Origin of the sequence: Falsigemmobacter faecalis, assembly GCF_003863335.1 — a bacterium.
Lineage (GTDB): Bacteria > Pseudomonadota > Alphaproteobacteria > Rhodobacterales > Rhodobacteraceae > Wagnerdoeblera > Wagnerdoeblera faecalis.
Window position 1 is genome coordinate 1 of the sequence record NZ_RRAZ01000020.1, and the last position, 57,063, is coordinate 57,063.

Annotated in this window: 47 protein-coding genes and 3 pseudogenes (1 of these 50 only partly in view); 34 read left to right on the top strand and 16 right to left on the bottom strand. The window is 63.6% G+C overall.

Annotation, left to right across the window (positions count from 1 at the left end):
• Nucleotides 1–236: 236 nt before the first annotated feature.
• Nucleotides 237–699 (top strand): annotated as a pseudogene (locus EG244_RS13535) (integrase core domain-containing protein); the annotation flags it as partial.
• 74 nt (nt 700–773) lie between these two features.
• On the opposite strand, the pseudogene EG244_RS21490 reads toward EG244_RS13535, so the two are convergent.
• The 10 genes and pseudogenes from EG244_RS21490 to EG244_RS13585 form a co-directional block, all read right to left on the bottom strand.
• Nucleotides 774–961 (bottom strand): annotated as a pseudogene (locus EG244_RS21490) (IS481 family transposase); the annotation flags it as partial.
• A 635-nt stretch (nt 962–1,596) separates the two neighbouring features.
• The gene (locus EG244_RS13545; protein WP_124965527.1) at nt 1,597–2,796 is read right to left on the bottom strand and encodes a glycosyltransferase family 4 protein; all 1,200 of its coding nucleotides are present in this window, start codon (nt 2,794–2,796) and stop codon (nt 1,597–1,599) included.
• Nucleotides 2,797–2,799: 3 nt separating this feature from the next.
• Nucleotides 2,800–3,936, bottom strand: a complete 1,137-nt coding sequence (gene wecB / locus EG244_RS13550; RefSeq protein ID WP_124965528.1) for a non-hydrolyzing UDP-N-acetylglucosamine 2-epimerase — start codon at nt 3,934–3,936, stop codon at nt 2,800–2,802.
• Nucleotides 3,933–5,063: a polysaccharide biosynthesis C-terminal domain-containing protein gene (locus tag EG244_RS13555; protein ID WP_124965529.1), complete on the bottom strand. Its 1,131-nt coding sequence runs from the start codon at nt 5,061–5,063 to the stop codon at nt 3,933–3,935. The genes wecB and EG244_RS13555 overlap by 4 nt, the downstream gene beginning before the upstream one ends.
• Before the next feature lie 192 nt (nt 5,064–5,255).
• Nucleotides 5,256–5,984, bottom strand: coding sequence for a GntR family transcriptional regulator (locus EG244_RS13560; protein WP_124965530.1), 729 nt, complete (start codon nt 5,982–5,984; stop codon nt 5,256–5,258).
• A gap of 5 nt (nt 5,985–5,989) precedes the next feature.
• On the bottom strand, nt 5,990–7,276 hold the full coding sequence (locus tag EG244_RS13565) for a TRAP transporter large permease (RefSeq protein ID WP_124965531.1): 1,287 nt from the start codon (nt 7,274–7,276) through the stop codon (nt 5,990–5,992).
• Nucleotides 7,269–7,799: a TRAP transporter small permease gene (locus tag EG244_RS13570; RefSeq protein WP_124965532.1), complete on the bottom strand. Its 531-nt coding sequence runs from the start codon at nt 7,797–7,799 to the stop codon at nt 7,269–7,271. The genes EG244_RS13565 and EG244_RS13570 overlap by 8 nt, the downstream gene beginning before the upstream one ends.
• A 49-nt stretch (nt 7,800–7,848) precedes the next feature.
• Complete coding sequence (locus EG244_RS13575; protein ID WP_124965533.1) at nt 7,849–8,841, bottom strand: TRAP transporter substrate-binding protein; 993 nt, start codon at nt 8,839–8,841, stop codon at nt 7,849–7,851.
• A gap of 32 nt (nt 8,842–8,873) precedes the next feature.
• On the bottom strand, nt 8,874–10,571 hold the full coding sequence (locus tag EG244_RS13580) for a hydantoinase B/oxoprolinase family protein (RefSeq protein WP_124965534.1): 1,698 nt from the start codon (nt 10,569–10,571) through the stop codon (nt 8,874–8,876).
• Entirely contained in the window at nt 10,568–12,649 is a 2,082-nt protein-coding gene (locus EG244_RS13585) for a hydantoinase/oxoprolinase family protein (protein WP_124965535.1), read from the bottom strand. Before EG244_RS13585 ends, EG244_RS13580 begins: the two co-directional genes overlap by 4 nt.
• A gap of 335 nt (nt 12,650–12,984) precedes the next feature.
• Between EG244_RS13585 and EG244_RS13590 the strand changes: the two genes are divergently transcribed.
• From EG244_RS13590 to EG244_RS13625, 8 genes are all read left to right on the top strand, one after another.
• Entirely contained in the window at nt 12,985–13,638 is a 654-nt protein-coding gene (locus EG244_RS13590) for a GntR family transcriptional regulator (protein WP_124965536.1), read from the top strand.
• Between the two features lie 147 nt (nt 13,639–13,785).
• On the top strand, nt 13,786–14,649 hold the full coding sequence (locus tag EG244_RS13595) for an isocitrate lyase/PEP mutase family protein (RefSeq protein ID WP_124965537.1): 864 nt from the start codon (nt 13,786–13,788) through the stop codon (nt 14,647–14,649).
• 14 nt (nt 14,650–14,663) lie between these two features.
• Nucleotides 14,664–15,344 (top strand): isochorismatase family protein, encoded by a 681-nt coding sequence (locus EG244_RS13600; RefSeq protein ID WP_124965538.1) that lies wholly within the window; start codon nt 14,664–14,666, stop codon nt 15,342–15,344.
• A gap of 27 nt (nt 15,345–15,371) precedes the next feature.
• Complete coding sequence (locus EG244_RS13605) at nt 15,372–16,736, top strand: FAD-dependent oxidoreductase (protein WP_124965539.1); 1,365 nt, start codon at nt 15,372–15,374, stop codon at nt 16,734–16,736.
• Between the two features lie 3 nt (nt 16,737–16,739).
• Nucleotides 16,740–18,113, top strand: a complete 1,374-nt coding sequence (locus EG244_RS13610; protein ID WP_124965540.1) for an MmgE/PrpD family protein — start codon at nt 16,740–16,742, stop codon at nt 18,111–18,113.
• 4 nt (nt 18,114–18,117) lie between these two features.
• Nucleotides 18,118–19,515: a dihydroorotase gene (locus EG244_RS13615; protein WP_124965541.1), complete on the top strand. Its 1,398-nt coding sequence runs from the start codon at nt 18,118–18,120 to the stop codon at nt 19,513–19,515.
• A gap of 1 nt (nt 19,516) precedes the next feature.
• Complete coding sequence (locus tag EG244_RS13620; RefSeq protein ID WP_124965542.1) at nt 19,517–20,515, top strand: asparaginase; 999 nt, start codon at nt 19,517–19,519, stop codon at nt 20,513–20,515.
• Between the two features lie 21 nt (nt 20,516–20,536).
• A complete protein-coding gene (locus EG244_RS13625; protein ID WP_124965543.1) occupies nt 20,537–21,442 on the top strand; it encodes a polysaccharide deacetylase family protein in 906 nt (301 codons plus the stop codon).
• A 40-nt stretch (nt 21,443–21,482) separates the two neighbouring features.
• Here the strand turns inward: EG244_RS13625 and EG244_RS13630 are convergent, their stop codons facing one another.
• Entirely contained in the window at nt 21,483–22,817 is a 1,335-nt protein-coding gene (locus EG244_RS13630) for a nitroreductase family protein (protein WP_124965544.1), read from the bottom strand.
• A 170-nt stretch (nt 22,818–22,987) separates the two neighbouring features.
• Between EG244_RS13630 and EG244_RS13635 the strand changes: the two genes are divergently transcribed.
• From EG244_RS13635 to EG244_RS13660, 6 genes are all read left to right on the top strand, one after another.
• A complete protein-coding gene (locus EG244_RS13635) occupies nt 22,988–24,004 on the top strand; it encodes a TRAP transporter substrate-binding protein (protein ID WP_158617312.1) in 1,017 nt (338 codons plus the stop codon).
• Nucleotides 24,005–24,041: 37 nt separating this feature from the next.
• Nucleotides 24,042–24,539 carry a TRAP transporter small permease subunit gene (locus tag EG244_RS13640; RefSeq protein ID WP_124965546.1) on the top strand — a complete coding sequence of 166 codons (498 nt, stop codon included), beginning with the start codon at nt 24,042–24,044 and terminating at the stop codon, nt 24,537–24,539.
• A 91-nt stretch (nt 24,540–24,630) separates the two neighbouring features.
• Nucleotides 24,631–25,941, top strand: a complete 1,311-nt coding sequence (locus EG244_RS13645) for a TRAP transporter large permease (protein WP_124965547.1) — start codon at nt 24,631–24,633, stop codon at nt 25,939–25,941.
• Nucleotides 25,942–25,957: 16 nt separating this feature from the next.
• On the top strand, nt 25,958–27,346 hold the full coding sequence (locus tag EG244_RS13650) for an MmgE/PrpD family protein (RefSeq protein WP_124965548.1): 1,389 nt from the start codon (nt 25,958–25,960) through the stop codon (nt 27,344–27,346).
• 756 nt (nt 27,347–28,102) lie between these two features.
• Nucleotides 28,103–28,540, top strand: coding sequence for a DUF2231 domain-containing protein (locus EG244_RS13655; RefSeq protein ID WP_124965549.1), 438 nt, complete (start codon nt 28,103–28,105; stop codon nt 28,538–28,540).
• Nucleotides 28,540–29,820 (top strand): PQQ-dependent sugar dehydrogenase, encoded by a 1,281-nt coding sequence (locus EG244_RS13660; protein WP_124965550.1) that lies wholly within the window; start codon nt 28,540–28,542, stop codon nt 29,818–29,820. The genes EG244_RS13655 and EG244_RS13660 overlap by 1 nt, the downstream gene beginning before the upstream one ends.
• Before the next feature lie 45 nt (nt 29,821–29,865).
• Here the strand turns inward: EG244_RS13660 and EG244_RS13665 are convergent, their stop codons facing one another.
• From EG244_RS13665 to EG244_RS13675, 3 genes are read right to left on the bottom strand one after another with little or no spacing between them, the layout of a single operon-like run.
• Nucleotides 29,866–30,978: an MDR/zinc-dependent alcohol dehydrogenase-like family protein gene (locus EG244_RS13665; protein ID WP_124965551.1), complete on the bottom strand. Its 1,113-nt coding sequence runs from the start codon at nt 30,976–30,978 to the stop codon at nt 29,866–29,868.
• A 12-nt stretch (nt 30,979–30,990) separates the two neighbouring features.
• On the bottom strand, nt 30,991–31,764 hold the full coding sequence (locus tag EG244_RS13670) for an SDR family oxidoreductase (protein ID WP_124965552.1): 774 nt from the start codon (nt 31,762–31,764) through the stop codon (nt 30,991–30,993).
• A complete protein-coding gene (locus tag EG244_RS13675) occupies nt 31,764–33,863 on the bottom strand; it encodes a 3-hydroxyacyl-CoA dehydrogenase NAD-binding domain-containing protein (RefSeq protein ID WP_124965553.1) in 2,100 nt (699 codons plus the stop codon). Before EG244_RS13675 ends, EG244_RS13670 begins: the two co-directional genes overlap by 1 nt.
• A gap of 215 nt (nt 33,864–34,078) precedes the next feature.
• Between EG244_RS13675 and EG244_RS13680 the strand changes: the two genes are divergently transcribed.
• The 10 genes from EG244_RS13680 (at nt 34,079) to EG244_RS13725 (ending at nt 44,995) form a co-directional block, all read left to right on the top strand.
• Nucleotides 34,079–34,816, top strand: a complete 738-nt coding sequence (locus tag EG244_RS13680; RefSeq protein WP_124965554.1) for a FadR/GntR family transcriptional regulator — start codon at nt 34,079–34,081, stop codon at nt 34,814–34,816.
• Between the two features lie 160 nt (nt 34,817–34,976).
• Nucleotides 34,977–36,623 carry a flavin-containing monooxygenase gene (locus EG244_RS13685; RefSeq protein WP_124965555.1) on the top strand — a complete coding sequence of 549 codons (1,647 nt, stop codon included), beginning with the start codon at nt 34,977–34,979 and terminating at the stop codon, nt 36,621–36,623.
• Between the two features lie 258 nt (nt 36,624–36,881).
• Nucleotides 36,882–38,513 (top strand): long-chain-fatty-acid--CoA ligase, encoded by a 1,632-nt coding sequence (locus EG244_RS13690; protein ID WP_124965556.1) that lies wholly within the window; start codon nt 36,882–36,884, stop codon nt 38,511–38,513.
• Between the two features lie 85 nt (nt 38,514–38,598).
• Nucleotides 38,599–39,711: an acyl-CoA dehydrogenase family protein gene (locus EG244_RS13695; RefSeq protein WP_124965557.1), complete on the top strand. Its 1,113-nt coding sequence runs from the start codon at nt 38,599–38,601 to the stop codon at nt 39,709–39,711.
• An 11-nt stretch (nt 39,712–39,722) separates the two neighbouring features.
• The gene (locus tag EG244_RS13700; protein ID WP_124965558.1) at nt 39,723–40,499 is read left to right on the top strand and encodes an enoyl-CoA hydratase/isomerase family protein; all 777 of its coding nucleotides are present in this window, start codon (nt 39,723–39,725) and stop codon (nt 40,497–40,499) included.
• Nucleotides 40,499–41,665: an acyl-CoA dehydrogenase family protein gene (locus tag EG244_RS13705; protein WP_124965559.1), complete on the top strand. Its 1,167-nt coding sequence runs from the start codon at nt 40,499–40,501 to the stop codon at nt 41,663–41,665. Before EG244_RS13700 ends, EG244_RS13705 begins: the two co-directional genes overlap by 1 nt.
• A 30-nt stretch (nt 41,666–41,695) precedes the next feature.
• Nucleotides 41,696–42,475 carry an ABC transporter ATP-binding protein gene (locus tag EG244_RS13710; protein WP_124965560.1) on the top strand — a complete coding sequence of 260 codons (780 nt, stop codon included), beginning with the start codon at nt 41,696–41,698 and terminating at the stop codon, nt 42,473–42,475.
• A complete protein-coding gene (locus EG244_RS13715; protein ID WP_124965561.1) occupies nt 42,465–43,184 on the top strand; it encodes an ABC transporter ATP-binding protein in 720 nt (239 codons plus the stop codon). The genes EG244_RS13710 and EG244_RS13715 overlap by 11 nt, the downstream gene beginning before the upstream one ends.
• Nucleotides 43,185–43,187: 3 nt before the next feature.
• Nucleotides 43,188–44,069: a branched-chain amino acid ABC transporter permease gene (locus EG244_RS13720; protein ID WP_124965562.1), complete on the top strand. Its 882-nt coding sequence runs from the start codon at nt 43,188–43,190 to the stop codon at nt 44,067–44,069.
• Complete coding sequence (locus EG244_RS13725) at nt 44,069–44,995, top strand: branched-chain amino acid ABC transporter permease (RefSeq protein ID WP_124965563.1); 927 nt, start codon at nt 44,069–44,071, stop codon at nt 44,993–44,995. Before EG244_RS13720 ends, EG244_RS13725 begins: the two co-directional genes overlap by 1 nt.
• 110 nt (nt 44,996–45,105) lie before the next feature.
• Here the strand turns inward: EG244_RS13725 and EG244_RS13730 are convergent, their stop codons facing one another.
• A complete protein-coding gene (locus tag EG244_RS13730) occupies nt 45,106–45,882 on the bottom strand; it encodes an IclR family transcriptional regulator (protein WP_124965564.1) in 777 nt (258 codons plus the stop codon).
• A gap of 288 nt (nt 45,883–46,170) precedes the next feature.
• Between EG244_RS13730 and EG244_RS13735 the strand changes: the two genes are divergently transcribed.
• The 9 genes and pseudogenes from EG244_RS13735 to EG244_RS13775 form a co-directional block, all read left to right on the top strand.
• Complete coding sequence (locus tag EG244_RS13735; RefSeq protein ID WP_124965565.1) at nt 46,171–46,929, top strand: SDR family NAD(P)-dependent oxidoreductase; 759 nt, start codon at nt 46,171–46,173, stop codon at nt 46,927–46,929.
• 90 nt (nt 46,930–47,019) lie between these two features.
• The gene (locus EG244_RS13740) at nt 47,020–48,249 is read left to right on the top strand and encodes an ABC transporter substrate-binding protein (RefSeq protein WP_233589009.1); all 1,230 of its coding nucleotides are present in this window, start codon (nt 47,020–47,022) and stop codon (nt 48,247–48,249) included.
• Between the two features lie 66 nt (nt 48,250–48,315).
• Complete coding sequence (locus EG244_RS13745) at nt 48,316–49,203, top strand: SMP-30/gluconolactonase/LRE family protein (protein ID WP_124965566.1); 888 nt, start codon at nt 48,316–48,318, stop codon at nt 49,201–49,203.
• A gap of 3 nt (nt 49,204–49,206) precedes the next feature.
• Nucleotides 49,207–49,734, top strand: coding sequence for a nuclear transport factor 2 family protein (locus EG244_RS13750; RefSeq protein WP_124965567.1), 528 nt, complete (start codon nt 49,207–49,209; stop codon nt 49,732–49,734).
• A 70-nt stretch (nt 49,735–49,804) separates the two neighbouring features.
• Nucleotides 49,805–50,320, top strand: a complete 516-nt coding sequence (locus tag EG244_RS13755; protein ID WP_158617313.1) for a flavin reductase family protein — start codon at nt 49,805–49,807, stop codon at nt 50,318–50,320.
• A gap of 26 nt (nt 50,321–50,346) precedes the next feature.
• Nucleotides 50,347–51,933 carry an SDR family oxidoreductase gene (locus tag EG244_RS13760; RefSeq protein ID WP_124965569.1) on the top strand — a complete coding sequence of 529 codons (1,587 nt, stop codon included), beginning with the start codon at nt 50,347–50,349 and terminating at the stop codon, nt 51,931–51,933.
• Between the two features lie 378 nt (nt 51,934–52,311).
• A complete protein-coding gene (locus EG244_RS13765) occupies nt 52,312–54,111 on the top strand; it encodes an acyl-CoA dehydrogenase (protein ID WP_124965570.1) in 1,800 nt (599 codons plus the stop codon).
• Between the two features lie 11 nt (nt 54,112–54,122).
• Complete coding sequence (locus EG244_RS13770; RefSeq protein WP_124965571.1) at nt 54,123–55,310, top strand: CaiB/BaiF CoA transferase family protein; 1,188 nt, start codon at nt 54,123–54,125, stop codon at nt 55,308–55,310.
• A 433-nt stretch (nt 55,311–55,743) separates the two neighbouring features.
• Nucleotides 55,744–55,968: pseudogene (locus tag EG244_RS13775) on the top strand (integrase core domain-containing protein); the annotation flags it as partial.
• A 484-nt stretch (nt 55,969–56,452) separates the two neighbouring features.
• Here the strand turns inward: EG244_RS13775 and EG244_RS13780 are convergent.
• On the bottom strand, nt 56,453–57,063 hold the 3' portion of the coding sequence (locus EG244_RS13780; protein ID WP_124965572.1) for a formate/nitrite transporter family protein. The gene runs 190 nt beyond the window's last position; 611 of the gene's 801 nt are visible here — the last part of the coding sequence; its start codon lies beyond the right edge, outside the window — the gene reads right to left on this strand; the stop codon is at nt 56,453–56,455.

The window sequence follows — 57,063 nt, forward strand, 5'->3', positions numbered from 1 at the left end:
CGATCCCCCGGATCAAATGCTTGTCCTGCCCATACCCGGACTGTTTTCTGATCCTCCTCATACCTTGAAGGCCGGGCTGTGGTTCCGACGCGGTCGTCTTGCCATGGTCTTCTCCTCACTCGCAGCATCATGCTGCTCAATCGCCGGGAAATTGATCCGCTGGATCAATTTCTGGCCCGGCTCATACGCGGAAAATCCACTTATCCCGGCTGTTCAGATTTCCGCAGCCACCTCACTCGGATGGCTTTGGGTTCACTTGCTGGAATGGCGACATTCCAGCAGGATCGATGCCATGACAGCGAAATCATCGCATGGAAAGCTGTCGTCAACGCCGGCTTCAGCGGCTCGGATCTCCGTGACATTATGCGGGAAGCGGTCGAGCGGCGCTTTAGTGCCTGCTGCACCCCTGCCGTCATCGAGATGCAGACAGCCAATGGCTCGCCTTATATCACCAAAGAAGCCCGGACCTTTGCCCGCCAGATCGGCCTGAAACCCTGCTTCACACCAATCAGAAGCTCCCAAAGCAACGGGATCTCGGAGGCGCTCGTGAAGACCCTCAAGCGCGACCACGCCCGGATCACGCCTTTGTCGGATGCCCGAACCGTTCTTGGATTGATCGGGGGCTGGTTCGGGGACTACAGCGCAAACCACCCGCACTCAGGGCTGAAGATGCGCTCCCCACGCGCGTTCATTGCAGCCAAATCGCAACCGCCTGAGTGTTCGGTGAAACGGGGGCCAATGCCTATCGATATGAACCGAAGGACTGCGCCGCGAAAGAAGCCGATTGGGGTGCGCCGGAACTTTTGACGCTTTGGTTTCTCGTCGCTGACATCCTCCAGCAGTGAAATCCCATGTCGCTGCAGACAACGATGACGGGCTGAGATGCGGGATGCCGGGCTGAAGAGTCGTCCAAGGGCGGCAGAGTGTGGCGACGGAACGCGACGACCATCGCCTCTTCGTCCCCGGTTCAAACCGTCGAACGGGGCTCTTCTGGCTTTCCACCGAAGACTGTTTACGCCACCTGGCTACGGTCCTGGGGTTCGCCGGGAAAACGATCTGCCTCACTCCCGGGCTCGCGGCTTAGGGCTGCCATCAGTCGGGCCTGCCGTTGAGCCGATGGCGGGAAAGCCCTCAGTATTGCAGCTCGGACGACCTGCTTGGTCGTGGCGCGGCCATGACAAGCCTGTCCCACAGGGCTTCTTCCAATCTATCGAAAGGATCGCACCCTCAAACCATGGGATCAAACACCAGAAGGTGCCTGTGATCCCTGGATGGCGAAGAGATTTACGACAGGTCCTGTTCCCGGCGGCACGCGCCGCCTCTCTGCGCGATCTGGCCCTGAGGGCGGCAGCTCAGCGTTTGCGGGGAAAGCTCCGTAACCTCGCGAGTATTGTGATCGCCAGATGTCATGGGCCATCGCCAATGCGCTGCGGCAGCCAGGACAGAAATGGTTTGATAAAGCGCACGGAGACACATGTGTTCAAATTAGAGCTGCTGATACACCATGGCCTGCGTCATGACGGCTCAGACGTGTCAGTCTGGCAGAGGTCGTGCGGTGCGTATGGACACCAGATCCCGGGACCGACCGGCTGGAATTTACTTTCTTTTGGGTTGACCAACTGCAAGCGCCTGCGAAATCTGCTCCGCTGCCCGATGGGCTGTGTGATCGCGGCGCGACAGCGCGCGGCATCGGTTGGGAAGCTCAGGGTCTCTCAGGATCTCTTCCAAAAGCTCCCCGGCCCGGCGCTGCAGCGCGGCAAGGTCGCGATGTTCAACAACCTGACCGACGCGCTCTGAGCGGATGATCGTCGCAAGATCGTTGCCGGGGTTCACACAGGCCAGCACGGGAAGGCCGCTTTGCATATAGGCCAGGAATTTCCCGGGGATGTTATGCGTGCGGTGACGCGGGTCCAGAACGACCAGCCCGGCGCTGCAGCGCGCGCAAAGCCCGGGGATCTCATCGGGGTCTGTTTCGCCGTGAAAGAGCACGTTCGGCAGCCCCCCGGCCAGCCTGCGCAGCTGTGCCACCTCACTGCCGCGGCCAACGAAGAGAAAGCCGACATCCTCCCGGTGCTGCAGGGCGCGCGCCAGATCAATCACCACATCCAGGCCCTGGGCCACGCCCATATTGCCCGCATAAAGAAAGATCTTACGCCCGGCGAGCGGACTGAGATCCATCCGGGCCGGGGCCGGGGCGCTGGCCGCCTCGCCGAGCCAGTTTTGCAGAACCTCCGCGCGGGTGCGGGGGGGCAGGTCGCGAAGCCAGGCGAGGTTGCCCCGGGCTTGCACACCGATCACATCGGCCGCGCGATATTGCGCGCGCGCCACCGCGCTGAGGGCGCGAAAGGGCAGGCTTTGTCGGCGCAAAAGGCCCAGATCGGCGGCCCAGTCCGGGAAGATATCGCGCAAAATCAGATAGCTCTGGCAGCCACTTCGGCGCTTCAGCCGCCGCACGAGCGGCGCGAAAAAGATCGAGGGCGAATACCAGATCACGCCGTCAAAGCGCCTCTGCGCAAGCGGGCTGCGGGCAAAATTTCGGGCCATGGCATAGGGCATAATCAGCTCTGCCAGAGTGCGGCGAAAATAGCTGATATCCTTTGTCGGCGGGGTTTTCAGCCGCAGGATGCAGGCGCCATCGACCTCTTCCTGGCGCCAGGCCTCGGGCTGATCGGTGCCGGGCAGCAGCACCGTCACCTCATGCCCCTGCCCGACAAGCGCCCGCGTCAGATCCCTGATCTGCACCGCGCCGGATGTGCGCAGCGGCGGAAAACAATCCGCAATCAGGACAAGGCGCATGATTTACTCCTTTCTCCAGACCACTCTGTTCACGTAATCGGTATAGCTGTGCAGAATGCGCAGCACCTTTTCGCTGACATTGGGCACCGCGTAATCGGCCACCTGCCGCAGCATCCGCTGATCGCCGCGCCCCTGGGCGGAAAGGATCGCGAGGCCCTGGCGCACCCGCACGGGGTCAAGGCCAACCATCATCACCGAGGCCTCCTCCATGCCCTCCGGGCGCTCCTGAGCCTCGCGCAGATTGAGCGCGGGGAAATTCAGGATGGAGGATTCCTCCGTGATGGTGCCGCTGTCTGAAAGCACCGCCCGCGCCTCTGTCTGCAGCTTTACGTAGTCATGAAACCCCAGGGGTTTCATCAATCGCACCCCCGCATGAAAGGTCACGCCCGCCGCCTCAACACGCCTGCGAAGACGCGGATGCGCAGAGACGATCACCGGCACGGCCTGCTCTTCCGCAAGCATGTTCAGCACCGCGACAAGGCGGCTGAAATTCCGCGCCGTTTCAATGTTCTCCTCGCGGTGCGCGCTGACGACGAAGTAGTGATCCGGGGCCAGCCCCAGCCGCGACAGCACATCTGAGGCGCGGATCTGCGGCAGATAATGGGTCAGCACCTCAAACATCGGGCTGCCGGTTTTGATCACCTGATCGGGCGCCAGCCCCTCACGCAGCAGATAGTCCCGCGCGATGGCGCTATAGGTCAGGTTGATATCGGCGGTGTGATCGACGATCCGCCGGTTGGTTTCTTCGGGCACCCGCTGATCAAAGCAGCGATTGCCGGCCTCCATGTGAAAGATCGGGATCTGACGGCGCTTGGCCGGTATCACCGAAAGACAGCTGTTGGTGTCCCCCAGCACCAGAAGCGCCTCCGGGGTTTGTGCCAGCATGACGGCATCCGCCGCCGTGATCAGCCTGCCTATGGTCTGCGCCGCCGAAGTGCTGCCCTCGGCACTGTTGAGGAAATAATCGGGTTTGCGGATCTGCAGATCCTCAAAGAAAACCTGATTGAGTTCATAGTCATAGTTCTGCCCGGTATGAACGAGGATATGATCGCAGTGACGGTCGAGCAGCGGCAGAACACGCGACAGCCGGATGATCTCAGGCCGGGTTCCGAGTATGGTCATGACCTTCAGCTTTTTCATGCGCTGAGCCTTGCTGAGATGGTGTCGGGGCGGTCAGGGTTAAAAATCTCACTCGCCCACAGGAGCGCGATCAAAGGCCCGGTCCCGATATTGGTGACGTCATGCGCCCAGCCGGGCACCGTCTCGACGATGCGCGGCTCAAGACCCGTGCTGCGCAACTGCGCCTCTTCGCCGGTAAAGACATTGCGGAAGCGAAACAGCGCCTCGCCTTCAACCACCAGAAATTTCTCAGATTTCGTGTGATGATAATGTCCGCCCCGGGTGACCCCGGGATGCGCGGTAAAATAGCTGAACTGCCCGCTGTCCGGGGTCTTCAGCATCTCAACAAAGCGGCCGCGCGGATCTTCATGCGCTGACAGGCGGCAGGAAAACGCCTGGGGCGGCAGAAAGCTGAGACAGGTCGCCTGCAGCGCCCGCAGAAAGCCGGCACCACAGCGCGGGGTGATCAGGGTCTTGCGACTGTCAAAGATCGCCGTGATCTGATCCGCAAGCGCGCCGAGAGTGAGGTTGCAGACCGGCTGAACCTCCGGCCAGGCAAGACCGGGCTGGCGATTTTGCAAAGCCGCGAGGATCGCGTCGATGACATTGTCGATATAGACCAGCCGCACAACCCGTTGCGGATCGTCAATCCGGATCGGCAGGCCACGCGCAATGTTATGGCAAAAGCTTGCCACGACAGAGTTATAGGCCGGGCGGCTGCCCTTGCCGAAGACACCTGGAAGTCTGAAAATACTGACCGGACAAAGGGTTCTCTCAGCAAGCGCTGCGACGGCCACTTCGGCGGCGCGCTTGCTGCGCCCATAGGGGCTGTCGTCTTCCGCCCTGGTTGATGAGGCCAGTACAAGAGGGATGGCCCGCCCCGTCGCCGCCACCGCGTCACAAAGGCTGCGCGTCAGGCCCGCATTGACCTGCGCAAAAGCAGCCGGGTCTGCGGGCCGGTTCTCGCCCGCAAGATGGACCACGGCATCAGACATCGCGAGCAGTCCCGGCAGATCTGAAGGGCTGTTGCTGCGCAAAAAGGGGATTACCCCGATGCCCTCGATCTCCGACAGGCGCAGGCTGAGGTTCCGCCCGATAAAGCCGGCGGCCCCCGTAATGAGAATGCGACGAACCGATCTGCCGCTCATGTGCTTACATACCCTAAGCGGGAATTTTTACATTCTAATTACCGTCATGGTTGTATTCTGGCACATTTCCGCCCCGCTGCGAAGAGCGAAGTTCGCGCGCTGCTGTGATGGCGGGAGCGACGCATTGCGTCACCGCGCCGCCTCGGAGCCTTCCTGGCCAGAGGCGCCTGGTGTCGGACTGCGCCCCCCGGCTCAGACCGAGCCCAGCACCACATCCGAGGTGATCCGGAAGCGGCCCGGATCATAAACTGCGCAGGTGATCTCGATCAGGTCTTCGCCGCAGAAGAGTTCGGCGTCGAGCTCAATCACCGGATCTTTCACGCTGAGCCCAAGGGGTTTGGTCGCCACGTCGGGACACAGGCAGGCCCCCACAGACTGCCGCAGGCGCGAGATCTTCAAATCAAAAGTGCGCTCGATAAGCTGGTAAACCGCCCCCCCGGCCTCCGTGAGATGCGGCTGAATTCCGGCGTAGCGGCCATCGACATACATCACCAGCCAGCTCACGGGGCGGGCGTCTGCAGCCAGATAGCGCAGCGCCTCAATCTCAAGCCAGTAGCCGGTGGCGCTTTCGCGGCCCTGCAGGCGCGGGGAGCTGCCGTTTGGCACATGGCGGCTGCCAAGGATCTGCAGCCGCGACATCTGTGTCAGGCTCATGATCTCGGGGAAGCTGCGCACGGCCATGCGGAAGCTCTGGCCGGGGCGGTCCGAGACGACCACGGTGCCCACCCGGCGGCGGCGCTCTACCAGACCCTCGGTTTCGAGTTCCGAGAGCGCCCGGCGCAGGGTGGCGCGGCTGACGCCGAACTGCGCCGCCAGCTCAATTTCGGCGGGCAGCTTTTCACCAAGGGCAAAGCGGCCCCCGGTGATGCGCTGCCGCAGATCTTCCGTCAGTTGCGCATAGCGCGGCGGCGATACAGTCATCAGTCTCACATTCTGGAGGGCAGCCACAGCACGATCTCCGGAAAGATCGCCAGCAGCATGGCATAGGCCAGCATGATGAGAAAGAAAGGGAAGACCGCGCGGAAGAGATAGCCGATGCTATGCCCGGTCTGCGACTGGATCACAAAGAGATTGAAGCCCACCGGCGGCGTGATCTGGGCAATCTCCACCGCGATGACGATGAAGATCCCGAACCAGATCGGATCGAACCCCGCCGCAATCACCAGCGGCAGCGTGATCGGCAGCGTCATGACGATGATCGAAGTGCCATCAAGGAACATGCCGATCAGCACGTAAAAAAGCAAAAGGAAAGCAATCAGCATCAGCGGTGAAAGTTCCAGCAGCACGATCTGCCCCGCAATGGCCTTGGGCAGCCCCAGAAAGCCCAGCGAGGCATTCAGAAGCGCCGCCCCCGCCATGATCAGCCCCATCATCGCCGAAGTCGCCACCGCCGAGCGGCCTGCAGCGGCCAGCGAGGCAAAGCTCAGATGCCCGCGGATGGCGGAAAGGATCATCGCACCTGCCACACCCACCGCCGCAAGCTCTGTCGGGCTCGCAAGGCCCAGATAAAGCGCGCTCATGATGCCGCCAACCAGTGCCACCACGGGACCAAGCTCCACCAGGCCCCGCATCCGGTCGCCCCAGGTATAGACCTTATCGTCCGTCACACCGCCGCTGACGACATGGGCGATGGCGATATAGCAAAAGAAGATGGTGGCCAGCAGCAGGCCCGGAGCGACCCCCGCCATGAACAGCTCAAGAATGCTCTGCTGCGCGGCCACGCCATAGATAATCATGATGATCGAGGGCGGGATCAGAAAGCCCAGCGTCCCGGCCCCCGCAAGCGATCCCACCGCCAGACGGCGCGGATAGCCGCGCGCTTCCAGTTCCGGCAGGGTCACCCGACCCACGATCGCCGTGGTCGCGGCTGATGAGCCTGAGACGGCGGCAAAAAGCGTTGAGCCTGCGACATTCACATGCATCAGCCCGCCCGGCAGGCGGCTGACCCAGGGCGCAAGGCCCGAGAAAAGCGAGCGCCCGAGATGCGCTGAGACCAGAACATCGCTCATCAGAATGAAGAGCGGCAGCGCCAGCAGCTCCTGCGCGCTGACCGAGGTCCAGAGGAGTTTGCCGGCATAGGTGACCAGCGGCAGGTTTGGCTTGAACACCGCCAGCAGCAGATAGCCGACCCCGAAAAGCGACAGGCCCACCCAGACCGAACTCATCAGGAAAGCGCCAAAGAGGAAAAGCGTAAACAGGCCGATTTCAAGCATCAGTCAGCTCCGGAACCTTCGGCAGCGGCTGCTCGGAGGGCTCATTGAGAAGGGTTCGGATCAGCCGCGCCACCAGATCGAGCACGAATTGCGCCGCACCCAGCATCGCCAGCGCATGGGGCCAGATCAGCGGGGTGGCGGTATAGCTCGACTGCCGCAGATCTTTCGCCCAGGAGTTCAGGAAAAGCCTGGTGAAGATCCAGAACAGCAGCGCCGCACAGGCAATCGCGCCCAGGATCGCCACCACTTCCAGCACCCGCCTGCCTTTCGGCGGCAAGAGGCCCTGGACCAGCGTTACCCGCACATGCGCGCCATGCCGCATCGCGGGGCCCGCGCCCAAAAGAAACACCCCCGCCATGGCGAAGGCAGAAAACTCCCAGCTCATCGCAAGGCTGGTGCCGATGAAGCCGCGCGCAAAGACCTCTGCCAGCATCAGGGCGCAGAAGCCATAAAGCAGCAGAACGGCCAGAGTTTCGGCAGCCCGGGATGTTCGGTCAGATAAGGCAAGATAGCCGCGCAGCATGATCGCTCCGATGGAAAAGGGGGGGCGCGGACGCCCGCCCCGGGAACTGTTATTTACCGACTTTGGCGGTATAGGCCTCAATGATCGGACCGGCTTCGGGCACGCGGGCGATAAATTCGTTCCACATGGTGCGGCCACTTTCGGACATAAGCGTCATCAGACCCTCATTGGCCTCGGTGATTTTCAGACCGTTTTCCGCCAGGATCGCGCCCTTGGTGTCATCTTCCGCCGCACTCAGCGCCCAGAATTCGGCCTGCATCTCAGCGGCCAGCGCCTCGATCTTCGCCTGGTTTTCCGGCGAGATCTCATTCCAGGTATCAAGGTTGATCGCGACCACATCGGTCGAGGTCGACCATTTCATCGGGCTGAAATGCGTGGTCAGATCCCAGAGCTTGCCGTCCACCCCCGAGGAGGTCGAGGTGGCCACCCCGTCAATGGTGCCAGCCGCCAGCGCCGAGGCGACATCGCCCCAGGGCATTTCCAGCGGTGCGGCACCCATCAGCGACAGGAACTTGAAGCTGGCCGGGTTGAAAGCGCGGATGCGTGCGCCCTTCATATCCCCGACAGAGGTGATCTCTTTGCGCGAGTAAACGCCGGGCGAGGGCCAGGGCACATAGTAAAGGATCTTCTGGTTGTGACGCTCAGCGATGGTCTCATAGGCGGGGGCGGCGACTTCCAGGAAGGCCTTCACCTCTTCCTGGCCGCGGATCAGGAAGGGCAGCGTGTCGATGGCCAGCAGCGGCTCTTCACCGGCCTGCAGGAACAGCAGATAGCTGGCCATCTGCACCACACCGTCTTCCACCGCCGACATCGAGCCCGAGCCGGTCACACCGATCTCAGAGGCCTGGTGCACCGTGATCGCCACATCGCCCGCCGTGGCTTCATTGACCGCCGTGGCGAATTTGCGCGCCGAGATGGCGGAGAAGTTGTTCTCGGGCCAGGGGCTGGAGAAATCGATCTTCGTCTCTGCCAGCGAAACACCGGCAGTGAGCGCGAGAAGCGAGGCGGCCGCAAGGCTGCGGGCAAGCGTAGTCCTGAACATAGGGGTCCTCTCCTGTGGTGCTGACGGCCGTCTCAGCGGTCTTTCTGGCCATAGAGATCGCGGGCCGCGCTCTCTGATATCATTGCGCGGGCGAGATCACGGGCCACAAGCGCCGGATCGCGGCTCTGCGGCGCGCCAAAGCCGCCGCCGCCAGGGGTGCGCAGCACCAGGGCCTCGCCCGGGGGGACGATATAAAGCCCTTTGCTGTCAATCACCTGGCCATTGGTAATCGAGGCCGCTCCCGGCTGGCCGGACAGACCGCCCTCACGCCCCGCAGCGCCCATGCGCAGCCGCTCAAAGGCCGCCGCCGAGACGGTGAGGGGCTGGTCCTTCAGCGCGCGCACGCGGATATCCTGGCCCAGACCGCCGCGCCAATGCCCGGCGCCGCCGCTGTCGGGGGCAAATTCCTTATGCTCATAAAGAAGCGGCGCCACGGATTCCGCGACCTCAACCGAGACCGCGCCGACGCCCGAGGGAAAGGCCGTGGTCGAAAGCCCGTCAGAGCCTGGCCGCGCCCCCATGCCGCCAAGCGCCACATTCAGCGAGGCAAACGCCGGGGCCTGCGGGCCTGTTTCCTGGCCCGAAATCGCCAGCACCCAAAGCGCACCTGCGCTTTCGGCAAGGATTTGCCCCGGGCGCGCCTGCGACAGACAGCCCAGCATCAGATCCGGCAGCGCCTGGCCCACCACATGGCGCGCGGTCACCGGCGCGGGCCGCTCGGCTGAGACGATCAGCCCGGGCGGTGCGGTGATGCGGATCGCCTCCAGCGAGGCATGGTTATTCGGCACATGGGGCGCGACCGCCACCTTGATCCCGAAAGAGGCATAGGCCTGGCTGTAGCCCAGCGGGCAGTTGATCCCGCGTGGCGCCAGCGGCGAGGAGCCGTCGAGATCCACCTCAATCACGCCGCCGCCGATGGTCATTTTCGCCTGCAGCCGGATCGGGCTGTCATAGCCGTCAAGCTCGACCTCGGACTGATAGACCCCCTCCGGCAGCAGGTCGATCGCCTCACGCGTGGCGGCAGCCGAGCGGGCGAAGATGAAATCCGCCAGCGGCTGCAGGCTGTCGATGCGGTATTCCGCCATCAGATCCAGCAGCCGCCGCAGGCCTTCATCATTGCACGACATCAGCGAGATGATATCGCCCCGCGCCTCACGGGCCACCCGCGAGTTGGCCACGACGATATTGATGAAATCCTCATTCACCACGCCCGCTTTGCGCAGCTTCATCACCGGGAAAAGCACGCCCTCTTCCTGGACCGAGCGCCCCTCCGCCGACCAGCCAAGCCCGCCGATATCGACGATATGGCAGGTCGAGGCGAGATAGGCCACGATCCTGCTGCCCAGAAACACCGGCGTCACAACAACAAAATCAAAGACATGCCCCGCGCCCAGCCAGGGGTCATTGGTGACCAGCACATCCCCCTCAACAAGGGTCGCCGCAGGCACCTTCTCCAGCATGGCATTGACCGAGCGGGCCATGGTATTCACATGCCCCGGCGTGCCGGTGACGGCCTGGGTCATCATGCGGCCTTCGGCGTCAAAGACCCCGGCCGAAAGATCACCGGATTCGCGCACGATCGCGCCAAAGGCCACGCGCAGCAGCGCATTGGCCTGCTCTTCCGAGACCGAGATCAGCCGGTTCCACATCACATTCAGCGCGATAATCTCGGCATCGGACAGCGGTTTTGCGGCCAGCTCAAAGGCGGTGGGCTGCGATTTCAGGCTCATTGGCGGCTCCCGCGATCAAGAATGACATGGCCAAGGGCATGCAGGGAAAGATCCCAGCCGCCCGGCACCCAGGTGGTGGTCTGCGCCTCGGTGACCAGGGCGGGACCGGCGTGAAAAGCCCCCGGCTGCAGGGCGCGGCGCGGCAGCACCGCCGCATCGACCCGCGCGCCGCAGACCGGATCAAAGACCTCTGCACGCGCTGTAACCACGGCGGGATGGGCGGTGGCCGCTTCCGTCACCGCCAGGCTTTCGACTGCCGGGCCCGAGCAGATCAGGCTGAGGGCCACCATCTCAATGGGATTGCCATCCAGCGTGGTGCCATAGGTCTCCAGATATTGCGCCACAAAGCGCGCCTCCAGGGCGGCCAGATCCGTGGCATCGGCAAGCGGAGCGGCAAGGCCCACGCGCAGCGCATGGCCCTGGCCCGCATAGCGCAGCTCGGCCGCCCAGGTGTAGCTGACCTCTTCCCCCGCCCCCAGGGCGGGAAGAACCACGGCAGAGGCCTCCTCGCGCATGCCCGCCTGCAGCCGCGTGACCTGCCCCAGATCCAGACGCTCCATCGCCAGGATCAGTGAGCGCGCCACCTCATAGGCTACAGGCGCGCTCAGAAAGCCCACCGCCGAGCCGACCCCCGCCGAGGTCGGGATGATCACCCGCGAAATCCCCAGCTTTTCAGCGATCCGCACCGCATGAAGCGGCCCCGCCCCGCCCGAGGCCATCAGCGCATAGCGCGTCACATCCTTGCCCTGCTCAATCGCATGGACCCGCGCGGCATTGGCCATAGCCTCTTCGCCGATTTCCAGCACACCTGCGGCGGCCCATTCGACGGAACTCATGCCCAGCGGCTCTGCCACATTGCGCGCCACGGCCTGATGGGCGAGGTCGGGCAGCAGCGTCAGCTTGCCGCCGGCAAAGCCCTCAGGGCGCAGCTTGCCAAGGACGACATTGGAATCGGTGATCGTCGGCAGGGTGCCGCCCAGGTTATAACAGGCAGGCCCCGGGACCGAGCCCGCGCTTTTCGGCCCCACCGCCAGACGCCCAAGCGCGTCACGCCGCGCGATCGAGCCGCCGCCGGCGCCGATCTCAACCAGTTCGGTCGTGGGCACCCGCACCGGCAGGCCCGAGCCTTTGATGTCGCGCCAGGCGCGGGCCACCTCAAAGCGGCGGGTGGTGGCGGGAATGGCCTCTTCGAGAAAGCAGATCTTGGCGGTGGTGCCGCCCATATCAAAGGCCAGCAGGCGATCTTCAGAGAGCTCACGCGCGACCCGCGCGCCCAGGGCCACGCCCCCGGCAGGACCGGATTCCACCAGCCGGATCGGGGTCTTGGCGGCCTGGTCCAGCGTGGTCAGCCCGCCGCCCGAGAGCATCAGCATGAACTGCCCGTCAAAGCCCCGCGCCCGCAGCCGCGTATCAAAGCGGCGCAGATAATGCGCCATCAGCGGCCGGACATAGGCATTGGCGACGGTGGTCGAGAACCGCTCATATTCGCGGATCTCGGGCGAGACCTCCGAACTCAGGCAGATCGTGACCTTTGGATCGAGCAGTTCAGCCAGCCAGTCACGGACCTGCAGCTCATGGCGCGGATCGACGGTGGCATGCAAAAAGCCCACCGCCACGGCCTCAACCCCCGCATCCTTCAGACGCTGGGCAAGCGCCAGGGTCTCCGCGCGGTCCGGAGCTGCCAGGACCTGACCTTCCGCCGTCAGACGCTCGCGCAGCGTAAAGCGCAGCTCGCGCGGGACCAGCGGCTGCGGCAGCTGCAGATCGGTGTCATATTGCTCAAAGCGCTTCTCATAGGCCATTTCCAGCACATCCCGGAAGCCCTCAGTGGTCACCAGCGCGGTCTTTGCGCCCCGCCGCTCAATCAGCGCATTGGTCGCCAGCGTGGTGCCGTGAATCACCGTCTGCACATCCGAAAGGCTGAGCCCGCAATCGGCCACCAGCCAGGCGCTGCCCTCAAGGGCGGCCACTTCCGGCGCGGCGGGGGTGGTCAGCAGCTTATGCGAAGAGATCTGACCGCCGTGTTCAAGCACGACGTCGGTGAAGGTGCCTCCGATATCGATGGCAAGTCTGGTCATAGGGCATTCCTGGTCTGCACAAAACTGAAAGGTATGAACCATTCAGAAAATTGCGGCAAAATTTGCCGAAATAGCGCGGAAATGCAAGCGCGAAGCCTGCTGCGCAGTAAAATTTCACTGCGCTTCGCTTTGCGCAGGCGTCGGGCTGATGCCTTTTGCACCGCTCTGCTGCGCATTTGCGCCTTCGGCTTCGCGGCGGCTAAATCCGCAGGATCAGACAGCAATTTTTGCTTTCCCCATATCGGGACGCATGGCATGCATGATCCAAGCGCCAGGCTGAGCCCGCTCAGCCTTTTATTTCTGGTGTACATTAAACCGACAGGAAGGAAGCCGTATTGGAACCGATTAAAATCCGGTCGCTCGCAGATGAAGCGCTGGACAGTGTGGTGGCGGCCATCACCTCGGGCGAGTTTGAGCCGGGACAAAAGCTGTCGGAATCTGATCTCGCGCGCCAGCTGGGCGTCAGCCGCGGCCCGATCCGCGAGGCGCTGCAGCAGCTCGAAGGCAAACTCGTGCAGCGTTCGCCCCGGCTTGGGGTGCGGGTCATTCAGTTTGATGACGACTCGCTGGAGCAGCTGTTTTATCTGCGCGAAGCCCTGGAAGGCATGGCCGCGCGGCTTGCCGCCATTCACGCCCCCCCCGGCTGGGCCGATGAGGCCGAACGCCTGCTGCGCCGCGACGAGACCGAGATCCGCGAAGCCCAGGCCCGTGGCTATCGCCAGCATTCGGCGGATGAAGAATTCCATATCTCCATCGCCCGCGCCTCCGGCAGCCCGAATATTGAGCGCATTCTGATGAGCGAAGTGAACTACCAGCTGCGCATCGCGCGCCTGAAATCCTCGATGCGCCCGGGCCGTGCCGAAGAGGCGCTTCGTCAGCACTTCGACATCGTCGAAGCCATCCGCAGCCGCGATCCCGACCGCGCTGAGCGCGTCATGCGGGAGCATATCAGCTCTGCCCGTGCCTACCGCATGGCCAATATCGGCTGAATAAAAGGCAATCTGTGAAGAGGGTCGCGCGAAGATGTGAAAACTGTTCATCTGAGTAATGCAAACTGTTGACAGATTTCTGCTTGCAGCGCATCTTTTGCCCAACGGCCCCACCCAAGGGGCCGATCTGACCTTTGGATTAAAGATATGCGCCCGACACAAAAGCTGAAATCACTTGTCGCCCAACGCAATGCCATGACGGTTCCCGGCGCGGCCAATGCCATGTTCGCCCGGGTGATCGAAGATCTGGGCTTTGAGGCCTGCTATGTGACCGGTGCGGGCGTGGCCAATATGCGTCTGGGCGTGCCGGATGTCGGCCTGACCACGGCGACGGAAGTGGCCGAAACCGTGGCCTCGATCGCCGATGTGGTCAGCCTGCCGCTGATCGTGGACGGCGATACGGGCTTTGGCAATGCCGTCAACACCGTGCGCACCGTGCGTCTCTTTGAGCGCGCGGGCGCCTCGGCCATTCAGCTGGAAGATCAGGTTTTCCCAAAGAAATGCGGCCATTTCAACGGCAAGGAAGTCATTCCGCTGAATGAAATGCTGTCGAAAATCAAAGCGGCTGTCGACACCCGCAAGGATCAGGATTTCCAGATCATCGCCCGCACCGATGTGCGCGCGATTGAGGGGCTGAACGCCGCCCTCGACCGCGCCAATGCCTTCATTGAGGCCGGTGCCGATATCACCTTCGTCGAAGCCCCTGCCTCGTTCGAAGAACTGGCCCGCATCGGCAAAGAGCTGTCGGTGCCGCAGGTTGCCAACATCGTCTTTGGCGGCAAGACCCCGGATCCGGGTCGTCAGGTGCTGGCAGAAAACGGCTTCTCGATCGTTCTTTACGCCAATGCCACGCTGCAGGCGGCGCTGCGCGCCTCGCATAACGTTCTGACCGCGCTGCGCGATGAAGGCAGCCTCGACAGCGTCGCTGACCTGCTGGCCGGATTTGATGAGCGCCAGCGCGCGGTCAACAAAGATTACTGGGATGCCCTTGAGGCCAAGTACAAATTCTGAGCGGGAGAGAGAAGATGACGCGCCCCTGGGATGGTATCATCAGCGAAGAAGATCTTCGCGCCTATGACGCAGCCGGCTTCGGCCGCCCGACGGGCCTGGGCAAACGCCCGGCTCTGGTGATTATCGACGTGCAGTACCGCACCACCGGCACCAAACCGGCCCCCTTCTTTGACGCGATCGAGGAGTTTAAAACCTCCTGTGGTCAGGTGGCCTGGGATGCCATGGCCAATATCGAAAAGCTGCTGGCGGTGTTCCGCGCCAAAGGCTGGCCAGTGCTTTACCCCTATGTTGCCCCGAAGCAGTCCTTTGACACCGGCCGCCTTGGCGACAAAGTGCCTGCTCTGCTGGGTGTTGCTGCCAAGGGCTATGAGTTCCCGCCGCAGATCGCGCCGCAGGAAGGCGATATTCTGCTGCCGAAAAAGCACCCTTCGGCCTTTTTTGGCACGCCGCTGGCGAGCTATCTGATTGATCTGGGCGTTGACAGCCTTGTGGTCGTTGGCTGCTCAACCTCGGGCTGTGTGCGCGGCTCGGTGGTGGACGGCTTTGCCTATAACTTCCGCTGCACCGTGCCGGAAGATGCCTGCTACGACCGCTCGCATGTCTCGCATGCCGTCAACCTCTTTGACATGGCTTACAAATATGCCGACGTGGCGCCGACGGATGACGTCATCGCCGCGCTCGACAAAATCGCCTGACCGCTGCCGGAAGAACTGGACTATATTATGAGCGACGAACTTGACGTTCTGATCATCGGTGCAGGCGCCTGCGGGCTCTGCGCGGCCATTCAGGCCCATGACAAAGGCCTGTCGGTGGCGATCCTTGAGAAAAATGACCGCGCCGGTGGCAATTCGGCCCTCTCGACCGGCTCGGTTCCGGCGGCGGGCTCGCGGTTTCAGAAGGAAGCGGGGATTGCGGATGATCCGGCGACCTATTTCCGCGATCTGATGGGCATCGCAGGCGAGACCGAGGCTGAGGGCCTGGTGCGCCGCATGACCGAGGTTTCGGCAGAGACCGTGGAATGGCTGATCGATGACATCGGCTGCCGGATGGAGCTGGTCACCGCCTATAAACACATCGGCCATTCGACCAACCGTCTGCATGCGCCGAAATCGCGCCGGGGTCAGGACTTCGTGGATGATCTGATCGCCGCCGTTGAAAAGCGCGACATCCCGCTGGCGGTTGGCAATTCGGCCCGCAGCCTGATCGTGGAAGAGGGCCGCGTTTGTGGCGCGATGATCGACACCGGCGATGGTGAGCTGGTGGAAATGCGCGCCCGCGCGGTGATCCTGGCCTCGAACGGCTTTGGCAATAACCGCGAGCTGGTCGCCCGCCATATCCCCGAGATCGCAGGCGCGCAGTATTTCGGCGCCCTCGGCTCTGACGGTGAGGCGATGATCTGGGGCGAAGAACTCGGGGCGCAGTTCCTGAACATGAACGCCTATCAGGGCTATGCCGCCGTGGCCGATCCCCATGGCTCGATCCTCAGCTGGACCACCATCGAAAAAGGCGGTGTGCTGCTGGATAAAGACGGCAAGCGCTTTGGCGATGAATCGCTGGGCTATTCGGGCTATGCCCGCCATGTGCTGGAGCAGGGCGAGCATTCCTGGGCGATCTTTGATCAGCGCATCTTTGAGATCGCGATGCAGGAAGAAGAATTCGCCGAGCTTTGGGAGCATAAGGGCCTGAAGAAAGGCGATACCCTTGCCGAAGTGGCCGCCGCGCAGGGCATCGACGGGGCTGCCGCTGAAGCCGCCGTCGCCGCCTATAACGCCGCCGCTGCTGCGGGTGAAGGCGATGCTTTTGGCCGCAAAAACTTCGGTATGGCCCCGCTGCAGGCGCCCTTCTACTCCTGCCGCACGCTTCCGGCGCTCTTCCACACCCAGGGCGGTCTGGCCGTGGACGATGATGCCCGCGTGCTGCGCAAAGACGGCAGCGCGATCCCGGGGCTCTATGCAGGCGGCGGTGCTGCGGCGGGTGTCTCGGGCGCAAAAGGCGCGCTTGGCTATGCCTCGGGCAATGGTCTTTTGACCGCGACCGCGCTTGGCCGTCTGGCTGCCCTCGCCGCCGCCCGCGATCTGGAGGTCTGAGACATGGCCCTCACCGCTTCGGTTATTGCCCGTCTCAACACCCTGGGTGATCTGCCCGGGGCGGTGAGCGCAACGGCCCTTCGCCATTTCACCGATGCGGTGGGCGTGGGCCATGGTGCCGCCGGCTCAGAGGCCGGCGCCCATTGGCGGCGCTATGCGGCCGCACAGACCGGACAGGGGCCTGCTTCGGTTTACGGCCTGCCCCATGGTCTGCCACCCGAGACCGCCGCGCTGATCAATGGCGGGCTGATCCACAGCCTCGAATATGACGACACCCATACCGGCTCAATCGTGCATGGCTCCTGCGTGCTGGCGGCGGCGGCTTTGGCTGCCGGAGAGGCCCATGGCCGCTCGGGCGCGGAAGTGCTGCGTGCCTATACCCTTTGGTATGAGGTCTTTATCCGCATGGGTCTGGCGGCGGCGGGTGGTTTTCAGAACCGCGGCTTTCAGCTGACCTCGATCGGCGGGGCGCTTTGCGCGGCCGGGATCGCGGCGGATCTGAAGGGCCTTGACCCGCAGCAGACCGAGGCCGCCCTTGGCATCGCATTGAGCCAGGCCTCGGGCGTCTTTGAGTTTTTGACCAATGGCTCCACCGTTAAATCCATGCATCCCGGCTGGGCGGCCCATGCAGGGCTTGTTGCCGCCGATCTGGCACAGGCCGGGATGACCGGGCCTGCGACCGCGCTTGAGGGTCGCTTTGGTCTTTTCCGCCAGTTCGCTGGAGACGCCGAGGCCCCCGCCCGCTTTGCGGCGATGATCGAGGAGCTGGGCGCGGTCTGGCATCTGCAGGATGCGGCTTATAAGTTCTACCCCTGCTGCCATTATCTGCATCCCTTCGTCGAAGCGGCCTCGCTGATGATGCGCGACGGCATCCGCGCCGAAGATGTCGCGCGCTTCCATTGCTACGCGCCCCAGGGCACCGCCGGGATCGTGGCCGAGCCCTGGGCTGAGAAAGTGGCAGCCTCGGGCCATAAAGCCCGCTGGTCGCTGCCCGTCACTGTGGCCATGCAACTGGTTGACGGGAAAGTGGATCTTGCCAGCTTTGAGGGGCCGCTCTCCGAAGGGGTGGCCGATCTTGCCGCCCGTTCGACCTGGTCGGTGCTGGAGGGCAGCGCCTTCCCGCAGCGCTTTGACGCGAAACTCCAGCTCACCCTGAAAGATGGCCGCCTGGTTGAGCGCCATATCGCGGATGTCTACGGCAATGGCTCGCGCCCGCCCGCGCAAAGCGATCTGGACGCGAAATTCACCGCCAACCTCGCACGGCTTGCCCCCGATGCGGATGCACACCCCCTTCTGAGCGCGCTGGCCGCGCTTGCCCAGGCCCCCGACTGCCGCGCCGTCAGTGCGGCTTTGCGCCAGATTTCCGCGCAGGAGTAAACCCATGTCCGCATTTGACCTCATCATCCGCGGCGCCGAGGCCGTGCTTCCCGGCACCGGCCGCACCGCCTGCGATATCGCCATCAAGGGCGGTAAAATCGCCGCCATCCTGTCGCCGGGTGCTGCGGCTGATGCCGCGCAAACCCTTGATGCGACAGGGCTTGTCGCCCTTCCGGGCGTGATTGATGCCCACCTGCACCTGGGTCACGGCAAAGACATCTCCCGCCCGCGCGCGCCGCGTGATGCCGATGTGGAAACCGCTTCCGCCGCCATCGGCGGGGTGACCACCATGGTGCCCTATCTGCTCTCTTCGGAGAAACATTCTGAGATCTTCGCGGGCGTGCGCGATGTCACCGAAGCCGGGGCGCGCATCGATTTTGGTTATCACTTCATCATTTCGACCGAAGAGCAGCTGGCCGAAGTTCCCGCCTATATCACCGAATATGGTGCGCCGACGCTGAAGATCTTCATGAACAACCGCGGCGGTGAGGGCAAGCGCCTGGGCCTTCCGGATATTGATGACGGCTTCTTCTTTCGCCTTGCGGAACTGGCCGGACAGCACGGCGGCATGGTTGCGCCGCATCCCGAAAACATCGAGGTCGCCTGGGTGCTGCGCGACCGCGCCATGAAGGCGGACCCCGAAGGCAAAGGGGGCCTTGCTTCCTGGGATGCCTCGCGCCCGGATTTCGTGGAAGGCGAGGCGGTGCAGCGCTCGTCCTATCTCGCCAATGTGGCAGGTGCGCCGCTTTATGTGGTGCATACCTCTTCGGCGGCAGCGCTTGAGGCGGGTCTGGCCCGCCGCAAAGCCGGGGATGAGATCTTCTTTGAAACCTGCCCGCATTATTTGACCCATGACGTGACCGACCCGATCGGCGCTGTGGGCAAGATCAACCCGCCACTGCGGTCGCGCAAAGACTGTGACCGCCTGTGGCAGGGGATCGCTGAGGGCGAGATCGACTCCGTTGCGACCGATCACGTCCACCGCGATATCTCCAGCAAAGACAATGGCATCTGGGCCGCCTCGCCCGGCTGCCCCGGCATGGAGACCCTGCTTCCGGTCATGCTGACCGAGGGCTATCACGCCCGGGGTCTGCCGCTGGAGCGTCTGGTCGAGGTGCTCTCGGAAAACCCGGCGCATCTGATGGGGCTGACCTCGAAAGGCGCCCTGGCCCTGGGGCTTGATGCCGATATCGTGCTGGTCGATCTGGACCGCGAATGGCAGCTGACCCGCGACAGGGTCGTCTCTTCGGCGGGCTATTCGATCTATGAGGGCAAGACCTTCAAAGGCGCGATTGAGCATACCTTCGTGCGCGGCCGCGCCGTGGTGACGGGCGGCGCACTGGTCGCGGATGCCGTGGGCCACGGCCGTTATCAGCACCGCAAACTGAAAGGGCGCGGCTGAAATGAGCGACCTGCCCCTGATCGGGCTGATCGGAGCGGGGGGGACGATCTCCTCGCTCGCGACCGATCCCCGCGATTACATGGAGTATCCGGAGACCGGGCGGAAACTCTCGGTCCATGAGGTGCTTGAGGAACTCCCGCAACTGCAGGAGTTTGCTGCGTTAAAGCCGCTGGCTTTCCGCTCTGTCGGCTCCAGTGCCATGGGGCCGGAAGACTGGCTGCGGCTTCATGCGACCATCATGGCAGCGGTGGCTGAAAGCCCTGAGATCGCGGGCTTTGTGATCCTGCATGGCACCGCCACGCTGGAGGAGACGGCTTATTTCCTCTCGCTCACCCTGCCCGGTGATCGCCCGGTGGTTGTCGTCGGCGCACAGCGGCCGCTGAATACGCTGTCTTCTGACGCCACGGCCAATGCGATCAATGCTTTGCGCACCGCTGCTGCGCCAGAGGCGCGGGGGCGCGGCGTCATGGTGGTTCTCAATGATGAGATCCACAGCGCCCGCGATGTGACCAAAGGCTCGACCTTCCGGCTGGATGCCTTTCATTCGCCCGCACATGGGCCGATCGGTGTCTGTGATCCCGACCGCGTGGTGTTTTACGCCCCCGCCCTGCCCCGTGACGCAGGTCCCGCCTTTGATCTGACCGGCCTCACCGCCCTGCCCCGCGTCGATATCCTGCATGCCTATGCGGGAAATGATGGCGTGATGGTGCGCGCCTGCCTTGCCGCCAGGGCCGAAGGTCTGATCTCCGCGGGCTTTGCCCCCGGCATGGCCCCGACGCTGGAGCGCGAAGCGCTTGTCGAGGCGGCCCGTGCGGGCACCCCCGTGGTCCAGGCCTGTCGTGCAGGGTCGGGCCGGGTGGCGCGGCGCGGCTGGCTGACGCGGGAGCGCTGGATCGCCTCGGGCGATCTGAGCCCGCTGAAGGCGCGGATCCTTCTGATGCTCGCGCTGCAGCAAACCCGTGATCCTGACGCGTTACAGCGGATTTTTGACCGCCATTAAGAAACTTCCGGGAGCCTTAAGATGGAACTGCGCGAACATGGCCGCTATGACTGGTCGCCCCTGCCTGAGCGGGCGCATTATGACTGGCCCGGCGGCAAAAAGCTGGCCTTTTGCATCGCCAATAACATTGAGATCTTCAGCTACCGCGACGGACTTGGCAGCGACAGCGCCACGCTGACCGCGCCGCAGACGCATCGCAATTTCGCCTGGCGCGATTACGGCAACCGGGTGGGGCAGTGGTATCTCTTTGATCTGTTGGACGAATATGGCCTGCCCTCCTCGCATAACATCAACTCGCGGGTGCTGCGCCAATATCCGCAGATCCGCGAACGGATCCTTTCGCGCGGCGATGAGATCGTGGCGCATGGCCGCTCGAACGGAGAGCGCCAGGATGTGCTGCCGGAAGAAGAAGAGCGCCGCCTGATCCGAGAGGCCACCGCCGAGATCATTGAGCTGACCGGCAAACAGCCCAAAGGCTGGATGGGCCCCTATTTTGCGCAAAGCGAGGTCACCCTCGATCTGCTGCAGGAAGAGGGCTATGAGTTCATGCTCGACTGGCCGCTGGACGATCAGCCGGTCTGGATGCGCACCCGCCAGGGCCATATCCTCTCGGTGCCCTATTCGGTGGAGCTGAACGACAGCCCCGCAATGGTGTTCCGTCAGGAAGCGGCGGCATCGTTTGAGCGGATGATCATCGATCAGTTTGATGAGCTGCTGTTGCAGTCCCAAAAGCGCCCGCTGGTCTTCTCGCTGGTGACGCATAATTTCATCCTCGGCCAGCCCTACCGGCTGCGGGCTTTGCGCCGCGCGCTCGATCACATCCTGAAACACCGCGATGATCTGTGGATCACCACGGTGGGCGGCGTGAATGACTATATCCGCAGCCTGCCCGCAGAAACCCTGCCCGGTCAGCCCCACCGGGCGTGATCTTCGCCTGCCCGGAGCGCTACCCGGGCAGGCGCTGCCGTCAACCGCGCAGACGCGCGCGCAGCGCAATGGCGCGGCGGCGCCAAAGAAGCGGGCTGCCGCGCAGCGCATCGGCACCGCCCTCGCGGGCAAGCCCCAGACCCGCAAGCTCTTCGATGGTAAAATGCGGCGCAAGAAGCGCCAGCAGCGCGCGCGGGCGCAGCGGCGTCCAGGGCCCCTGCAGCGGGACCTGGCCCTGGCTTTCCCCCCGCGCCCAGTCAGCCCCTGCCCGCGAAACACGGTTGCGGGCAGAGATCAGAAGCTGCCCCCCGGGCTTCAGAACCCGCGCGATTTCCGCCAGCATCAGGGCGGGATCTGCCATATGTTCAAGGCTTTGCGGGACCACGATGGCATCAAGGCTGCGGTCCTCGCAGGGCAGGTGACCATCGGGGCAGAGGATCTCTCCCATGGCCCGCGTCACGCCCTCTCGTTCCAGCCGGTCGCGGATGAAGGTGAGGTTGTGGGGGTGCAGCTCGGCGACCAGAAGCTGTGCATCCTCCGGCAGACGCCCGGCCAGCAGGGTCGTGCTGGTGCCGCCCCAGGGCAGAAGTTCTGCCACCTTTGCGCCCTCAGGAAGCGGGGCCAGCATATCGAGCCAGGCCCTGGTCGCAGCCCCTTCGCGGCGCGAGGTATAGACACCGGCGAGGGGCGATTTTGCCCAGACACTATAGGCGCGGTAATCGGCAAGCTGCGCCCAGGACCAGCTTTGCGGGTTCCACTCGGCGAAGGGGTTTGAGACCCGCGAGATCGCATGGAAGGGATAGGCGGGCGCGGGTTTTGCGGGATAAATACTCTCCTCAGGCCGCTCAAACCGCCCGTAAGAGACCACAGTTTCCAGCGCGCGGCGCGGGGGTTTGCGCGCGGGGCTGTCAGGGGCCGCGCGGCCAAGCGCGATTGCGCCCTGGTTCTCGAAAATCGCGGGCAGCCCCAGAAGATCACGCACGGCCACCGGATCCCCGGTGCCCGCGTTCCACACCGAGGCCCAGCCGCGCAGATGTGCTGAGAGCATCAGATGATAGCCCGCTGCCGCAACCCCCTGGACCACCGAGAAATTGTCATGCGTCCAGCCCTTCTGGAAGCACAGATAGACCAGCGCCGCACAATCGCGGAAATGCGGATTGCCCCCCGCCAGATCGGCGGCGCGCGCCAGATCTTCGGGTTGATCCAGCACCACAAAATGCCAGGCCTGCTGGTTGCAGGAGGAGGGTGCCTCCAGCGCATCACGCAGCATGGCGTTCAGCTCATCGCTCGCAAGGCGCTCCTGCGTAAAGGCGCGACAGGAGAGGCGCGCGGCCAGCAGATCAAGAGCGCCCAGGGGCGCAGCAGAGGTCGGCATCTGGAAGTGACACTTTCTTCAGCAAAGGGTGTTCAGGAGAATTTTTACGGCTTCAGACGTAAGGCGCAGTATTGACAGTTCACAACAACAAAGCAAACTGTAAACAGTTTTCTATGATTGTAACGATTGGCGCGACGTACTCTCCCTGCGCCCCAACAGAGAGTCACACCATGAAAAAAACGATCGCCCTGCTGGGCATGACCGCAATGAGCGCAATTTTTGCCGCCTCGGGGGCAACGGCGCAGGAGTTTCGCCTGAACTTCGGGCATTATCTGTCGAACTCGCCCTTCGTGAAGGTCGAACAGGAGTTCGCGGCCCGCGTGGAAGAGCGCACCAATGGCCGGGTGAAAATCAATATCGTCTATTCGGGCGGTCTGGGCAAAGACTCGGAACTTCTGGGCCTTGTGGGTCGCGGCGCGATTGACCTCGCGGGCGTGGTGCCGGGCTATTACGGCGATCAGCTGCTCTATTCCAAAGCGCTGCAGACCCCCTTTGTGTTCAACAGCCCGGCTCAGGCGATTGAGATCGCGGATTACTCCTTCTCAGAGCTGCAGCCCTTCAAAGATGAGATGTCCCGCCTTGGCATCCACCGTCTCTTCCACCAGCCGGTCGACAGCTATTACATGACCGGCAAATCGGCAGACTGCCAGGATCCGGAAAAGCTGAAAGGCAAAAAGATCCGCAGCTTCGGCGCGCTGATCCCGCATATGATGACCGCTGTGGGCGCCACCCCGGTCACCGTTCCGCCGGGCGATCTTTATGAAGCCGTCGACCGCGGCACCATTGATTACTCTTTCGTGAACATGGGCAATATCGACGCCTACCGCCTTTATGAAGCAGGCAAATTCTCCTGCGGCCCGGCGATGGCGATTGCAGGCCACCTCGTGGTGATCTCGGACCGCACCTGGAAGCGCCTGCCGGCAGATATCCAGCAGGTCATCACCGAAGAAGCCGCCGCTGCGCAGGTTGCTTATGTCGAGTGGAGCAACACCCACGTCGAAGGCTCGATTGAGCGCGTGAAGGCCGGTGGCGGCGAAATCCTGGAGCTGAGCCCCGAAGCTCTGGCCGCCTGGAAAGCGAAAACCCCCGATCTGCTCGACGTTTGGGTGAACGATCTGAAAGGTCGTGGTCAGGGCGATCAGGCGGCGGAAGTCGCGAAAGTCTGGCGTGAGCGCACCGCGCAATAAGCGCAGCACAGACAAACCCTGACGAACGGAGACCGGGATGAAAACTCTCATCGAAAAACTGGCGGTATTTTCTGTCGCCCTTGGCAGCATCGGGCTGTTGCTTGCCATGCTGCTGAGCGTAGCCGATATCGTTGGCACCCACCTTGGAAGTCCGGTCCCCGGCACCCTGGAGTTTACTGAAAGCACCATGGTGCTTGTCGTCTTCGGCGGCATCACCTGGGCACAGATCCGGCGCAGCCATATCCGCGTTGAGCTGGTCTATATGCAGGTCAGCAAAAAGATGCGCTCGGTGATGGATATCATCACCTCGCTGGCGGGCATCGCTTTCTTCTTCCTGCTGACCTGGCAGGGCGGAGTGGAAGCGGTCTATGCCTGGGAAATCGGCGAATCGACCTCGGGTCTTGTGGCCTTCCCGATCTGGCCCGCGCGCTGGATCCTGGTCTTTGGCTCCAGCCTGATGATCCTGCAGCTGCTGGTGGATCTGTGGTACGACCTGACCCACTTCGGCAATCCGCATGAGCTGGAATTCGGCTGATCCCCTGTAACCTGCCGGACCCCGCCGCGCCGCCTGGCGTCTGCGGCGGGGTCCGGGACCTGCCAGAAACTTCCATTGGGGGCCTACCCAGATGTTTGATCCAGCCACCGCAGCGATCCTTGTGATCGGTCTGCTGTTTTTTCTGATGATTGCCGGTGTTCATATCGGCGTGGCCATGGGGCTTTGCGGCATCCTTGGTATCTATATGACGATGGGCGAATTTGCAGCCCTGGCCCAGGCGGGCTCGGTGCCGTTTGCCACCGTCAACAGCTTTACCCTTGCGGTTATTCCGCTCTTCATTCTGATGGGCTCGCTCGCCACACAGGCGCGGCTGACGACCGATCTTTATGCCGCGGCCTATAACTGGTTTGCGAAAATGCCCGGTGGTCTGGCCATGACCACCACCATCGCCTCGGCAGCCTTTGGCGCGGCCTCCGGCTCGACCATGGTGAATGCGGCCGTGTTCACCAAAATGGCCATGCCCGAGATGACCGCTGCCGGTTATGACAAGCGGCTGTCTTCGGGGGCGATTGCCTCGGCCGGTGTGCTTTCGGCCATGATCCCGCCTTCGGTTCTGATGGTGATCTATGCCATCACGACTGAGCAGTCGGTCGGCAAAATGCTGATCGCGGGCATTGTGCCGGGCATCATGACGGCCTTCATTTTCCTGCTCTGTATCTATGTCTGGGCCAAGCTGAAGCCCGAACATGCCCCGATGCCCGAGCATAATGTCACCATGAAAGAGAAGATCGGCTCGCTGAAAAACACCTGGGGCATTTTGCTGCTCTTCGGTGTGGTGATCGGCGGCATCTACGGCGGCTGGTTCATCCCGACCTATGCCGGTGCTGTCGGTGCTTTCGGGGCCTTCCTTCTGGTCTTTTACAAGCGCCGCGCCAGCCTGAAGACCCTGCGTGAGACCTTCCTTGAGGCGATCATGTCCTCAGCCACCATCTTCCTTGTGGTCTTTGGCGGCATGCTCTTTGCGCGCTTCCTGACCTATACCGGGCTTGTGGCTTCGGTCTCGGACTGGCTGATCCTGCAGGATCTGGCGCCCTTTACCTATCTGCTGGCCTTCGGCATCCTGTTTTTGATCCTTGGCTGCTTCATTGAGCCGATCGCCATCATGGTGATGACGCTGCCGGTGATGTTCCCGGTGATGATGAATGTGGGCTATGACCCGATCTGGCTGGGCGTTGTGGTCATCAAGATGTGCGAGATCTCACTGATCACGCCACCTGTGGGGCTGAACGTCTTTGTGGTGCGCTCCTCCTCACCGGTGCCGCTGCGTCTGGAGCAGGTCTTTGCGGGCGTTACCCCCTTCATCGCGATGGAAGTTCTGGCGCTTGGTCTGTTGATCATGTTCCCGGCCATTGTGACCTGGCTGCCCTCGATGATCGGCTGAGAAGGAAGGACCCTTTATGAGCACTCCCGTCAGCACTGAGATCCATGAGGCCGTTGCCTCTGCTCTGAAAACCCTGACAGCGCGGAGCGCCGCGCTGACATGGGAAGACCTTCCCGAGGACATCCGCATCCGTGCGGCGCGGGTGTTCTGCGACGATCTCGCCGCTCTGGTGGTGGCGGGGGCCGAGCCGGAACTTGCCGCGCTGCGCGAGGGTCTGGCCCGCGTGGCCGGTGTGGCAGAGGCTTCGGTCCTCGACGGCAGCCGCCCCGCGGTGAAAATGGACCGCTACTCGGCGGCGCTCGCCAATGGCTCTGCTGCGGATTGGGCTGAGCTTGACGGCGGTTACCGCGCCGTGGTCTGCCATGCAGCGCTTTACTGCATCCCCGCGCTGCTGGCCGAGGGCGAGGCCCGTGGCTCAACGCTGCGCGAGATGCTGCTGGCCCTGGTCGTCGGCTATGAGACCGTGGCGCGCGTCGCCCATGCCTTCAGCTTCCCCGGTCTGGTGCTGCATCCCCATGGCGGCCTTGCGACCGTGGGCGCCGCCGCTGCGGTGGCAAAACTGCGCGGTTCGGATGCGGAGACGGCGTTTAAGGCCATCACCACGGCGGCCACCCTTTGCCTGCCGGGTCCCTTCAATCATGCGGTCTCGGGCGCGCTGATCCGCAATATCTGGCCGGGGCTTTGCGCGCAAAACGGTATCCGCGCGGTGGACTGGGCGCCCCTTGGGCTGACGGGTTCTCCCTGGTCGCTGACGGAAGTCTTTGCCGATATCTTCGGGGGTGAGACCAATCCGGAGGCCCTGATCGAAGGCCTTGGTACGGAATGGAAAATCGCCGGCGGCTATCACAAGATGCACGCCTGCTGCCAATATGCCCATTCCACGGTCGAGGCTGTCCTGACGGCAACCCATGGCCGCGCGATCGCCGCCTCAGAGGTGGCTTCGGTCGAGGTTGCCACCCATTGGAAGGGCCGCAAACTTGACCGCCCGCAGCCCGGGACCAGCCTTGCCGCGAAATTCTCGATCCAGCACATCGCGGTCAGCACGCTTCTGAAAGGCCATGCGGGGGCTTCGGCTTTCGACCGGGCCTCGCTCTCGGACCCTGAGATGGTGGCGCTGCGCGCGCGCGTGACGATTTCCGCCTATCCGCAGGATCTGCCCTGGCCGAATGATCGCCCCGCGCTGGTGCGGATCACGCTTCAAAACGGCGAAGTGCTGGCGGGCGACTGCCTGAGCGCGCCGGGCGGGGCGGACCAGCCCTTCTCCGATGAGGCCATTACCGGCAAAATTCTTGGCAACCTCAGCGCCTGGCCCGCCGCCGAGCCGCGGATCGCAGAGATCCTGTTGCTCTCACCCGCGCGGCTTGACGCCCCCTGGGCGGATACGCTCACCGCGCTCACCGCCTGAAACGCATGGATAGTCCGAAGGGCCTCCCCCGGGCGGGAGGCCCTTTTTCATCGCCCGCACCGCAGGCCGCCAGCGCCCGGGCCAGATGCCCGCAGCATAAACGCCTGCAGATTTTGGTCTTCACGCGCGCGAGGGGCACACAAACCGACCGCGCGCAGAGGCGGTCGTCAAACGTCAGCGCGCCTGTCGATCCCCAAACAGGGGCAGCCCATCGGATCCCCCACACCTGATCGATCCTCTCTTGCAGCGCCAGGCCGCGGTCACAGGGCATGCCGCGGATGAGAAAATCCGCCGCCGCAGCTCCAGCGAAGGGCACAGCTGGAAGACACACGGGAAATAAGAGCCGGGTCGCCGCCACCGCATCTTCCGCGCAATGCTACAGGTTCCCGTCACCGCTACACTTCGCCGCAGGCCAGGCCGACTTCCGGCCATCCTCTCGTCTGCTCCGTGCCCTGCGTCAGGCCCCCGGCAGTTGCACTGCAAATGGCGAGCCATGTTTCACCAGCCTGTCAGGCAGGAATGACCTCGCCGCGCCTTCTTCCCGGCCGCCCGTTCTGACCGATAAGGCCGCAAATGGCAGGCCGGAAGGTCGAGCGACACAGGCCGCGCGAAACCCGGGGGATGTCCCCCTCCGGGCACCCGGCTGCACTCCCCCCCGGGAGAGAGGCTGAAACTTATCGGCGCCTCAACCGTTAAGTGCACAGTAAACCCGGCACTGCGGCTCTCCGGCGCAGGCCCAGAGAGGAGATGCCGCACGTGTATTCCGCCCAGATTCCGCCGCGAAGAGCACGCTCTGTTCATCCGTTTCATGCCCTCCTGCTGGCCTTTTTCTTCCCGCTCTTTTCGGGGACTTTTCTGGCCGATCTTGCCTATGCGCAGACCTATGAAATCCAATGGTCGAATTTCGCGGAATGGCTGAATGCAGCGGGGCTCGTCTTCGGCGGCGTCGCACTGCTGGCTGCGGTGGTCAGCTATATCTCCCGGCGCAGCACAGGGGGGGCACGGCGCGTCCTTTGGTATGGGGCAGCCCTGCTGGCGGCATGGATTACCGGGCTTTTCAATGCCTTCATTCACGCGCGTGACGCCTGGGGGATCATGCCTGATGCGCTTTGGTGGTCCGGGATCTCGGCGCTGCTTGCGCTCATTGCGTCATGGATCGCCTGGCGCGGATTTCCGGATCGGGGGGACGACTGATGCGCGCTTTCATCCTGACATCCGCCTTCGCCGCCCTCGCTTTGCCCGCTCTGGCCCAGGACATGCAGACGGGGCCTTCGCCCACCCTGCCCGCGCCTGCGCAGGGGCTTTTGCCCGAAATGACCATCCCGCGTCCCGCCGGATGGGAGGGCGCGCTGCCGCAGGTGCCTGAGGGCTACAGCATCAGCGCGATTGCCACCGGCCTGCAGATCCCACGCCAGCTTCTGGTGCTGCCGAATGGCGATATTCTGGTGGCAGAGGGCAAGGGCCAGGGCGCGCCTGCGATGCGGCCCAAAGATATTATCGCGGGCTTCATCAAGGGCTTGGGCAAAAGCCCCGAGCCCGGTGGTGACCGGCTGACGCTTCTGCGCGATGCGGACGGCGACGGCAGCTATGAGGTGCAGACCGTCTTTGCCGAAAACCTCAATTCGCCCTACGGCCTTGCCTTTTCAGAGGGCAATATCTGGGTGGCCAATCAGGATGCGGTGGTGCGGTTTGACTATACCGACGGCCAGACAGAGGCCGCGGGCCCGCCGCAGCTGCTGGCCCTGCTGCCCTCGGCGCTCAATCATCACTGGACCAAGGCCATGGCGATCAGCCCCGATGGCACGCTTTTGTATGTCGGCATCGGCTCGAACAGCAATATCACCGAGCGCGGCATGACGGCTGAGGCAGACCGCGCCATGGTCTGGGAAATCGACACCGCAACCGGGCGCCACCGTCCCTTTGCCACCGGGCTGCGCAATCCCACGGCGCTGACCTTCCGCCCGGGCAGCGACACGCTCTGGGCGGTGGTGAATGAGCGCGATGAGATCGGCCCGGACCTTGTGCCGGATTATCTGACCTCTGTGCAGGATGGCGGGTTCTATGGCTGGCCCTGGAGTTACTGGGGCCGGAATATTGACCGCCGTGTGAAGCCCGAAAACCCCGGAAAGGTGGCCGAAGCGCTGACGCCCGATTACGCGCTTGGCGCGCATGTGGCGGCTCTGGGGGTGCATTTCTCGGACCCCGTGATGGGACCGCAGTTCGCCGAAGGCGCTTTTGTCGGCATGCATGGCAGCTGGAACCGCAAAGATCCGGTTGGCTATAAGGTGGTCTTTGTGCCCTTCAGCGGGGCCGCGCCTGCGGGGGATCCGGTGGATGTGGTGACCGGATTTCTGACAGAAGACGGAGAGGCCCGCGGGCGTCCGGTGGGCGTCACGGTCGATCCGCGCGGCGCGCTTTTGATCGCGGATGATCTTTCAAACGCGGTCTGGCGGGTGACGCCGAATGCGCCGTAACACACGGGAGTGCCCCCGCCGGTCAGGACCGGCGGGGAGCAATTTTTACATCCTGAGCAGGACTTTACGCCCCCCCGACAGGCGGCGGATCTCCGAGAGCCGCGCCGGATTCAGAAGATCCTGCAGGGTGATTTCTTCCGCATAGCTGGTGCGGAACACCCCGCGGATGCCCCCGCGCACCCTGGCACGGAAGCTGTCGATTTTCTCAGGCGAGAGCGTCGCCATATGGTTCATCATCAGCCAGCCACTGACACTCCAGGCAGAGCCAAAGCCGCGCGGGATCTCAATCGCGCCCGGCGTCAGCCCGCCGTAAATACAGACCTGCTTCAAGCGGCGCGAGCCGTAGATGTCATAGGCCTCAGGCGGTGGGGCGAAGACCTCTTCCATCGCGGCCATGATCCGCGCGGCCAGCGTGCCGCCGCCGATGGCGTCAAAGGCAAGGCTTGCATCCGTTTGCGCCACCAGAGCCGCCAGGGCGTGATGAAACCCCGGATCGGAACTGTCGAGGGCATAGCGCGCCCCCTCTGCCAGAACGGCGTCGCGCGATGCCGCCGAGCGCAGGATATTGATGAGGGGGATGCCCTCCTCAGCGCAGAGCCGCTCCAGCATCCGGCCAAGGCTGGAGGCGGCGGCGGTGTGGACGATGGCGCGATGACCATCGCGGCGCATGGTGTCGATCATGCACAGCGCGGTCATCGGGTTCACAAAGCTCGAAGCGGCTTCCGAAGCCGGAAAGCCCGCGCCAAAGAAGATACAGTCCCGGGGCCGCGCCAGGCGGTGCTGCCCGAAGGCCGCGCCGCCGAAGACCGCCGCCGTCTGCCCGATCAGCGCCTCGGACTGAGGCCCCGCCGCAATCACCACCCCGGCCCCCTCCAGCCCCGGCGCCACCGAAAGATTGAGCCTGCGGTGGTTCAGCTGCGCCAGCGGCGCGGGAAGCGCGATCTCAATGGCCTCTGCGTCCTGACGCGCCAGCGCCGGATCGCCGCCCGCCAGCAGCAGATTGAGATCGGTCGGATTGACCGGCGCGGCCTCCATCCGCAGGACCACCTCATCGCCCCCGGGGGGGCGGATGTCCTGGGGCTCAAGGCTGAGACGGATCGCCCCGCCGGGCGTCAGGCGCGAGCGCAGGCTGAGACTTTGCAGCAGAATGTCTGTCACCGGTCTGACCTTTCAAAGGGCGGAATAGCCACCGTCGACCGCCAGGGTCTGCCCGGTGATGTGATCTGACGCGCGCGAGGCAAAGAGCAGAACCGGACCGGCCAGGTCCTGCTCTGCGCCAAGGCGGCCGCGCGGGGTATGGGCGAGCAGCGCTTCCTCATGGCTGTCGACGGTGCCTTTCGTCATTTTGGAGACGAAATAACCCGGCGCAATCGCATTGACGTTCACGCCCCGGCTGCCCCATTCCGCCGCCATGGCCCGCGTCAGGCTGATCACCCCGCCCTTGGAGGCGTTATAGGCCACCGTCCCCTCCATTGAGGGCAGATTGCCGGTCAGGCCGGTGACCGAGGCGATATTGACGACCCGCCCATAGCCCTGAGGCAGCATGGCGCGCCGCGCCACCTCGCGGCTGAGGGTGAACACCGCATCAAGGTTCAGCGCCATGACCTTGCGCCAGCCCTCATCGGGATAGTCCTCGGCGGGCGCGCCCCAGGTGGTCCCGGCGTTATTGACCAGGATCTCAATCCGCCCGGTCAGCGTAAGCGCCGCATCGGTAATCACAGTGGCGGCGCCAGGATCGGCCTGATCGCAGACCACAGTCAGCGCCCGGATGCCTTCGGCGGCCAGGGCCTCGCGCGCGGCGTCCAGTTCCGCCGCTTTGCGCGCCGTCAGCACCAGGGCCGCGCCCTGCCGGCCAAGCGCACGCGCCATCTGAAAGCCGATGCCGCGCGAGCCGCCGGTGACGATTGCCACCTGGCCTGAGAGATCGAAAAGCTGCGGCGCCATCACTTCGCCCCTTCGTTCAGCGCGGCAAACCCACGGCCCTCAGTGTTCAGCCGGGTGATCAGCGGTGCCGCTGCCCAGGCCCAGCCCTGATTGCCTTTGGCAAATTCGGCCATGCGTGCCGCAACCTTCGGCAGGCCCACACGATCGGCATAAAACATCGGCCCGCCCCGGAAGCGCGGGAAGCCATAGCCGTTCATCCAGACCGTATCAATGTCGAGCGGCCGCGCGGCGATCCCTTCTTCGAGCAGGCGCGCGCCTTCATTGGTCAGGGCGAAAAGGCAGCGCTCGACGATTTCCTCATCAGAGATCTGCCGCCGCACGAGGCCCAGACGGGCGGATTCCGCCACGATCATCGCCTCGACTTCCGGATCAACCCCGGGCTTTGCGCCAGGCTCTGCATAGATGTAATAGCCCCGCCCGGTTTTCTGACCAAACCAGCCCTGCTCGCAGATCAGATCGGGGACGCGCGAATAGGGCCGGTCAGGCTGCTCCGCGGCGCGGCGTTTGCGGATGTTCCAGCCGATGTCCTGGCCTGCCAGATCCATGGTGCGCAAAGGCCCCATGGCCATGCCCCAGCGTTCCATCGCGCCATCGACCTGGGCCGGCAGCGCACCCTCTTCGAGCAGCAGATAGGCCTGGCGGAGATATTCTTCAAACATGCGGTTGCCGATGAAGCCGTCACAGACCCCGGCCACCACACCGACTTTGCGGATCTGGCGTGCAAAGCCCATGACCGTGGCCAGGGTCTGCTGCGAGGTTTTCGCCCCGCGCACCACTTCAAGCAGCTTCATCAGATTGGCCGGGCTGAAGAAATGCAGCCCCACCACATCTTCGGGCCGCGCGGTGAAATCTGCGATCCGGTCGACATCCAGGGTCGAGGTATTGGAGGCGAGGATCGTGCCCGGATCGGCCAGGCGGTCAAGCTCGGTGAAGACCTTTTCCTTCACGCCCATATCCTCAAAGACCGCCTCAATGATCAGGTCATGGCCTTTGACATCGCTAAAATCACTGCTGTAGCTCAGCGCCGCGATCTGGGCGGTTGCCGCGGCCTCAGACAGACGCCCGCGGTCGCGGTTGCGCAGGATCGTGGCTTCTGACCGGGCGCGGGCGCGCTCCAGCGCCTCGGGGTTCAGGTCGATCACCCGTGCCTGCAGCCCCGCCTGCACGATGGCCAGCGAAATGCCGATCCCCATGGTGCCCGCGCCGATCACCGCGACGCGGCGGATCTCAGCGGCGCGCAGCGCGGGATCCAGCCCCGGCACCCGGGCAACCGCCCGCTCGGCCCCGAAAGCATAGCGCAGCGCGCGGGCGGGTTCCGAAACCAGCAGCGCGTCAAAGATGCGGTATTCTTCCGCAAGGCCCGCATCAAAATCAGCGCCCTGCCCGGCGCTGACCGCCGCAATCGCCGCCTCAACGGCCATGCGCAGGCCGGGGTTTTGCGGCTTTGCGCGCAGGGCGGCGACGGCTTCGTCAAAGCCCTCGGTGTTGAGCGGCAGATCACGCGGACGGCGGCGGCCGTCAGCGGCCACGCGCGCCGCAAAGGCCAGAGCCGCCGCGCGCAGATCACCCTCAGCCAGAGCATCGGCGAGACCGGCCTCATGGGCGGTCTTTGCCGTGATCGTGCTGCCTGCGGCGATCCATTCCAGCGCGCGAACCGCCCCGGTCAGACGCGGCAGCCGCTGGGTGCCGCCCGCGCCCGGGATCAGGCCCAGGGTCACCTCCGGCAGCGCAAAGCGCGCATCCTGAGCCGCCACGCGGTAATCGCAGCCAAGCGCCACCTCCAGCCCGCCCCCAAGCGCCGAGCCCTGGATCGCCGCCACCAGCGGCAGGCGGCAGGCATCAAGACGCGCGATGAGTGCGCGGATCGGGCCACCGACCTCAGCTGCATTGCGGTCAAACTCTGAGATATCGGCCCCGGCCGAGAACATCCGCCCCTCTGCCGCCAGCACGATCGCTCTGACCCCCGGCTGCGCCTCCAGCGCGTCGAGTTCCGCAGCGATCCCCTGGGGAATGCCCGCCGTGGCGGAAATCGGGTTCAGCGGCGGATTGGAAAAGACGATGACCCCGATGTCGTTCACGATCTGACTGGAAACCGGCATGGATACCCCCTGAATGCGCGGACGGGGCGAAGCTCTGCGGCGCGGTCCTGCCCGCGCTCTCCCCCCGCCTGAAGCGGTGTTGCGCGCCGCCACCCCCCTCCGGGCCACGGCGATTTCCCCAAGCGTTAGCGGAAGTTCAATTGTCCAACAAGTCTGCATTTCGCGGGCGCGCCTGCCATGTTAGAAGGGATTTCGCGGCTTGAGGGAGCGTGGGAATGTTTAAAAAGATCGCCGCCGTGCCGGCCTACCGCATCGTCTGCGACACCATTGAGGCGCGGATTCTCGACGGCTCTCTGCCGCCTGGCGCGCTGCTGCCGATTGAGACCGAGCTTTCCGCGCAGTTCGGACTGGCCCGTCATACCGTGCGCGAAGGGCTGCGCATTCTCGAAGAGGGCGGCTTTGTGCAGCGCGAGGCGGGGCGGCGGCTCTACGTGCGCCTGCCCGATCATGCGGAGCTGGCGCCACGCGCCTCGCGGGCGCTGATGATGCAGCGTGTGACCTTTCGCGAGCTGCTGGAGGTCACGCTGGCGCTGGAACCTGCGGCGGCCACGGGTGCGGCGCTGCGGGCAAAACCCTCTGATATCAAAGACCTGGAGGACATTCATCAGGCCATGGCCGCAGCTTCCGCAAAGGGTGAGACCATCACCCCCTTTGACATCGCCTTTCACAGCCGCATCGCCGAGATCGGCGGCAATAAGGCGCTGCTGCTGGCGCGCGAGCCGATCTCGGCGCTGTTTTACCCCGCGCTGGAGCGGCTGATGCAGGCCCCGGCGGATCCCCTGGTGACCCGGGCGCGGATGCTGCAGGCGCATCGCGCGATCATTGATGCCCTGGCCTGCGGGGAGGCCGACAGGGCGGGTCTGTGGATGACGCGGCATATGCGCGATTTCCGGCGCGGCTATGAGCTTTACGGCTTCGATCTGGATGAGGCTCTGGGCGCTGCTGCGGGGTGAACCTGCCGATAATTCACATATGTGAATGAATGATGCAGATAGGCATTAGCTCTGGAAGATCCCGCCCAATCAGCGAAGTCTGGGCCCAGGGAGTGTCGGGGCCTGTGCCTGCGCGTTGCGCAGGCACGCCCGGCTGTCACAGAGATCTTGGGAGGATCGCATGAAAGATCTGGAAACCAGCCACAGCGGCGCGGCGGATGTGCTGGATGTCATCGTGGTGGGCGGCGGCTTCGGCGGCATGTGCGCCAGCTATACCTTCCGGGAAATGGGCCTGAACATTCAATGCTTTGAGGCCGGATCGGACCTTGGCGGCGTCTGGTTCTGGAACCGCTATCCGGGCGCGCGCGTCGATCTGCCGAGCATCGATTACTCCTTCTCTTTCGCCCCTGAGATTGAGCAGGAGTGGACCTGGTCGGAAGAATTCGCCGCCCAGCCGGAACTGCTGAAATATATCGATTTCGTGGCCAGCCGCCTCGATCTGCGCAAACATTTCCGCTTCAACACCCGCATCACCGGCGCCCGCTGGGATGAGGCGGCACAGATCTGGCATGTCAGCACCGACAAGGGCGACACCCTGCGCGCGCGCCACTGCGTGATGGCGACCGGGCCGCTGTCGATCCAGAAGACCCCCGATATTGCCGGCTACGGCCGCTTTAAGGGCGAATCCTATCTCTCGGGCTCCTGGCCGCAGGATCCGGTCAGCTATGCCGGCAAACGCGTCGGTGTGATCGGCGTCGGCTCCACCGGCATTCAATGCGTGCAGGAAGTCGGCCCCCAGGCGGGTGAGCTGTTCGTCTTCCAGCGCACGCCCAGCTTTACCATGCCGATGCGCAACCAGAAGCTCTCGGCCGAATATGTCGCCGATGTGAAGCGCAACTACGCAGGCCTTCGCGCCGCGGCCCGCGCCTCCACCGTCGGCGGTCTGCGCCCGCAGTCGAGCCGCGCGTTTTATTCCGTGACGCCCGAAACCCGCCGCGCGCTTTTGGAAGATGCCTGGAAACTCGGCGGTCTGTGCATCCTTGGCACCTTCTCGGATCTGATGACCAACCAGGAGGCCAACGACTATGTCGCTGAATTCCTGCGCGAAAAGATCGGCGACGTGGTGAAGGACCCGGTGACGGCCGAAAAGCTGAAGCCCCGCGGCTATCCGGTCTTTGCGCGCCGCGCCTGCCTCGATACCAGCTATTATGAGACCTATAATCTGCCCAATGTCCATCTGCTGGACTGCGTGGAAGACCCGATCCTTGAGATCACCGAGAAGGGCATTCGCCTTGGATCGGGTGAGGTTGAACTGGATATGATCATCTTCGCCACCGGCTATGATGGTCTGACCGGCGCGCTGATGGCCTTTGATGTGGAAGGCCGCGACGGGCTGACGCTGAAGGACAAATGGCAGGACGGCCCGCGCTCTTTCCTCGGGGTGGGCATTGCGGGTTTTCCGAACTTCTTCATGACCGTCGGCCCGAACGGCCCCTCGGCGCTGGCCAATATCATCCGGATCAATGAAACGGATATCTCGCTGATCGCCCGTGCGATCCGCCATATGGATGAGAACGGCCTCTCCGCCATGGAGCCGCGCGAGAGCGCCGAAGAGGCCTGGATGGAGCAGATCCGCGATGCGGCCGGACGCTCGCTGCTGTCCAAGGCGAAAACCTGGTATGTCGGCGCCAATGTGCAGGGCAAATCGCAGGGCCTGACCATGTTCACCGGCGGCTTTGCCAAATACGCCGAGGCCTGTGAAGCGGCGGCAAAAGACGGCTTCCACGCCTTCCGTTTTGAGCCCGTCCGCGCCCTCGCGGCCGAATAAATCCTGAAGGCTCAGGCCCTCGCCACCGGCAGCCCGACAGCGGGTCTGCCGGTGGGTTTATGCTGCGTTTTGCGCATCGCCGGATCGGTGAGGCGGGAAACAGGGTAATCCTGTCAATGCATTGATTTATATTAAACTTCACATTTGTGAATGAGAACTTCCCGGATGCGTTGTGCTTTGACAATCCCCGGGCGGGATTGAACAATTCAGATATAGCGCTGGCACCGGAGGGGGTGTGAGGCGCTGTGGGAGGAAACTATGTTTGGCCTGATGCAGGATCGTCCGCTGCTCATCTCATCGCTGCTTGAGCATGCAGAGAACTATCACCCCGGATCGGAAATCATCAGCGCGACCTGCGAAGGTCCGCTGGTGCGCAGCACCTGGAAGTCGCTGGCGCTGCGGGTGCGCAGGCTGGCGCAGGCGCTGGAAAAGCTCGGTGTAAAACCGGGCGACCGGGTGGCCACGCTGGCCTGGAACACCCACCGCCATGTGGAGCTTTACTTCGCGGTCTCGGGCATGGGGGCGGTGCTGCATACCGTCAACCCGCGGCTCTTTCCCGAGCAGATCGATTATATCGTCAACCACGCGGGCAGCACGGTGCTGCTCTTTGATATCACCTTTGCAAAGCTGGTCGGCGATCTGCGCGACCGCCTGCCGGGGATCGGCCATTTCGTGGCGCTGACCGATGAGGCGCATATGCCCGCAGAGGCAGGTCCCGCGCTGTGCTATGAAACGCTGCTCTCAGCTGAAGAAGGCGTCTTTGACTGGCCGGTCTTTGATGAAAACACCGCCTCGTCGCTCTGCTATACCTCAGGTACGACCGGAAATCCCAAGGGCGTGCTTTACAGCCATCGCTCGAGCGTGCTGCATTCCTTCATGGTCTGCACCGTGGACGGGCTGGCGCTCTCGTCGGGAGATACCACGCTGCTGGTGGTGCCCCTGTTCCACGTCAACGCCTGGGGCATGCCCTATGCTTCGGCGATGTGCGGCGCAAATCTGGTGCTGCCGGGGCCGAAGCTCGACGGCGAAAGCCTCTATAAGCTGGCCACCACTGAGAAATGCACCTTCACGCTGGGCGTGCCGACCGTCTGGCTGAGCCTGCTGCAATATATCGAAAACACCCCCGGCGCTGCGGTCTCGGATCTGCCCTTTACCCGGCTGATGATCGGCGGCTCGGCGGCGCCGCGCGCCATGGTCGAGACCTTTGAGAAAGGCGGCGTGCCCGTCGTTCAGGCCTGGGGCATGACGGAAACCAGCCCGGTTGCGGCGGTGGGCAATCTGCTGCCCAAGCATGCCTCGCTGAGTCAGGAAGAAAAGATCGACATCAAGGTCCGCCAGGGCCGCGCGGTCTACGGTGTTGAGCTGAAGATCACCGATGAAGAGGGCGCAGCCCTGGCGCAGGATGGCACCCGCTCGGGCGATCTCTGGGTGCGTGGCCCCTGGATCACCCGTGGCTATTTCGGCGGCGAGGGCGGCGAGCAGCTTGACGCCGACGGCTGGTTCCCCACCGGCGATGTCGCCCGTATCGACACCGAGGGCTATGTCACCCTGACCGACCGCTCGAAAGATGTGATCAAATCGGGCGGCGAATGGATCAGCTCGATCGATCTTGAGAATGCCGTCATGGGCCATGCCGCCGTGCAGCAAGCCGCGGTGATCGGCGTGCCGCATCCCAAATGGCAGGAGCGTCCGCTTCTGGTGGTGGTGAAAAAGCCCGGCGCTGAGGCCGAGCCGAAAGCCCTGCTCGATTATCTTTCTGAGCGCGTGGCGCGCTGGTGGCTGCCCGATGACGTCGTTTTCGTCGACGCCCTGCCCCATACCGCCACCGGCAAAGTGCAAAAGCTGAAGCTGCGCGAGCAGTTCCGCGACCACGTGCTGCCTACGGCCTGAGGGCGCGCCGCAAGGCCCTCTCTCCCCCCTTTCCTTTCGCGTGGCGGGCCCTGTCCTGCCGCGCCGATGAAGACCAGGAGTTTCCATGCCCCAGATGATCTTTGACGATGAAGACGGCACCTTCGGCCTGCTGCGCGACAGCGTCAGCGGCTTTGCCGCCGACTTCCATGGCCCGACCCGGATGCGCGCCCGCCGGGCGGCGGGGAGCGATCTTGACCGCGACCTCTGGGCGGCCATGGCCGATGCGGGCTGGCTGGGCCTGAGCATCCCCGAAGAGCTGGGCGGCTCGGGTCTGGGTCCGCGCGCGCAGGCCGTGCTCAGCGAGGCGCTTGGCCGCGAGCTGATCTCTGAGCCGCTGGCTTTCCTCGCGGTTTTCTCAGGCGCGCTGCTGTCGCAGTCCGACGAAAGCGCCGCGCGCGCGCGTCTGATCGAGGGGCTGATCGACGGCTCGCTGGTCGTCACCCCGGCGGTTCAGGGCGTGGATGGCGCGCTGTCGCCGCTGAAAGCTGTAGCCACGCAAAGCGGTCTTTCGCTGAGCGGTGAGGCGCATTTCGTCAATGCCGCGGCTTCGTCCGATGAGCTGCTGGTGCTGGCAGCACAGGGGGATGAGGTGCTGCTGGTCGCTGTGCCGCGCGCGCTGACCACCGTGACCCTGCGCCCGACGCTGGACGGCGCGCAGCTTGGCCGCGTGGCGCTGGAAAACGCCGAAATCTCCGCTGACCGCATTTTGTCGCGTCAGGGCCTGACTCTGGCTGAGGCCGCCGTCAATACCACCCGTCTCGCGCTGGCGGCAGAGCTTGCGGGCAATGCCTCAAAGGCGCTGGAAATCACCGTCGGCTATACCTCTGAGCGCGTGCAGTTCGGCAAGCCGATCGCAGCCTTCCAGTCGCTGCAGCACCGCATGGTCGATATGTGGGCCGATGCGGAATTTGCCTGCTCGGCCGTGGTCAATGCCTGCGACCGCCAGGACGAGGGCGATGCCCTGGCCGCGCATCTCTCGATCCTCGCCGCCAAAGCCCGCGCGGGTGATGCGGCGGTCACCGTGGGCCGCCGCGCCATCCATCTGCATGGTGCCATGGGCTTCACCGATGAATGCGACATCGGCCATTACATGAAACGCGCCGTCGCCCTGAATTCCGCGCTCGGCCAGCCCGAGGCGCTGCGCCTGCAGTTCCTCGCCCTTGAGCGCGCTGCCTGAAAGGTCCTCCCATGAGAAACGAACTGATCAAAGTCACCATCGAGAACCATGTGGCTCTGGTGAAAATGGATGCGCCGCCGGTCAATGCCTGGTCGCTGGCCTTCACGGAAGAATTCCTCGAAGTTTTTGACGAGCTTTATGAGGCAAGCAATGTGCGCTGCATCGTCGTCACCGGCCGCGAGAAGATGTTCTCGGCCGGGGCCGATATCAAACAGCGCACCTCGGTCAGCGGTGTTGCGGGCAATCTGACCCGCCACATGCGCCGGATGCGCGAAGTCGGCAATACCGTCATGGAGATGAACAAGCCGGTGATCGCCGCCGTCAACGGCCCGGCACTGGGCGTGGGCATGGCGCCGATCATCAACGCCGATATCATCCTGGCTTCTGACAATGCCTTCTTCTGCATGCCGGAAATCGACATCGGCCTGATGGGCGGTGCCGCCCATACCATGTCGCTTTTCCCGCATTCGCTGGCGCGCCGCATGATCCTGACGGGCTACCGCCTGCCCGCAGCGGAAGCCTACCGCCGCGGCATCATTGAGGCCTGCCTGCCGCTGGAAGAGCTGCTGCCGGCGGCCATGGAGATGGCAAACAACATCGCCTCGAAAAGCCCGAAAGCCATCGGCCTTGCCAAGCGCGCGATCAATACCGTCCGCTCGATGCCGCTGCGCGAGGGCTACCGCTTTGAGCAGAATCTGACCAATGAGATGACGCAGCATGAGGACTCGAAAGAGGCCATGCGGGCCTTCCTCGAAAAGCGTAAACCCGTGTTCAAGGACAACGTATAATGGCCGAGGCACAGCAAAACTGGAACGCCATGCCGGACGAAGACTTCCGGCAGATCTTCCGCACCTGGGCTGACGCCAACTGCCCCGCTGAGCTGCGCTTCATGCGCAAACAGCGCCCCCTCTATGAAGAGGTGAAGGTCTGGTATCAGGCGCTGGCCGACAAGGGCTGGCTCTCGCCGCTCTGGCCGCAGGACTATGGCGGCATGGGTCTGAACCCGGCCAAACATATGATTTACGTGGAAGAATGGGCCCGCCTCGGCTGCCCGCGCATCCCGGATCACGGCATCGGCCTGACCGGCCCGCTGCTGCTGCATTACGGCTCGGACGAGCAAAAAGAGTTCTTCCTGCCGAAGATCCTGACCGGCGAGCATGTCTGGTGCCAGGGCTATTCCGAGCCGGGCTCGGGCTCGGATCTGGCCTCGATGCGCACCACCGCGGTGCGTGACGGCGATGATTATGTCATCAACGGCCAGAAAATCTGGACCACGCTGGCGCATTGCGCCAATTGGATCCTGCTGCTGGTGCGCACCGATAAGGACGCGAAAAAGCCGCAACAGGGCATTTCGGTGCTGCTGGCGCCGCTGGATCTGCCGGGCGTGACCGTGCGTCCGATCCCGAACCTGCGCGAAGAGGCCGATTTCTGCGAGGTCTTCTTCGACAACGTCCGCGTTCCGGTCTCGGCCCTGGTGGGCGAAGAGAACAAGGGCTGGACGCTGGCGAAAACCGTCCTCAGCCATGAGCGCATCTTCCTTGGCGCGCCGACCCGGCCCGAATATGCCCTGGCGCGTCTGCAGGCGCTGGCGGAAGCGCGGGGCGCTTTCAACGATCCGGCCTTCGTGTCGCGCTTTGCGAAACTGCGCCTTGATGTCTATGACCTTGGCTCTGCCTTTGAGCGCTTTGCCCGCGTGCTGCGCCAGGGCGGCGAGCTTGGGGCCGATGTCTCGGTACTGAAACTCTTCAACACCGAGCTTTATCAACGCATCACCGAAGAAATGCTGGAGATCGTGGGCGAAGAAGCCCGGTTCAACGACGATCTGGACGCCGACGATATCATGATCGACGCGATGAACCTTTATCTCGACTCGCGCGCCCCGGCGATTTTCGGCGGCTCGAATGAGATCCAGCGCAACATTCTGGCCAAAGCCGTTCTGCGGCTGCCGGGCTGACCCCCGAAAATAAGGGGGCGGGAGGAACCTATGACCAGACACCAGACGGATCCGGGCACTGATTATGTGCTGACGGCCCGCGGGCTGACGAAACGCTTTGGCGGCTTTGCGGCCGTCAATAACGTCGATCTCTCCATCCGCCGCGGCTCGGTCCATGCGCTGATCGGGCCGAACGGCGCGGGGAAAACGACCTGTTTTAACCTGCTGACCAAGACCCTGACCCCCACCTCGGGGGTCATCACCTACGACGGCCAGGACATCACCCGCATCCGTGCGGCCGATGTGGCGCGTCTGGGGCTGGTCCGCTCGTTTCAGATCTCCGCGACCTTCACGCAGATGACGGCGCTGGAGAATGTGCGGGTGGCTTTGCAGTCAAACCACGGCACGGGCTATCATTTCTGGAGCCCGATCCGCAGCCTGCGCAACCTTGACGCCCGCGCAAAAGAGCTGCTCGACCAGGTCGGCCTTGCGGATATGGCCGATGCGAAGGCCGCAGATCTCTCCTACGGCAAAAAGCGCGCGCTGGAGATTGCCACTACCCTGGCACTTGAGCCGCAGGTCATGCTGCTCGATGAGCCGACGGCGGGCATGGGCCATGAGGATCTGGAACCGATCACCGAGCTGATCCGTGAGACCGCCAAAGGCCGCACCGTGGTCATCGTGGAGCATAACCTGTCGATCGTGGCGACGCTGTGTGACCGCATCACCGTGCTGCAACACGGCGAAGTGCTGACCGAGGGCAGCTATGCTGAGGTCTCCTCTGATGAGCGCGTCATCACCGCATATATGGGAGGCGTCGATGAAGACTGACCCCACCGGCAAGCCGGGCCTCGTCATTGAGGATCTCCATGGCTGGTATGCCGAATCCAAAGTGCTGCACGGCATGCAGTTTGACGTGCGCGAAGGCGAGGTTCTGACGCTGATCGGGCGCAACGGGGCGGGCAAAACCTCGACCCTGCGCGCGATCATGGGGATCATGCGCAAGCGCAGCGGCTCGATCCGCTTTCAGGGCGAAGAGCTGATCCGCAAGCGCATCTATGAAATCGCGCGCAAGGGTCTGGCCTATTGCCCCGAAGAGCGCGCGATTTTCGCCTCGCTGAATGTGAAAGAGAACCTGGCGCTGCCGCCGGTTCTGCGCCCGGGTGGGGTGTCGACCGAAGAGCTGTTGTCGACCTTCCCGAACCTGCAGCGCCGCGCCTCAAGCCCTGGCACCAAGCTTTCGGGCGGCGAGCAGCAGATGCTGGCCATCGCGCGGATCCTGCGCACCGGCTCGCGCTATCTGCTGCTCGATGAGCCAAGCGAGGGTCTGGCCCCGGTCGTCGTCAAAGAGATCGGCGAGCTGATCCTGAAGCTGAAGGCCCAGGGCTTCACCATCATCCTGGTTGAGCAGAACCTGCGCTTTGCGCGCAGCGTCGCCGACCGCCATGTCGTCGTTGAGCACGGTCACGTGGTCGATATTCTGACCGCCGATGAGATCCGCCAGGATCTTGCCCGCGTCAAAACCTATCTGGGGGTCTGACGGATGTTTGATTTCGTTTCTCCGCAACTCCTCGCCGGGCAGCTGCTGATCGGGCTGATCAACGGCTCGTTCTATGCCATGCTGTCGATGGGTCTTGCGATCATCTTCGGCCTGATGAACGTGGTGAACTTTGCCCATGGCGCGCAATATATGCTGGGCGCTTTTGTGGCCTGGCTCGGGCTGAATTATCTCGGGATCCCCTATTGGGGCTCGCTGATTATTGCGCCGATTGTGGTCGGGGCCTTTGGGATGTTGCTGGAGCGGGTGATCCTGCGGCCACTGCAGCATCTTGATCATCTCTATGCGCTGCTGGCGACCTATGCGCTGGCGCTGATCATTGAGGGGCTGATCCGTCAGCGCTATGGCTCGACCGGTCTGCCCTATGACAGCCCGATCACCGGTGGTCTGCGGCTCGATTTCATGTTCCTGCCCTGGTATCGCCTTTGGGTTGTCGGCTTCTCGGTGGTGACCTGCATCGGTGCCTGGCTTTTGATTGAGCATACCAAACTCGGTGCCTATCTGCGCGCCGCCAATGAGCGTCCCGATATCGTCGAAAGCTTTGGCATCAACGTGCCGCGTATGATCACCCTGACTTACGGCTTTGGCGTGGGTCTGGCGGCGCTGAGCGGCGTGCTGGCAGCGCCGATCTATCAGGTCTCGCCCTCGATGGGTTCGGGTCTGATGATCACCGTCTTTGCGGTGGTGGTGATCGGTGGCATCGGCTCGATCATGGGGGCTGTGGTCACCGGTTATATCCTGGGTCTGGCTGAAGCGCTGACCAAGGTGTTCTACCCCGAAGGCGCGAGCACCGTCGTCTTTGTGGTCATGATCGCGGTCCTTCTGATGAAGCCCAACGGTCTCTTCTCGTCGTCGGAGAAAGCGTGATGTCGAAAAATCTGCTGATCGCGCTGGCGGTTCTGGCCGCAGCCCTGGTGGCGCCCTTCTTCGTCTATCCGGTCACCCTGATGACGATCCTGTGCTTCATCGTCTTTGCCTGCTCGTTCAACCTGCTCTTGGGCTATACCGGGCTTTTGTGCTTTGGCCATGCGATGTTTTTCGGCTCGGCTGGCTATATCACCGGCTGGGTTGTGAAAAACTGGGGTCTGACGCCGGAGCTGGGCATTCTGACCGGGGCGCTTTTCTCGGCGGGCTTAGGCTTTCTGGTCGGCCTTGTGGCGGTGAAGAAATCGGGCATCAGCTTTGCCATGATCACCTTTGCCATCGCGCAGTTCGTTTACTTCATCCTGCTGCAGTCCTCTTTCACCGGCGGCGAAGACGGGATGCAGAATATTCCGCGTAAAGACGTTCTGGGGCTGATCGATGTGACCTCGGGCTTCAGCTATTACTATGTGGTGCTGGCGATCACGGTGGCGGCTGTGGCCTTCTTCTACCGCGTGGTGCATTCGCCCTTCGGCGATATTCTGAAGGCGATCCGTGACAATGACGCGCGGGTGGAATCTTTGGGCTTTAAGCCCGAGCGGTTCAAGCTGCTGGCGCTGGTTCTGTCTGCGGGTCTGGCGGGTCTGGCGGGCGGGATGAAGGCCACGGTCTTTCAATTCGCCACGCTGACCGATGTGTCTTTCCCGATCTCGTCGGAGGTTATCATCATGACGCTGCTGGGCGGTCTGGGCACGCTGACCGGTCCGATGGTGGGGGCGGCTTTCATCATCTGGCTCAATGAGCATCTGGCGACTTTGGGCGAATGGGCGCTGATCTCGCAGGGGGTCATCCTGCTGCTGGTGATCATGTTCCTGCGCCGCGGCATCGTGGGCGAGCTGAACGCCTGGATCCGGGCGCGTCGCGCCAAGTAAGCGCCGGGATTTCCGCCGGGTGCCGCTGCGCGGCGGCCTCCGGCGGGAGTATTTTAAAAAAGCCAAAGATCAGGCGCCCTGGTCCCTTTGCGGGGGCCGGGGCGTTTTTCTCAGATCTCGATGCGGATCGGGGAGTTGAAAGGCTCAGCCTCGGCCACGAAGGCGGCGGCGGTTTTCATGATGGAGAGATAGCGGTCGAAATTGTCGTTGATCCGCTGGGTGACGCCGCCGAGCGCGAGGCAGGCGGGCTGGCCCTGGATGCGGGCGCAGAGCGGCACCACGATGGTGGATCCGCCCTCAAGGGGCACGTTTTCGGCATGGGCATAGCCCTTTTCGCGGATCTCGGCGATGCGGGCCTCGATCTCTTTCAGGCTGACCCGCTCGGGCACTTTGCAGGCGATATTGGCGCGGCGCACCAGTTTGTCGAGCCGGTCGCGCGGCAGATCCGAGAGCAGCATCCAGCCAGCGGCGGAGCGCGTCAGCGGCACGATGGAGCCTTCATCGATGTGAAAGCGCAGCGCATGGATCGATTCAACCGTGCGGGTATATTGCAGATAGATGTCGTTGCGGGTTCCGATGAACACACCCTCGCCGGTGGCGGCATGAACGTCGCGCATCGCCTCGAGGATGGTGCCGCTGCCGAAGAGGGCCATGGGGATCCAGTCGCCGAGGGCTGTGACTTTCGGGGTGGGGAAATAGGCCCGCTCGCCGCGGTCATAGCTGAGGTAGCCCAGCGTGATCAGCGTCTTCAGAAGCACCGTAGCACTGGACTGCGGGTAGCCGAGGTCAGAGGCGATCTCTGACATCGAGCGGCGCTGTTGGTTGACCTTGAAATATTCAAGAATTTCAAGGGCCCGCATCGCGGATTTCACCTGATGAGCCTGCATGACGATTCCCTCCTCCGTCTCTCAACTTCACGTATATGAAATTTTCTGACAGTATAGAATAGACATGGTGGCGGCGCGCGGCCCATGCCATGCTCTCTGAGAGGGTGTTGCACGTCCCCCCGGGGCCCGAAGGAGGTTCGGGTGCGGCGACACGGAGGGTGGATATTCCGAGACCGTCTGACGGCCCGGTCGCTTCTGCGGCTGCGGCAGAGATATGGCCGGACTGCCACCTGGAGTTGAGGCCCGGCCATCGCCTTTGCGCGGTTGCCCGGACGGAGGGAGAGCCTGATGGCTGGCAAACTGGAAGGCCGGGTCGCACTTGTGACCGGCGGCGGGCGCGGAATTGGTCGCGCTATCTCGGAGGCATATGCCCGTGAGGGTGCTTTTGTGGGTGTGCTTGATCTCAAGCCCGAGATCGCGGAAGGCGCGGCAGAGGCCATTCGGGCAGCCGGTGGTCAGGCGATTGGTCTGACCGGCAATGTCGCAAAGCGCGGGGATGTCCTGGCGGCGGCGGAGGCTTTGCGCGAAGCCGCAGGTCCGGTGACGCTTTTGGTCAATAACGCCATGTGGAACCGCTATGGCCCGCTGGAGGATCAGACTGAAGAGATGATCGGTCGCATGATCGATGTCGGCTTCAAGGGCGTGATCTGGGGCTATCAGGCGGTGCTGCCGCAGATGCGGGCTGCCGGTGGCGGCGCCATCATCAATATCGCCTCGCCCTCGGCGCTGCTGGCGATGAAACATGGCATTATGTACAGCGCCATCAAGGCGGCGGTGGCGGCTTCGACCCGTTCAGCGGCGGCAGAATTCGGGCCTGATAACATCCGTGTCTGCGCCATTGCGCCGGGCTCGACCCGCACCGACGGGGCCAATCTGGTGATCGACGAGGAGGGCTGGGAGCGGCGCCGCAAGCGCGTGCCGCTGCAGCGTCTGGGTGAGCCGGAAGATATCGCCAATGCGGCCGTCTTCCTTGGCTCTGACGATGCGGGCTGGATCAGCGGTGACATGCTGCTGGTCGATGGCGCCATGACCTTCGCATTTTCGTAATTTTGCGGCTTTCCCCGGCGGAAGGGGAAAGGCCGTTCAGCCATCCGGTGCCTGCTGAGGAGAGCGGCCATCGGTTCAGGGGAGAGACATATGACCATGAAGCTTCAAACCCGCCTCGGGCATCTGGCAGCGCTGTGCTGCGCGACCGCACTGGTCGGCGCGCCGGCCTTTGCGCAGATGTCGGGCGATGTCATCCGTATTGGCGTGATGAACGACCAGTCGGGCGTTTATGCCGACAACTGCGGCCCCGGCTCGACTGCGGCCGTGCGTCTGGCGATCGAAGATTTCAACAATGAAATCAACGGCACCAAGATCGAAGTTGTGGTGGCGGACGATCAGAACAAGCCCGATATCGGCGTGGCTTCAGCGCGCAAATGGATCGAGCAGGACGGCGTTGACACCATCGTCGGCTGCTCGGCCTCGTCGATCGCGCTGGCGGTCACCGAGATCATGAAGACCAATGAAAAGCCCTATCTGCTGGGCGGCACCGCAAGCCCGGATCTGACCGGCAAAGCCTGCTCGCCCTATACCTTCCAATGGGTGCATGACACCTATGCGCTGCCCAAGGGCACCGTTCTGCCGCTGCTGGCCGATGGTCAGGACAGCTGGTATTTCATCACCGTCGATTACACCTTCGGCAAGCAGTATCAGGCCGATGCGACGCGCTTTATTGAGGCGGCGGGCGGCAAGGTGCTGGGCTCGGTTCTGCATCCGCTCAATACCACCGATTTCTCGGCGCAGCTGCTGCAGGCCCAGGCCTCGGGTGCCAAAGTCATCGGCATTGCGAACTCGGGCTCTGACTTTGCGAACCTTGTGAAACAGGCGAAAGAATTCGGCATTGCGGAGGCCGGTCAGATCCTGGCGCCGCTGGGTCTGCAGATCAACATGATCCATTCGATCGGTCTGGAAACCGCCCAGGGTCTGCGCTTCGGCTCGGCGATGTACTGGGACTCGAATGAAGAGACCCGCGCCTTTGCAGAGCGTTTCCGCAAGGTCTTCAACAACCGCGCCCCGAATGAAGCGCATCTCGCCACCTATACGGCTGTGAAGCACTATCTGAAGGCTGTGACCCTGGCGGGCACCGATGACGGCAAAGCCGTGGCGGCGAAAATGCATGAAACCCCGGTTGAGGATTTCATCCATAAAGACATCCCGATCCGCGCCGATGGTCAGGTGATGCGCCCGATGCTCTCGGCCTCGATCAAGGCACCGTCGGAGTCGAAATACGCCTGGGATTACTACACCATCAACGGCGAAATCGCCGGTGTGGATGCCTGGACCCCGGCAGATGAAAGCGCCTGCCCGGCCCTCAAAGGCTGACTTTTCTCCGGTGCCGCCACGGGGCGGCACCGGGTTTACTTGCTCCAGGATCAGGATCAGCCTGCCATGCTGCTCAGCGCCCGCCGGATTTCGGTCACCCCCTCTTTGCTTGGCGAAAGCCCGGTTTGGGATGCCGAGAACGAAGTCATCTATTGGGTCGATGGTGTGGGCCGGAAGATCCACCGCCACGACACCCGCCGCAACAGTTTTGACGAGTGGCAGATGCCCTCGATGGTGGGCTCGGTCGGGCTGGCGCAGGGCAGTCGTCTGATCACCGGCCTGCAGGACGGCATCTATGAGTTTGACACCGAAAGCGGCGATCTGACCCCGCATTTTCAGTTCGCAGCCCCGGATGAGCGCGTGCGCTTTAACGATGGCAAAGTGGACCGCCAGGGGCGGTTTCTCTGCGGCACCATGGGCATTCATGCCGAGCCGAGGGGCGAGCTGTACCGCGTCAGCCCGGGCGGCAAAACCGAAGTTCTGGCCAATGGCATCCGCATTTCCAATGCGCTGTCGTTCAGCCCGGACGGACGGGTGATGTATTTCGCCGACAGCATGGACCGCTCGGTCCGCGCCTATCGCTATGACAGTGCCGATGGCGCTTTGCAGGAGCCGCGCATTCACGTCGACACCAAGCCCTATGGCTCGGGTCCGGATGGTGCGACAGTGGACAGTGAGGGTTATATCTGGATCACCCTGGTGCAGATCGGCAAGATCGGCCGCTTTGATCCCGAAGGCCAGCTGGACCGGCTGATTGATGCGCCGATCGACATGCCCTCCTGCCTCTCCTTCGGCGGACCTGATCTGAACATTCTCTATATGACCTCGATCAAGGATTCCGGCACCGGACGCGCGGTCTCGCGCCATCCCGCGGGGGGCCATATGTTTGCCATTGAGGGCCTGGGCGTCACCGGCATTGCCGAGCCGCGCTTTGGCCAGTCGCAGGAGGTTTGATCCATGGCGCCTTTTCGCAATCCTGACCGTCTGACCGAACTGCTGGACCGTGAGGCGATCCGCGACTGCCTTTATAGCTATTGCCGCGGCATCGACCGCGCCGATGAGGCGGCGCTGCGCGGCGCTTACTGGCCCGATGGCACGGATCAGCACGGTGCCATGGCCAGCGGATCGGTTGAGAACTTCTTTGCAAAATGCAGCGAAGCCTTTGCCAAAGCGCCGCGCAATATCCACCTTGTCAGCAATATCCTGATCGAGTTTCAAAGCCCGGCCCGCGCCCATGTGGAGAGCTATTTCTCGGCCCTGCAGCGCTCGGGTCCGGGTCAGGCGGCGCTGACCGGGCGCTACTGCGATGTCTTTGAAAAGCGGGGCGAAGACTGGCGCGTGCTGCACCGTCTGGTGGTCTATGACTGGGTCGAGACCTCTGCCGCGCCCGAGGAAGATGAGGCCAGCCGTTTCGGGCCGCGCGGCCCGCGGGGGAGTGCATTCCCGACAGATCCCGTATATCAGTTCAACGATATTTCGGGGTAATCACTTTGACTGTGTCCCGCATCCTCCAGGGGTGCCGGACCGCAGACGGAAAATGACATTGGAGCCTATTTTGACAGTTGGCCAGATTTCAGGTCAGAACGTTGTCGCGGATGAGTTCCGCGCGGCGCTGCACCAGGTTCCCGCCGCCGTTGTGATCCTGACCACGCAGCTTGCGGGTCGCGATCAGGCACAGACCGTGACGGCCACCGCCATCTGCGCCGGAAGCACAGAGCCGCCAAGCCTGCTGATCAGCCTGCGCGAAGATGCGCCCTTCACCGGGGCGCTCAGCGAAAGCGGTGTGGTCGCGGTGAATTTCGTGGCGCAGGAGCATCATGAGATGGTCCGCAGCTTTGTCGAGGCCGGCGCGGCGGAGGGCTTTGCGCGCAGCCAGACCTGGACGCGGGGGACCACGGGTGCCCCGCTTCTGAACCGGTCCGTGGTCAGCATGGACTGCACCATCATTCAAAGCCAGCGCCAGGGCGCGAATATCGTCTTTACCGGCCAGGTTCAGACCATTCACACCGCCGAGGCCGAGGGGCTGCTGTATCGCGGCGGATTGCTCAGACGGCTTGAAACCGGCAGCTGAGCAGCCGCTCCGGAGGAGAAACGAGAATGACGAAGCTTGCAATCATCACCGGTGCCGCCGGTGGTATCGGTCAGGCATTGCTGGCCGAATTCGCTGAAACCGGCCACCGGCTGGTGGCGGTGGATCTGCCCGGCAGCGGTGTGGCAGAGATCCTGGCACCCTATGGCGCGGAGCACCTCTCCTATGAGCTGGATCTCGGCGATGAGGCACAGATCGCGGCCTTCTGGTCCTGGTTTGATGCGCAGAACGCGCCCGTCGATGTGCTGGTCAATAACGCAGCCCTCGGCCCAAGCATGGCACCCACGCTGGAGACGCCGCTTTCAGATTTCCGCCGCACCTTTCAGGTCAATATCTACGGCCCCTTCGCCATGGCGCGTGAGGCCGCAAAGCGGATGCAGCCGGGCGGTGTGATCGTCAATACCGCCTCTCAGGCGGGGGTTTTGGGCAATCCGCGCCGCAATGCCTATGCCGCCTCCAAGGCTGCGCTGATCTCGATGACGAAATCCCTGGCTGCGGAATGGGCCTCAAAGGGCATCCGCGTGAACGCCGTGGCTCCGGGCTATATCCGCACCCCGATGGTGGCAGAGCTTGAGCGCAGCGGCAAAGCCGATCTGGCGCTGGTGCGGCAGCGCATCCCGCTGGGCCGCATTGGCCGCCCTGATGAGATCGCCTCGGTGCTGGCCTGGCTGGCCTCGCCCCAGGCGCGCTATGTCACCGGATCGGTGGTGGCGGTGGATGGGGGCTGGCAGGCCTTTAACCAGCCCGGCCATGCCCATCCGCCCGTCGATGGTGCCCCCCCGGCAGAGCTTGCCCGCCCGGCTGCGCGCGAAGGCGCGCGGGTGGTGCTGATCACCGGCAGCGGCCGCGGCATTGGCGCGGCAACCGCGAGGCGCTTTGCAAAAGCCGGTGACAGCCTGATCCTGGTGGACCGCGAAGGCGCCGAAGTGCTTGCCGCAGAGCTTGGCCCGCAGCACCTTGGCCTCAACCTTGATCTGACCGAGGATGCCGCGGTAGAGCGGCTCTTTGCCGGTATCGCTGCGCGCTTTGGCCGGGTCGATGTGATGGTCAATAACGCCGCCGTCGCCGATCAGTTCAAACCCGCCTTTGAGCAAAGCGGCGAAGATCTTGCCCGCACCCTCGAGGTCAATGTCACCGCCGCCTTCCACTGCGCGCGCGAAAGCCTGCGCCTGATGCCTGCGGGCGGCGGTGTGATCGTTAATATCGGCTCGATCAACAGCTTCCTGCCCTTTGCGCCGCGCCATGCCTATGGCGCCTCGAAAGCGGCGATTGACGTGATGACCCGCTGCCTTGCGGCGGAACTGGGCCCCGAGGGCCGCCGCGTGGTCACCGTGGCACCGGGCTATATGCGCACGCCCGCGACCGCGGATCTGGAAGCGCAGGGCCGGATTGATATCAAAGCGATCCGCCGCCGCATTCCGATGGGCGATATGGGCCGTCCGGAGGATATCGCCGATGCCGTCTGGTTCGCCGCCTCCGAAAAAGCCTCTTATTTCAGCGGGGCGATCCTTTATGTCGACGGCGGCTGGACCTCTTTTGGCAATGCCGGAGTGGCCAGCGGCGATGACAGTGACCCGCAGGATTTCAGCCTCTGATGCAGAACTGAATTGCAAAGCCCTGAAACGCGGGGGGAACGGCCCGGGCACGGTTGCCCCGGGCCCCGGTCCTGCGTAATCAGGTCGCGCCTTCCGGCAGCTGTGGGGGAGAATGCTCAGCACCGTGATCCAGTCTGTTGCGCCGCAAAAAGGTGCCATCTTCCCGTCTCGGCAGGATGGCCCTGTGCATTGCGCAGGCCGGATCGGCACCGAAGCGGGCAAAAGGGGGCTGATGCGCCACCCTGCTCTGCTGCGGATGGTGCCGGATCTGAGTGCTCTGCCCCCTGCTCCCTCGCGGGAGATGCGGCCGCTGACCTGCGGGACGGGCAGATCTGCCCGCCGCGCCCTCTCCCTCAGACCCAGCTCCGGAAGTGCCAGATGTCCATGATCACCGACCGCCGCGACCTCGATTTTCTGCTCTATGAGCTTCTTGGCACGCAGGACCTCGCCAGTCGCGCCCGTTTTGCCGCCTTCGACCGTGAGGCCATGGGGCAGATCCTCGACACCGCTCAGGCGCTGGCCGAAGATGTCTTTTTGCCCATCGCCGCCGAGGTGGACGCCCAGGAGCCGCAGTTCGTCGGGGGCCGTGTCGAGCAGCCCGCCGCCACCGGAGCGGCCCTGCGCGCCTATGCGGACGCGGGTTTCTTCGCCCTGCCCTTCGCGGAGGAGGAAGGCGGCATCGGTGCGCCCTGGTCGCTTTACACCGCCGCAAGCGGCATGGTGGTGGCGGCCAATACCCCGGTCTCAAACTACGCCTTTCTGACGATCGCGGCTGCGAACCTGCTCAGCGCATTTGGCACGGAAAGCCAGAAAGCCCGCTTTTTCCCGCGCATGATTGCGGGAGAATGGTTCGGCACCATGTGCCTCTCCGAGCCGCAGGCGGGCTCCTCGCTGGGGGATATCCGCACCCGCGCGGTGGCAAAGGGCGATGGCAGCTATGCGATCACCGGCTCGAAGATGTGGATCTCGGGCGGTGAGCAGGCGATCACCGACAATATCGTCCATATGGTGCTGGCGAAACTGCCCGATGCGCCTGCGGGCAGCAAAGGGATCTCGCTCTTTGTGGTGCCGAAGATGCGCACCGATGAGACGGGCCGGATTACAGGCCCGAACAATATCGCGCTTGCGGGTCTCAACCACAAACTCGGCCAGCGGGCGACGACCAACTGCCTGCTGAATTTCGGCGAGACCGGCGAGACCCTGGGCGAGATGATCGGCGAGCCGGGCCGCGGTCTGGAATATATGTTCCATATGATGAACGAGGCCCGCATCGGTGTGGGTCACGCCGCCGTCATGGCGGGGCTGCACGGCTATCTTTATTCGACCGATTACGCCCGCAGCCGCACCCAGGGGCGCGGGCTTGCGGACCGCGATCCCGCAAGCCCGATGGTGCCGATCATTGAGCACACCGATGTGCGCCGGATGCTTTTGCAGCAAAAGACCGCCGTTGAGGGCGGACTTTCGCTGTCGCTTTACTGCTCGCGGCTGGTGGATGATGCGGCCTCGCACCCCGATGAAGAGGCGCGCAAAGCGGCGCTTTTGCGGCTTGGGCTGCTGACCCCGGTGGTGAAATCCTGGCCCTCTGAGCATTGCCTTGAGGCCAATAAATGGGCGATCCAGATCCTTGGCGGCTATGGCTATACCCGGGATTATCCGCTGGAGCGGCTCTACCGTGACAACCGGTTGAACCATATTCATGAGGGCACTTTCGCCATTCAGGGCATGGATCTTGTCGGCCGCAAGATCAGCGGCGATCAGGGCGCGGCCCTGGCCTCGCTGATCGGTGAGATGCGCGACACGCTTGATGCAACCGAAGGTGCCGGGGCGCTGGCAGCCGACCGTGAGGCCCTGGCCCGCGCTGTCGCGGCGCTGGAGACGGCTTCGGCGGCGCTGCGCGGCTGCGCGGATGTGGCGCGGCGCATGGCCAATGCCACGGTCTTTCTGGATGCCTTTGGCCATGTGGTCATCGGCTGGCTCTGGCTGCGCCAGGCCGCCGTTGCGCTTGCCGCGCTGGAGGCGGATCCGGGTGAGGCGGACAGCCGCTTTTACCGCGGCAAGCTGCAGGCCTGCCGGTATTTCTCGCTTCACGAACTCCCCCTCGCGGTGACCCGGCTTGGTCTGTGCGAAACTCTGCAGTCGGTTCCGCTGGATACCCCTGCCGCCCTGTTTGACGTCTGAAGGAAAGCCCCATGAAATCTGTTTTGGCAGGCACGAAAGTTCTCGATTTCTCGCGCATCTTCGCCGGTCCCGACGCGGCGCAGACGCTGGGCGATCTGGGCGCGGATGTGCTGAAGATCGAGGATCCCGGCAAAGGCGATGGCTGCCGCACGCTTGGCACGACGGATCCGCTCATGATGGGCTATGGCCCGACCTTTCAGGCCTTCAACCGCAACAAGCGCTCGATCACGCTGGATCTGAAAAGCGAAGCGGGCCGTGAGATTGCGCGCAGGCTGCTGGCAGAGGCCGATGTCTGCATCTCCAACTTCCGCACCGGAACCATGGAGAAATTCGGCCTCGGCTATGAGGAAGTCCGCAGGATCAACCCGCGCCTGATCTATTGCGAGCTGCATGCCTTTGGCGACAAAGGCGAGATGTCGCATATCGGCGCCAATGATCTGCAGCTTCAGGCCCATTCCGGTCTTGCCGCCATCACCGGCGACGGCCATGGCCCGCCGAACCGCGCCGGCTCGGCTATTGTCGATCTGCACGCCGGCATGTCGCTGGTGGCGGGGGTTCTGGCCGCGATCATCCACCGCGACCGCACCGGAGAGGGCCAGAAGGTCACCACCTCGCTGCTGCAAAGCTCGGCGCATCTGATGGGCTATTTCTATCAGGAATACTGGGTCACCGGCTATGTGCACCGCGCCATGGGCACCGCCACCCATCTCTCGGTGCCAAACCAGGCTTTCCCGACGAAAGACGGCTATACCGTCATCATCGCGCCGACCCAGGAGATGTATCTGCGCTGCGTCGAAGCCCTTGAGGCCCCGCATCTGCTGACCCCGCCCTTTGACACCCGCGAAGGCCGGATGCAGAACCGCGACGCGCTGATCGGGGTGATGTCCGAAGTGACGCGCCAGTTCACCAACCAGGAAGTCTATGAGCGCATGGGCCGCGTGAAGGTCAATGTGGCCATCGTCCAGGACGTGGCGCAGGCCGCGAACCATCCGCAGCTTGAGGCCATTGGCGGCATCCATCACGCCGAAGTGGATGGCGAAGACCGCCGCTTTGTGGCCACGCCCTTCACCATGTCGGAAACCCCCACCGCCTTCCGCACCCCGGCCCCGCGTCTGGGCGCGCATACCGACGATGTGCTGCGCGATCTGGGCTACAGCGCCGAAGCCATCACGGCCCTGCGCGAGAGCGGCACGGTCTGAAGACGCCCCCGGCCTGCCCCCGACTGCCTCACCGCAGTCGGGGGCAGGCCGCTGTCTCTCTCTGCCCCATCTCCTGGCGGCAAAGAGACTGAACCACACCGGGTTTACCCGAAGCTCCCCCTCCGGAGCGTCTGAGCAAAACGACGAACACCTTTTTCCCCGAAGGGGCGTTGTTGCATGGCGCGGCCTTTGGCCAGACCGCCCCTGCCACACGCGCGGTCGTCGGTATCCCGAGGGCTGTGAAACCGTTGAGGACTGAGCCGTCAAAGGCCATTGGCCCGCGAGAGACAGCGGTGGTTCGTGAAATCTGAACATCCTGGATAAGTGGATTTTGCGCGTATGAGCCGGGCCCGGTGATTGAGCAGCATGATGCTGCGCGCGGGGAGAAGGCCATGGCAAGACGACCGTGCCGGAACCACAGCCCGGCATTCAAGGCATTGAGCTGAACCATATCCAGCCCGGAAAACCCCAACAGAACGCCTGTATCGAGCGCTACAATCGCATGGTGAGGCACGAGTGGCTGGACCTCTACATCTGCGACAGCATCGAGGAGGTGCAGGACATCGCGACCAGCTGGCCCTGGACATACAATCACGACCGTCCCAACATGGGCATTGGCGGCATGACACCAGCCCAAAATCTGAAACTGGCTGCGTGAATTCTACGCCAAAGTCCCGTCAAAATGGGATGATTACCGGAGCACGACTGCACCTCTCGCGGCATGACCGGCTTGCATAGTACAGGCCCCGCCCGCAGCCCCTCAGGCGATGTCCTCATGCGGGCGATCTTTTTCAGATGATCTGGTAGGGCCGGCCCTGTCAAAGCCGCAACAGGTCAGCCCGTCAGGGCGCGCCGTTGCTTAAATGCCTGTTTTTCGCCACACCTGTTGCGCGCGTCGTAGCGGGCTTCGAAGGAAACCTCTCGCGAAACGTCTGATGCGATTGCTCCACATCCTGGATCCTGACAGGATTTCTTCGGCAGTGCCCAGGAGCAAAAGTTCAGACCAGTCCTTCTGATCCGACAGCTTTCGCATGATCCCGCAGATCTGGCTCTCGCGACCAACCGCACCGGAGCCAGCGCGCGTGGCCGCAAACCGGGGCACTTTCGCTCAGGCCGTCTCAGCCTTGTCCGCGCGCGGGAAGCTATGGTTCAGTTCCCGCATAAACATAGCCATAGCAGAGCGCTATGGCGGCGCCTCCCAGCAGATTTCCCGCTGTGGCGGGCACAAGATTGCAGAGAACCCCGAAGACCGAAATCACCTGATCCAGTGCTTCGCCCTGCAAAAAATAGGCCTGAGGCAAAAGATACATATTGGCGATCGAATGCTCAAACCCTGCGGCCACGAAGGCTGTGACCGGCAGCAGAAGGCCCGCCACTTTCGCGGTCACGGTTTTGCCCGCATGGCTCATCCAGACTGCCAGACAGACCAGCATATTGGCGAGGATGCCGCTGACGAAGGTCGCTCCGAAAGACTTGTCGAGCTTGCTCACCCCAAGCTCCACGGCGGCGCGCCGGACCGCCCCATCGCCGCTCTCTGCCGCGCCCGACAGCACGACCGCGCCCGCCAGCGCCAGGGCTCCGGCAAAATTTGCACCGTAAACCAGCGCAAGGGCACCCACTGCCTGTCCCGCGCCCAGCGAGCCGTTTGCGACGGGTCCCGCCATCAATGTATTGCCGGTAAAAAGCTCCGCTCCGGCAATCAAAACCAGGGCGAGCCCCAGCGAAAAGACCAGCCCCGCCAGAACCTGCGCAA

What these genes read in the sequence shown, in the direction of transcription:
- EG244_RS13545 (WP_124965527.1), bottom strand. Translation starts at nt 2,796, where the DNA reads ATGCGCCTTGTCCTGATTGCGGATTGTTTTCCGCCGCTGCGCACATCC.
- wecB (WP_124965528.1), bottom strand. Translation starts at nt 3,936, where the DNA reads ATGAAAAAGCTGAAGGTCATGACCATACTCGGAACCCGGCCTGAGATC.
- EG244_RS13555 (WP_124965529.1), bottom strand. Translation starts at nt 5,063, where the DNA reads ATGAGCGGCAGATCGGTTCGTCGCATTCTCATTACGGGGGCCGCCGGC.
- EG244_RS13560 (WP_124965530.1), bottom strand. Translation starts at nt 5,984, where the DNA reads ATGACTGTATCGCCGCCGCGCTATGCGCAACTGACGGAAGATCTGCGG.
- EG244_RS13565 (WP_124965531.1), bottom strand. Translation starts at nt 7,276, where the DNA reads ATGCTTGAAATCGGCCTGTTTACGCTTTTCCTCTTTGGCGCTTTCCTG.
- EG244_RS13570 (WP_124965532.1), bottom strand. Translation starts at nt 7,799, where the DNA reads ATGCTGCGCGGCTATCTTGCCTTATCTGACCGAACATCCCGGGCTGCC.
- EG244_RS13575 (WP_124965533.1), bottom strand. Translation starts at nt 8,841, where the DNA reads ATGTTCAGGACTACGCTTGCCCGCAGCCTTGCGGCCGCCTCGCTTCTC.
- EG244_RS13580 (WP_124965534.1), bottom strand. Translation starts at nt 10,571, where the DNA reads ATGAGCCTGAAATCGCAGCCCACCGCCTTTGAGCTGGCCGCAAAACCG.
- EG244_RS13585 (WP_124965535.1), bottom strand. Translation starts at nt 12,649, where the DNA reads ATGACCAGACTTGCCATCGATATCGGAGGCACCTTCACCGACGTCGTG.
- EG244_RS13595 (WP_124965537.1), top strand. Translation starts at nt 13,786, where the DNA reads ATGCGCCCGACACAAAAGCTGAAATCACTTGTCGCCCAACGCAATGCC.
- EG244_RS13600 (WP_124965538.1), top strand. Translation starts at nt 14,664, where the DNA reads ATGACGCGCCCCTGGGATGGTATCATCAGCGAAGAAGATCTTCGCGCC.
- EG244_RS13605 (WP_124965539.1), top strand. Translation starts at nt 15,372, where the DNA reads ATGAGCGACGAACTTGACGTTCTGATCATCGGTGCAGGCGCCTGCGGG.
- EG244_RS13610 (WP_124965540.1), top strand. Translation starts at nt 16,740, where the DNA reads ATGGCCCTCACCGCTTCGGTTATTGCCCGTCTCAACACCCTGGGTGAT.
- EG244_RS13615 (WP_124965541.1), top strand. Translation starts at nt 18,118, where the DNA reads ATGTCCGCATTTGACCTCATCATCCGCGGCGCCGAGGCCGTGCTTCCC.
- EG244_RS13620 (WP_124965542.1), top strand. Translation starts at nt 19,517, where the DNA reads ATGAGCGACCTGCCCCTGATCGGGCTGATCGGAGCGGGGGGGACGATC.
- EG244_RS13625 (WP_124965543.1), top strand. Translation starts at nt 20,537, where the DNA reads ATGGAACTGCGCGAACATGGCCGCTATGACTGGTCGCCCCTGCCTGAG.
- EG244_RS13630 (WP_124965544.1), bottom strand. Translation starts at nt 22,817, where the DNA reads ATGCCGACCTCTGCTGCGCCCCTGGGCGCTCTTGATCTGCTGGCCGCG.
- EG244_RS13635 (WP_158617312.1), top strand. Translation starts at nt 22,988, where the DNA reads ATGAAAAAAACGATCGCCCTGCTGGGCATGACCGCAATGAGCGCAATT.
- EG244_RS13640 (WP_124965546.1), top strand. Translation starts at nt 24,042, where the DNA reads ATGAAAACTCTCATCGAAAAACTGGCGGTATTTTCTGTCGCCCTTGGC.
- EG244_RS13645 (WP_124965547.1), top strand. Translation starts at nt 24,631, where the DNA reads ATGTTTGATCCAGCCACCGCAGCGATCCTTGTGATCGGTCTGCTGTTT.
- EG244_RS13650 (WP_124965548.1), top strand. Translation starts at nt 25,958, where the DNA reads ATGAGCACTCCCGTCAGCACTGAGATCCATGAGGCCGTTGCCTCTGCT.
- EG244_RS13660 (WP_124965550.1), top strand. Translation starts at nt 28,540, where the DNA reads ATGCGCGCTTTCATCCTGACATCCGCCTTCGCCGCCCTCGCTTTGCCC.
- EG244_RS13670 (WP_124965552.1), bottom strand. Translation starts at nt 31,764, where the DNA reads ATGGCGCCGCAGCTTTTCGATCTCTCAGGCCAGGTGGCAATCGTCACC.
- EG244_RS13675 (WP_124965553.1), bottom strand. Translation starts at nt 33,863, where the DNA reads ATGCCGGTTTCCAGTCAGATCGTGAACGACATCGGGGTCATCGTCTTT.
- EG244_RS13680 (WP_124965554.1), top strand. Translation starts at nt 34,079, where the DNA reads ATGTTTAAAAAGATCGCCGCCGTGCCGGCCTACCGCATCGTCTGCGAC.
- EG244_RS13685 (WP_124965555.1), top strand. Translation starts at nt 34,977, where the DNA reads ATGAAAGATCTGGAAACCAGCCACAGCGGCGCGGCGGATGTGCTGGAT.
- EG244_RS13690 (WP_124965556.1), top strand. Translation starts at nt 36,882, where the DNA reads ATGTTTGGCCTGATGCAGGATCGTCCGCTGCTCATCTCATCGCTGCTT.
- EG244_RS13695 (WP_124965557.1), top strand. Translation starts at nt 38,599, where the DNA reads ATGCCCCAGATGATCTTTGACGATGAAGACGGCACCTTCGGCCTGCTG.
- EG244_RS13700 (WP_124965558.1), top strand. Translation starts at nt 39,723, where the DNA reads ATGAGAAACGAACTGATCAAAGTCACCATCGAGAACCATGTGGCTCTG.
- EG244_RS13705 (WP_124965559.1), top strand. Translation starts at nt 40,499, where the DNA reads ATGGCCGAGGCACAGCAAAACTGGAACGCCATGCCGGACGAAGACTTC.
- EG244_RS13710 (WP_124965560.1), top strand. Translation starts at nt 41,696, where the DNA reads ATGACCAGACACCAGACGGATCCGGGCACTGATTATGTGCTGACGGCC.
- EG244_RS13715 (WP_124965561.1), top strand. Translation starts at nt 42,465, where the DNA reads ATGAAGACTGACCCCACCGGCAAGCCGGGCCTCGTCATTGAGGATCTC.
- EG244_RS13720 (WP_124965562.1), top strand. Translation starts at nt 43,188, where the DNA reads ATGTTTGATTTCGTTTCTCCGCAACTCCTCGCCGGGCAGCTGCTGATC.
- EG244_RS13725 (WP_124965563.1), top strand. Translation starts at nt 44,069, where the DNA reads ATGTCGAAAAATCTGCTGATCGCGCTGGCGGTTCTGGCCGCAGCCCTG.
- EG244_RS13730 (WP_124965564.1), bottom strand. Translation starts at nt 45,882, where the DNA reads ATGCAGGCTCATCAGGTGAAATCCGCGATGCGGGCCCTTGAAATTCTT.
- EG244_RS13735 (WP_124965565.1), top strand. Translation starts at nt 46,171, where the DNA reads ATGGCTGGCAAACTGGAAGGCCGGGTCGCACTTGTGACCGGCGGCGGG.
- EG244_RS13740 (WP_233589009.1), top strand. Translation starts at nt 47,020, where the DNA reads ATGACCATGAAGCTTCAAACCCGCCTCGGGCATCTGGCAGCGCTGTGC.
- EG244_RS13745 (WP_124965566.1), top strand. Translation starts at nt 48,316, where the DNA reads ATGCTGCTCAGCGCCCGCCGGATTTCGGTCACCCCCTCTTTGCTTGGC.
- EG244_RS13750 (WP_124965567.1), top strand. Translation starts at nt 49,207, where the DNA reads ATGGCGCCTTTTCGCAATCCTGACCGTCTGACCGAACTGCTGGACCGT.
- EG244_RS13760 (WP_124965569.1), top strand. Translation starts at nt 50,347, where the DNA reads ATGACGAAGCTTGCAATCATCACCGGTGCCGCCGGTGGTATCGGTCAG.
- EG244_RS13765 (WP_124965570.1), top strand. Translation starts at nt 52,312, where the DNA reads ATGTCCATGATCACCGACCGCCGCGACCTCGATTTTCTGCTCTATGAG.
- EG244_RS13770 (WP_124965571.1), top strand. Translation starts at nt 54,123, where the DNA reads ATGAAATCTGTTTTGGCAGGCACGAAAGTTCTCGATTTCTCGCGCATC.